This window comes from Bradyrhizobium sp. WSM1253, from assembly GCF_000244935.1.
GTDB lineage: Bacteria > Pseudomonadota > Alphaproteobacteria > Rhizobiales > Xanthobacteraceae > Bradyrhizobium > Bradyrhizobium canariense.
Genome location: NZ_JH600073.1, coordinates 780,782 through 834,491, shown reverse-complemented (window position 1 = coordinate 834,491; position 53,710 = coordinate 780,782). Strand labels below are relative to the sequence as shown.

At 64.0% G+C, this 53,710-nt stretch carries 60 protein-coding genes (2 of these 60 cut by a window edge); 38 read left to right on the top strand and 22 right to left on the bottom strand.

Translation table 11 applies throughout. From position 1 onward, the window contains the following. On the top strand, positions 1–23 hold the end of the coding sequence (locus BRA1253DRAFT_RS05935; RefSeq protein ID WP_007592144.1) for an SRPBCC family protein. The gene continues 640 nt to the left of window position 1, outside the view; the window shows 23 of its 663 coding nt (coding positions 641–663); the start codon falls outside the window, past its left edge; its stop codon occupies positions 21–23. Next, positions 23–385 carry a helix-turn-helix transcriptional regulator gene (locus tag BRA1253DRAFT_RS05930; RefSeq protein ID WP_007592142.1) on the top strand — a complete coding sequence of 121 codons (363 nt, stop codon included), beginning with the start codon at positions 23–25 and terminating at the stop codon, positions 383–385. Before BRA1253DRAFT_RS05935 ends, BRA1253DRAFT_RS05930 begins: the two co-directional genes overlap by 1 nt. A gap of 37 nt (positions 386–422) precedes the next feature. Here BRA1253DRAFT_RS05930 and BRA1253DRAFT_RS05925 read toward each other — a convergent pair whose 3' ends face one another. The 3 genes from BRA1253DRAFT_RS05925 to BRA1253DRAFT_RS05915 form a co-directional block, all read right to left on the bottom strand. Then, positions 423–827 (bottom strand): MAPEG family protein, encoded by a 405-nt coding sequence (locus BRA1253DRAFT_RS05925; RefSeq protein WP_007592139.1) that lies wholly within the window; start codon positions 825–827, stop codon positions 423–425. 24 nt (positions 828–851) lie between these two features. Next, complete coding sequence (locus tag BRA1253DRAFT_RS05920) at positions 852–1,265, bottom strand: GFA family protein (protein ID WP_007592137.1); 414 nt, start codon at positions 1,263–1,265, stop codon at positions 852–854. A gap of 110 nt (positions 1,266–1,375) precedes the next feature. Further along, positions 1,376–1,873 (bottom strand): peptide deformylase, encoded by a 498-nt coding sequence (locus tag BRA1253DRAFT_RS05915; RefSeq protein WP_007592136.1) that lies wholly within the window; start codon positions 1,871–1,873, stop codon positions 1,376–1,378. A 76-nt stretch (positions 1,874–1,949) separates the two neighbouring features. On the opposite strand from BRA1253DRAFT_RS05915, the gene BRA1253DRAFT_RS05910 reads away from it, so the two are divergent. The 3 genes from BRA1253DRAFT_RS05910 to BRA1253DRAFT_RS05900 all read left to right on the top strand — a co-directional run bounded on the left by BRA1253DRAFT_RS05910 (position 1,950) and on the right by BRA1253DRAFT_RS05900 (position 4,710). Then, positions 1,950–2,534, top strand: a complete 585-nt coding sequence (locus tag BRA1253DRAFT_RS05910) for a TetR/AcrR family transcriptional regulator (protein ID WP_007592134.1) — start codon at positions 1,950–1,952, stop codon at positions 2,532–2,534. Between the two features lie 105 nt (positions 2,535–2,639). Then, the gene (locus BRA1253DRAFT_RS05905; RefSeq protein ID WP_007592132.1) at positions 2,640–3,218 is read left to right on the top strand and encodes a DUF308 domain-containing protein; all 579 of its coding nucleotides are present in this window, start codon (positions 2,640–2,642) and stop codon (positions 3,216–3,218) included. A 271-nt stretch (positions 3,219–3,489) separates the two neighbouring features. Beyond that, positions 3,490–4,710, top strand: coding sequence for an MFS transporter (locus BRA1253DRAFT_RS05900; RefSeq protein WP_007592130.1), 1,221 nt, complete (start codon positions 3,490–3,492; stop codon positions 4,708–4,710). Positions 4,711–4,732: 22 nt separating this feature from the next. Here the strand turns inward: BRA1253DRAFT_RS05900 and BRA1253DRAFT_RS05895 are convergent, their stop codons facing one another. From BRA1253DRAFT_RS05895 to BRA1253DRAFT_RS05885, 3 genes are all read right to left on the bottom strand, one after another. Beyond that, the gene (locus BRA1253DRAFT_RS05895) at positions 4,733–5,119 is read right to left on the bottom strand and encodes an ester cyclase (RefSeq protein WP_007592129.1); all 387 of its coding nucleotides are present in this window, start codon (positions 5,117–5,119) and stop codon (positions 4,733–4,735) included. 57 nt (positions 5,120–5,176) lie between these two features. Next, complete coding sequence (locus tag BRA1253DRAFT_RS05890; protein WP_035992844.1) at positions 5,177–6,049, bottom strand: helix-turn-helix domain-containing GNAT family N-acetyltransferase; 873 nt, start codon at positions 6,047–6,049, stop codon at positions 5,177–5,179. A gap of 74 nt (positions 6,050–6,123) precedes the next feature. Beyond that, positions 6,124–6,477 (bottom strand): MmcQ/YjbR family DNA-binding protein, encoded by a 354-nt coding sequence (locus tag BRA1253DRAFT_RS05885; RefSeq protein WP_007592125.1) that lies wholly within the window; start codon positions 6,475–6,477, stop codon positions 6,124–6,126. Between the two features lie 171 nt (positions 6,478–6,648). Between BRA1253DRAFT_RS05885 and BRA1253DRAFT_RS05880 the strand changes: the two genes are divergently transcribed. From BRA1253DRAFT_RS05880 to BRA1253DRAFT_RS05835, 10 genes are all read left to right on the top strand, one after another. Beyond that, positions 6,649–8,310, top strand: coding sequence for an acetolactate synthase large subunit (locus tag BRA1253DRAFT_RS05880; protein ID WP_007592124.1), 1,662 nt, complete (start codon positions 6,649–6,651; stop codon positions 8,308–8,310). A gap of 182 nt (positions 8,311–8,492) precedes the next feature. Continuing rightward, a complete protein-coding gene (locus BRA1253DRAFT_RS05875) occupies positions 8,493–8,840 on the top strand; it encodes a Lin0512 family protein (RefSeq protein ID WP_007592122.1) in 348 nt (115 codons plus the stop codon). Positions 8,841–8,844: 4 nt separating this feature from the next. Beyond that, positions 8,845–9,537, top strand: a complete 693-nt coding sequence (locus BRA1253DRAFT_RS05870; RefSeq protein WP_007592119.1) for a GNAT family N-acetyltransferase — start codon at positions 8,845–8,847, stop codon at positions 9,535–9,537. A gap of 75 nt (positions 9,538–9,612) precedes the next feature. Beyond that, positions 9,613–10,797: a serine hydrolase gene (locus BRA1253DRAFT_RS05865; RefSeq protein ID WP_088940865.1), complete on the top strand. Its 1,185-nt coding sequence runs from the start codon at positions 9,613–9,615 to the stop codon at positions 10,795–10,797. A 99-nt stretch (positions 10,798–10,896) separates the two neighbouring features. Then, positions 10,897–11,106 carry a DUF2892 domain-containing protein gene (locus BRA1253DRAFT_RS05860; protein ID WP_007592115.1) on the top strand — a complete coding sequence of 70 codons (210 nt, stop codon included), beginning with the start codon at positions 10,897–10,899 and terminating at the stop codon, positions 11,104–11,106. Then, entirely contained in the window at positions 11,103–11,624 is a 522-nt protein-coding gene (locus BRA1253DRAFT_RS05855) for an RNA polymerase sigma factor (protein ID WP_007592113.1), read from the top strand. Before BRA1253DRAFT_RS05860 ends, BRA1253DRAFT_RS05855 begins: the two co-directional genes overlap by 4 nt. Positions 11,625–11,627: 3 nt before the next feature. Further along, a complete protein-coding gene (locus BRA1253DRAFT_RS05850) occupies positions 11,628–11,975 on the top strand; it encodes a carboxymuconolactone decarboxylase family protein (protein ID WP_007592111.1) in 348 nt (115 codons plus the stop codon). A gap of 34 nt (positions 11,976–12,009) precedes the next feature. Beyond that, complete coding sequence (locus tag BRA1253DRAFT_RS05845; RefSeq protein ID WP_007592108.1) at positions 12,010–12,675, top strand: DUF429 domain-containing protein; 666 nt, start codon at positions 12,010–12,012, stop codon at positions 12,673–12,675. 114 nt (positions 12,676–12,789) lie between these two features. Continuing rightward, the gene (locus BRA1253DRAFT_RS44330; RefSeq protein WP_007592105.1) at positions 12,790–12,933 is read left to right on the top strand and encodes a hypothetical protein; all 144 of its coding nucleotides are present in this window, start codon (positions 12,790–12,792) and stop codon (positions 12,931–12,933) included. A 93-nt stretch (positions 12,934–13,026) separates the two neighbouring features. Next, positions 13,027–13,731 carry a glutathione S-transferase family protein gene (locus BRA1253DRAFT_RS05835; RefSeq protein WP_035994942.1) on the top strand — a complete coding sequence of 235 codons (705 nt, stop codon included), beginning with the start codon at positions 13,027–13,029 and terminating at the stop codon, positions 13,729–13,731. A gap of 2 nt (positions 13,732–13,733) precedes the next feature. Here the strand turns inward: BRA1253DRAFT_RS05835 and BRA1253DRAFT_RS05830 are convergent, their stop codons facing one another. From BRA1253DRAFT_RS05830 to BRA1253DRAFT_RS05820, 3 genes are all read right to left on the bottom strand, one after another. Further along, on the bottom strand, positions 13,734–14,516 hold the full coding sequence (locus tag BRA1253DRAFT_RS05830) for a sulfite exporter TauE/SafE family protein (RefSeq protein WP_007592101.1): 783 nt from the start codon (positions 14,514–14,516) through the stop codon (positions 13,734–13,736). Between the two features lie 3 nt (positions 14,517–14,519). After that, positions 14,520–15,152 (bottom strand): TetR/AcrR family transcriptional regulator, encoded by a 633-nt coding sequence (locus BRA1253DRAFT_RS05825; protein WP_007592099.1) that lies wholly within the window; start codon positions 15,150–15,152, stop codon positions 14,520–14,522. Positions 15,153–15,370: 218 nt separating this feature from the next. Next, entirely contained in the window at positions 15,371–15,742 is a 372-nt protein-coding gene (locus BRA1253DRAFT_RS05820) for a tRNA-binding protein (RefSeq protein WP_007592097.1), read from the bottom strand. A gap of 105 nt (positions 15,743–15,847) precedes the next feature. Here BRA1253DRAFT_RS05820 and BRA1253DRAFT_RS05815 point away from each other — a divergent pair, with 105 nt between their 5' ends. Further along, positions 15,848–16,222: an ArsC family reductase gene (locus BRA1253DRAFT_RS05815; protein WP_007592095.1), complete on the top strand. Its 375-nt coding sequence runs from the start codon at positions 15,848–15,850 to the stop codon at positions 16,220–16,222. A 3-nt stretch (positions 16,223–16,225) separates the two neighbouring features. On the opposite strand, the gene BRA1253DRAFT_RS05810 is transcribed toward BRA1253DRAFT_RS05815, so the two are convergent. Then, positions 16,226–16,909: a hypothetical protein gene (locus tag BRA1253DRAFT_RS05810; RefSeq protein ID WP_007592094.1), complete on the bottom strand. Its 684-nt coding sequence runs from the start codon at positions 16,907–16,909 to the stop codon at positions 16,226–16,228. A gap of 335 nt (positions 16,910–17,244) precedes the next feature. On the opposite strand from BRA1253DRAFT_RS05810, the gene BRA1253DRAFT_RS05805 reads away from it, so the two are divergent. The 7 genes from BRA1253DRAFT_RS05805 (at position 17,245) to BRA1253DRAFT_RS05775 (ending at position 23,728) form a co-directional block, all read left to right on the top strand. Then, the gene (locus BRA1253DRAFT_RS05805) at positions 17,245–18,000 is read left to right on the top strand and encodes an ABC transporter ATP-binding protein (protein WP_018459153.1); all 756 of its coding nucleotides are present in this window, start codon (positions 17,245–17,247) and stop codon (positions 17,998–18,000) included. After that, a complete protein-coding gene (locus BRA1253DRAFT_RS05800; RefSeq protein ID WP_007592091.1) occupies positions 17,993–18,739 on the top strand; it encodes an ABC transporter ATP-binding protein in 747 nt (248 codons plus the stop codon). The genes BRA1253DRAFT_RS05805 and BRA1253DRAFT_RS05800 overlap by 8 nt, the downstream gene beginning before the upstream one ends. Positions 18,740–18,772: 33 nt before the next feature. Next, entirely contained in the window at positions 18,773–19,996 is a 1,224-nt protein-coding gene (locus BRA1253DRAFT_RS05795) for an ABC transporter substrate-binding protein (protein WP_007592089.1), read from the top strand. Between the two features lie 72 nt (positions 19,997–20,068). Then, positions 20,069–20,932, top strand: a complete 864-nt coding sequence (locus tag BRA1253DRAFT_RS05790) for a branched-chain amino acid ABC transporter permease (RefSeq protein WP_007592087.1) — start codon at positions 20,069–20,071, stop codon at positions 20,930–20,932. A 1-nt stretch (position 20,933) separates the two neighbouring features. Next, positions 20,934–21,902, top strand: a complete 969-nt coding sequence (locus tag BRA1253DRAFT_RS05785; RefSeq protein ID WP_007592084.1) for a branched-chain amino acid ABC transporter permease — start codon at positions 20,934–20,936, stop codon at positions 21,900–21,902. A gap of 158 nt (positions 21,903–22,060) precedes the next feature. After that, positions 22,061–22,705, top strand: a complete 645-nt coding sequence (locus BRA1253DRAFT_RS05780; protein WP_007592082.1) for a DUF47 domain-containing protein — start codon at positions 22,061–22,063, stop codon at positions 22,703–22,705. Between the two features lie 15 nt (positions 22,706–22,720). Further along, on the top strand, positions 22,721–23,728 hold the full coding sequence (locus tag BRA1253DRAFT_RS05775) for an inorganic phosphate transporter (protein WP_007592081.1): 1,008 nt from the start codon (positions 22,721–22,723) through the stop codon (positions 23,726–23,728). Here the strand turns inward: BRA1253DRAFT_RS05775 and sugE are convergent. Then, complete coding sequence (gene sugE, locus BRA1253DRAFT_RS05770) at positions 23,721–24,035, bottom strand: quaternary ammonium compound efflux SMR transporter SugE (RefSeq protein WP_007592079.1); 315 nt, start codon at positions 24,033–24,035, stop codon at positions 23,721–23,723. The genes BRA1253DRAFT_RS05775 and sugE overlap by 8 nt on opposite strands. Before the next feature lie 162 nt (positions 24,036–24,197). On the opposite strand from sugE, the gene BRA1253DRAFT_RS05765 reads away from it, so the two are divergent. From BRA1253DRAFT_RS05765 to BRA1253DRAFT_RS05730, 8 genes are all read left to right on the top strand, one after another. Beyond that, the gene (locus BRA1253DRAFT_RS05765) at positions 24,198–25,817 is read left to right on the top strand and encodes a peptide chain release factor 3 (RefSeq protein ID WP_007592078.1); all 1,620 of its coding nucleotides are present in this window, start codon (positions 24,198–24,200) and stop codon (positions 25,815–25,817) included. Between the two features lie 203 nt (positions 25,818–26,020). Beyond that, positions 26,021–26,599: a hypothetical protein gene (locus BRA1253DRAFT_RS05760; RefSeq protein ID WP_007592076.1), complete on the top strand. Its 579-nt coding sequence runs from the start codon at positions 26,021–26,023 to the stop codon at positions 26,597–26,599. Positions 26,600–26,670: 71 nt separating this feature from the next. Then, a complete protein-coding gene (locus BRA1253DRAFT_RS05755; RefSeq protein ID WP_007609254.1) occupies positions 26,671–27,255 on the top strand; it encodes an NnrU family protein in 585 nt (194 codons plus the stop codon). Positions 27,256–27,334: 79 nt separating this feature from the next. Then, the gene (locus BRA1253DRAFT_RS05750; protein ID WP_007592072.1) at positions 27,335–28,927 is read left to right on the top strand and encodes a class I adenylate-forming enzyme family protein; all 1,593 of its coding nucleotides are present in this window, start codon (positions 27,335–27,337) and stop codon (positions 28,925–28,927) included. A gap of 168 nt (positions 28,928–29,095) precedes the next feature. Further along, complete coding sequence (locus BRA1253DRAFT_RS05745; protein ID WP_007592071.1) at positions 29,096–29,749, top strand: tetratricopeptide repeat protein; 654 nt, start codon at positions 29,096–29,098, stop codon at positions 29,747–29,749. A gap of 26 nt (positions 29,750–29,775) precedes the next feature. Beyond that, a complete protein-coding gene (locus tag BRA1253DRAFT_RS05740) occupies positions 29,776–30,327 on the top strand; it encodes a hypothetical protein (RefSeq protein WP_007592069.1) in 552 nt (183 codons plus the stop codon). A gap of 104 nt (positions 30,328–30,431) precedes the next feature. Beyond that, entirely contained in the window at positions 30,432–31,814 is a 1,383-nt protein-coding gene (gene der, locus BRA1253DRAFT_RS05735) for a ribosome biogenesis GTPase Der (protein WP_007592067.1), read from the top strand. Then, on the top strand, positions 31,811–33,067 hold the full coding sequence (locus BRA1253DRAFT_RS05730) for a TCR/Tet family MFS transporter (protein ID WP_007592065.1): 1,257 nt from the start codon (positions 31,811–31,813) through the stop codon (positions 33,065–33,067). The genes der and BRA1253DRAFT_RS05730 overlap by 4 nt, the downstream gene beginning before the upstream one ends. 99 nt (positions 33,068–33,166) lie before the next feature. Here BRA1253DRAFT_RS05730 and BRA1253DRAFT_RS05725 read toward each other — a convergent pair whose 3' ends face one another. From BRA1253DRAFT_RS05725 to radA, 6 genes are all read right to left on the bottom strand, one after another. After that, the gene (locus BRA1253DRAFT_RS05725) at positions 33,167–34,393 is read right to left on the bottom strand and encodes an ABC transporter substrate-binding protein (protein WP_007592063.1); all 1,227 of its coding nucleotides are present in this window, start codon (positions 34,391–34,393) and stop codon (positions 33,167–33,169) included. A gap of 168 nt (positions 34,394–34,561) precedes the next feature. Then, positions 34,562–35,710, bottom strand: coding sequence for a hypothetical protein (locus BRA1253DRAFT_RS05720; protein WP_007592061.1), 1,149 nt, complete (start codon positions 35,708–35,710; stop codon positions 34,562–34,564). A 78-nt stretch (positions 35,711–35,788) separates the two neighbouring features. After that, positions 35,789–36,529 carry an SDR family NAD(P)-dependent oxidoreductase gene (locus BRA1253DRAFT_RS05715; protein WP_007592059.1) on the bottom strand — a complete coding sequence of 247 codons (741 nt, stop codon included), beginning with the start codon at positions 36,527–36,529 and terminating at the stop codon, positions 35,789–35,791. 162 nt (positions 36,530–36,691) lie between these two features. After that, positions 36,692–38,197: an amidophosphoribosyltransferase gene (gene purF, locus BRA1253DRAFT_RS05710; protein WP_007592056.1), complete on the bottom strand. Its 1,506-nt coding sequence runs from the start codon at positions 38,195–38,197 to the stop codon at positions 36,692–36,694. A gap of 27 nt (positions 38,198–38,224) precedes the next feature. Then, the gene (locus tag BRA1253DRAFT_RS05705) at positions 38,225–38,854 is read right to left on the bottom strand and encodes a CvpA family protein (protein ID WP_007592055.1); all 630 of its coding nucleotides are present in this window, start codon (positions 38,852–38,854) and stop codon (positions 38,225–38,227) included. A 166-nt stretch (positions 38,855–39,020) separates the two neighbouring features. Next, complete coding sequence (gene radA / locus BRA1253DRAFT_RS05700; RefSeq protein ID WP_007592053.1) at positions 39,021–40,466, bottom strand: DNA repair protein RadA; 1,446 nt, start codon at positions 40,464–40,466, stop codon at positions 39,021–39,023. A gap of 219 nt (positions 40,467–40,685) precedes the next feature. Between radA and BRA1253DRAFT_RS05695 the strand changes: the two genes are divergently transcribed. Continuing rightward, positions 40,686–41,843, top strand: coding sequence for an ABC transporter substrate-binding protein (locus tag BRA1253DRAFT_RS05695; RefSeq protein WP_035992832.1), 1,158 nt, complete (start codon positions 40,686–40,688; stop codon positions 41,841–41,843). Then, positions 41,843–43,912: a bifunctional diguanylate cyclase/phosphodiesterase gene (locus BRA1253DRAFT_RS05690; RefSeq protein ID WP_007592049.1), complete on the top strand. Its 2,070-nt coding sequence runs from the start codon at positions 41,843–41,845 to the stop codon at positions 43,910–43,912. The genes BRA1253DRAFT_RS05695 and BRA1253DRAFT_RS05690 overlap by 1 nt, the downstream gene beginning before the upstream one ends. Before the next feature lie 11 nt (positions 43,913–43,923). On the opposite strand, the gene BRA1253DRAFT_RS05685 is transcribed toward BRA1253DRAFT_RS05690, so the two are convergent. Continuing rightward, positions 43,924–44,649: a sulfite exporter TauE/SafE family protein gene (locus tag BRA1253DRAFT_RS05685; RefSeq protein WP_007592047.1), complete on the bottom strand. Its 726-nt coding sequence runs from the start codon at positions 44,647–44,649 to the stop codon at positions 43,924–43,926. A gap of 195 nt (positions 44,650–44,844) precedes the next feature. Between BRA1253DRAFT_RS05685 and BRA1253DRAFT_RS05680 the strand changes: the two genes are divergently transcribed. The 4 genes from BRA1253DRAFT_RS05680 (at position 44,845) to BRA1253DRAFT_RS05665 (ending at position 48,447) form a co-directional block, all read left to right on the top strand. After that, positions 44,845–45,717 carry a L,D-transpeptidase gene (locus tag BRA1253DRAFT_RS05680; RefSeq protein ID WP_007592045.1) on the top strand — a complete coding sequence of 291 codons (873 nt, stop codon included), beginning with the start codon at positions 44,845–44,847 and terminating at the stop codon, positions 45,715–45,717. Positions 45,718–46,168: 451 nt separating this feature from the next. Next, the gene (locus BRA1253DRAFT_RS05675) at positions 46,169–46,864 is read left to right on the top strand and encodes an alpha/beta fold hydrolase (protein ID WP_007592043.1); all 696 of its coding nucleotides are present in this window, start codon (positions 46,169–46,171) and stop codon (positions 46,862–46,864) included. A gap of 301 nt (positions 46,865–47,165) precedes the next feature. Then, a complete protein-coding gene (locus tag BRA1253DRAFT_RS05670) occupies positions 47,166–47,534 on the top strand; it encodes a GFA family protein (protein ID WP_007592041.1) in 369 nt (122 codons plus the stop codon). A gap of 97 nt (positions 47,535–47,631) precedes the next feature. Next, complete coding sequence (locus BRA1253DRAFT_RS05665; RefSeq protein WP_007592040.1) at positions 47,632–48,447, top strand: DUF4886 domain-containing protein; 816 nt, start codon at positions 47,632–47,634, stop codon at positions 48,445–48,447. Between the two features lies 1 nt (position 48,448). On the opposite strand, the gene BRA1253DRAFT_RS05660 is transcribed toward BRA1253DRAFT_RS05665, so the two are convergent. Then, the gene (locus tag BRA1253DRAFT_RS05660) at positions 48,449–49,219 is read right to left on the bottom strand and encodes an exodeoxyribonuclease III (RefSeq protein ID WP_007592038.1); all 771 of its coding nucleotides are present in this window, start codon (positions 49,217–49,219) and stop codon (positions 48,449–48,451) included. Positions 49,220–49,259: 40 nt separating this feature from the next. Between BRA1253DRAFT_RS05660 and BRA1253DRAFT_RS05655 the strand changes: the two genes are divergently transcribed. After that, on the top strand, positions 49,260–49,478 hold the full coding sequence (locus BRA1253DRAFT_RS05655) for a hypothetical protein (protein WP_007592035.1): 219 nt from the start codon (positions 49,260–49,262) through the stop codon (positions 49,476–49,478). A 12-nt stretch (positions 49,479–49,490) separates the two neighbouring features. Here the strand turns inward: BRA1253DRAFT_RS05655 and alr are convergent, their stop codons facing one another. From alr to BRA1253DRAFT_RS05635, 3 genes are all read right to left on the bottom strand, one after another. Further along, on the bottom strand, positions 49,491–50,771 hold the full coding sequence (gene alr / locus BRA1253DRAFT_RS05650; protein ID WP_035992828.1) for an alanine racemase: 1,281 nt from the start codon (positions 50,769–50,771) through the stop codon (positions 49,491–49,493). Between the two features lie 51 nt (positions 50,772–50,822). Continuing rightward, positions 50,823–52,331, bottom strand: coding sequence for a replicative DNA helicase (locus BRA1253DRAFT_RS05645; protein ID WP_007592031.1), 1,509 nt, complete (start codon positions 52,329–52,331; stop codon positions 50,823–50,825). Between the two features lie 739 nt (positions 52,332–53,070). Further along, a protein-coding gene (locus tag BRA1253DRAFT_RS05635; protein ID WP_007592027.1) for a cyclopropane-fatty-acyl-phospholipid synthase family protein crosses the window boundary here: on the bottom strand, positions 53,071–53,710 show its 3' portion. It continues 611 nt past the right edge of the window; only the last 640 of its 1,251 coding nucleotides appear in the window; its start codon lies off the right edge, out of view; it ends in the stop codon at positions 53,071–53,073.

The following is a 53,710-nucleotide window of genomic DNA, read 5'->3' as shown; positions in this document are numbered from 1 at the left end:
CGCATCCGGGCACAGGAAGCTGATGCAAATCTTCGAGGTCCTCGCCGACCCCGTCCGCCGTCGCATCCTCGAGCTGCTTGCGCCCGGCGAGATGGCCTCCGGCAAGGTCGTCGAAGTGATCGGGGCGGAGTTCGGGATCACGCAGGCCGCCGTGTCGCAGCACCTCAAGGTGCTGCGCGAGAGCGGCTTCGCCACGGTTCGCGCGGAGGCGCAACGACGGCTCTATTCGGTCGATGCTGCCGGGCTCCAAGCGGTGGATGCATGGGTCGGTCAGTTCCGCAATTTCTGGGAGCCGAAGCTGGATGCGCTGGCGACGGAAATCGCGCGCGGCAAACGCGAGCGTCGTAACGCGCCAATGACCAGGCGGGGCGGGAAGCGGGCGTGAAGGCATCGCGGCAAAGGCCACGTAGCATCTCGCCGCTTCAGTGAGGCACGAAAGGCGCTGCCAAGACAGCAAGCATGCCAAAGCTGGCGATATTCCAGAACAGCGAGCGGACGAGAGGTATGCCGGATAGGTAAAGCGCGGTGTAGGCGATGCGTCCGCCAAGATAGGCGATCGATCCCCAATAAGTCAGCTCATTGTGAACGCCTGCGGCGTGAGAGATGAGGATCGCTGCGGCAAAGAACGGAAACGTCTCCATGTAGTTGCGGAAATTTCGGTTGAGGCGGCCGGGGATGGGCTTGAGCGGCGGCATCTCGGTGTCGCGCGGGCTCGCAGCCCATCTGAGGCCGTACTGCAGGTTCGCGGCTTGCGCGGCGGCGACAAGCTGTACGAAGCCCCAGACGATTGCGGCGGCCAGCATCGATAGCTCGAAGCTCATCGCCATTGGCTGTCCCTCAATCTGCAAGAATCAGCGCGATCCCGGGTGCCATTCCGGGAGTTTGGGAATCTCGGGATCGAGGTGATCCCAGGCATATCCGCGCGAGCAGAACAGCACGACGGACGGTTTGAACGTGCTGGCATCGTCCAGCGTGCCGACATAGATGCCGATGAACTCCGGCTTCTCGTCCGGCTTGTTGTAGATCGGCGAGCCGCAGCTCGGACAGAACCCTTTGCGCTTGATTGCGCCGCTGTCGGCGGTGCGCTCGATTTCGCGCACCTCGCCTGTCACCGAGACTGCGCTGCGCGCGAACACGAAGATGGAGCTGTGGCCGCTGCCGGTGTCGCGCTGACAGTCGCTGCACTGGCATTGGAAGCCGCGGATCGGCGCGGACGCGATGGTGTAACAAACCGCGCCACAGGCGCAGCGACCTGAATATTTCATTCGTCTCCCTCCCGACGGGGCCGACCGTTCCAATCATATCAGGCTGGCTTGATTTCGCCACATCGAGCAGCCGGCGCGATTTCACACAAGCCTGATCTTCGCCGGCCCGCTCACCCGCGCGACATCTTCTCAAACCTCTTCACCAGCCGTTCGCGCTTCAGCCGCGACAGGCGCTGGATCCAGAACATGCCGTCGAGCTGGTCGATCTCGTGCTGGTGGCAGACGGCGCGCAAGGCTTCCGACTCCTCGCTGTGCACGTTGCCGTCGAGATCCTGATAGCTGATCCGCACGCGCGCGTGGCGCTGGATGTCGTCGTTGACGCCGGGCATCGAGACACTGCCCTCGCGATGCATGATCATCTCGGGCGAGGCCCATTCGATCTCCGGATTGACGTAGGTCCGCGGTCCGTCCTTCGGGTCGAGTTCGAGCACGACGACGCGCAAGGGCACGCCGACATGCGGCGCCGTGATGCCGATGCCGGGCGCGGCGCGCATGGTCTCGAGCAAATCCGTTGCGAGCTCACGCAAACCGGCGTCGAACGCGGTGACGGGGCGGGCCGGCAGCGCGAGGCGGCGGTCGGGATAGCGGACGATCGGGCGAATGGTCATGCAGGCTCCTAGCACTCACGGATGGTTGAAGCATCCCGTTCTTGACGCCCTACCAACTGGAAGGTAGTTAAGGCCCATGACCAACGTCTCCTCAACTGCCGACGACATCCTGGCCTGCGCGCGCAGCTTGATCATCGCGGGCGGCTATAACGGTTTCAGCTATGCCGACGTGGCCGATGTTGTCGGCATTCGCAAGCCGAGCATCCACCATCATTTCGCCAGCAAGGTCGATCTGGTTCGCACCCTCGTGTCGCGCTACCGTGCCGAAGCCGAGGCGGGACTGTCCGCGCTCGAGCGCAATGTCCCTGATACGCGCGAACAACTCGAAAACTATGTCGCGTACTGGGAGGCGTGCATCAATGATGCGACGGCGCCGTTCTGCGTCTGCGCGCTGCTGGCCAGCGAGCTTCCGATCCTGCCGGAGGAGGTTGCGCTCGAAGTCCGTGCGCACTTCCGCTCCCTGGCTTCCTGGCTGACGGACGTCCTGGAGCGCGGCAAGCGGAAGGGGCGACTCAAACTCTCCGGCACAGCCCGCGTCGAGGCCGAAGGATTCATGGCGACCATTCACGGCGCGATGCTGTCGGCGCGTGCCTATGGCGATCCAAAAATATTCGGTGTGATCACCACCCCGCTGCTGGACCGGCTGGCCAACAAGCATTGAGAGACATCGGCGAGACGATCGCGACAGCCCGCAAGCGGGCTGGAGCGAAGTCGGTTTCGCCGCGTGTAAGAAAACTACCAACTAGTAGGTATAGGAGGGACTGCAATGGCGCGATATCAATTGGATCCGGTTCATACCGACCGCGAGCGATGGCTGAAGCAATACTACTTCGTGCGAGCGGCGTTCTCCGTCGCCTGGGTCGCTGCTGCGTTTGCCGCCGGGGCTTCTTCTCCAGTGATCGCCGGCGCCTTGCTCGTCCTCTATCCCGCATGGGACGCTGCAGCCAACTGCGCGGACGCGCTTCGCAGCGGCGGCTTCAATCAGAATCGCACCCAGGTTTTCAACGCTCTGGCGAGCGTTGCGACAACCATCGCAGTCGTTGTCGCTCTGCAAACAAGCATGAACCGGGTTCTCGGAATCTTCGGGGCATGGGCGATTGTGTCCGGACTGCTGCAGCTGGAGACGGCCATCCGCCGCTGGCGGAGTTTTGGCGCGCAGTGGGCCATGGTGCTCAGCGGTGGCCAATCGGCGCTTGCAGGCGGCTTCCTCATCTTTCAGGCGACGACGCCTGCGGTTCCCTCGATCGCGAATGTCGCGGGCTATGCCGCCGTCGGTGCGCTCTACTTCCTGGTCTCTGCGGTCTGGCTCACGGTCGGCGAGTGGCGGCGCGGCGTGGCTGCTTGAAGCCTGTTCGCGAGGGGACGAGATCGATACCGGCGGGATGATGCCATGATGCAGGTGTTTTGCCCGACGAGTCAAACGGCGGTTCCTCGCACGGCAAAGGGCTGCGCTGTAAGTCCTTGATCCCAAAGCGCCCGGCTACTGTGCATGGGGTTGTTTTCGCCGTTTTCGTTTGGCAGGTCACAAAAGCCTGCCGCAAAAACTTGCGTCGGCCTGTCGGTCCACCATGTTCCCATTCGTCTTCCACCCAGACAGACCTGACGGGAGACCAAAAATGAACTCTTCCTCCTATCGCTGGGTGATCGTCGCCGCGGGCGGCTTGCTCGGCTGCGTCGCCATCGGCGGCATGTTTTCGCTGCCGGTGTTCCTGCAGCCGATCGCGAAGGACACCGGCTGGTCGGTGACCGGCATCTCCAGCGCGATGACGATCGGCTTTCTGGCGATGGCCTTCACCAGCATGGCCTGGGGCACGTTGACGGACCGGTTCGGGCCGCGGCCGGTGGTGCTGATGGGATCGACGGTGCTGACCGTGAGCCTGTTCGCGGCGAGCCACGCCACCTCGCTGCTGGCGTTTCAGTTCGTCTTCGGCCTTCTGGTCGGGGCGTCCTGTGCGGCGATCTTCGCGCCGATGATGGCGACCGTGACCGGCTGGTTCGACACCCATCGCAGCCTCGCGGTCTCGCTGGTGTCGGCCGGCATGGGCATGGCGCCGATGACGATGGCGCCGCTCGCGGCCTGGCTCGTCTCCAACCATGACTGGCGCACCGCGATGCAGATCGTAGCGCTGGTGGTTGGCGCCATCATGATCCCGGTCTCGTTCCTGGTGCGCCGCCCGCCGGCGCTCGCGCACGCCGTGGCCGCGCCTGCGGGCGAGGGCGCCGGGCAAGCCGAGATGTCGATGGGGGAGGCGCTGCGCTCGCCGCAATTCCTGATCCTGCTCGCCACTAACTTCTTCTGCTGCGCCACCCATTCCGGCCCGATCATTCACACCGTCTCCTATGCCGTGAGCTGCGGCATCCCGCTCGTTGCGGCGGTGACGATCTACAGTATCGAGGGTTTTGCTGGCCTCGGCGGGCGCATCGCCTTCGGCCTGATGGGAGACCGCTTCGGCGCCAAGCGCGTGCTCGTCTCGGGCCTGCTGTTGCAGGCGTTCGGTGCGCTGGGTTATGTCTTCGCGCACCAGCTCACGACATTCTACGCCGTCGGGGCCGTCTTCGGCTTCATCTATGCCGGCACCATGCCGCTCTACGCGGTGCTGATCCGCGAGAACTTCCCGCTCAAGATGATGGGCACGGTGATCGGCGGCACCGCGATGGCCGGCAGTCTCGGCATGGCCACGGGCCCGCTCGCCGGCGGCCTGATCTACGATGCGTTCTCGAGCTACGCCTGGCTCTATATCGCCTCCTGGGCGATGGGCCTCGGCGCCTTCCTGATGGCGATGAATTTCAAGCCGTTCCCGAAGCCGCGAGCGGAGTTGGCGCCGGCGGCTGCGTAAGCAGCTTCATCGAGGCGCAGCGCTAGAGCTGCGCCTCGATCGCGGGCTTGTCGACGATGGACCACACGTGCCGTATTTTTCCGTCGCGAAATTGATAGAACACGTTTTCGCAGAAGGACACGCGCCTGCCGTTCACATCCAGCCCCAGAAACGTTCCAGCCGGCGTGCAATCGAACGTCAGCCGGGAGGCGATTTGGGGCGGATCGCAGACCAGCAGCTCGATGTTGAAATGCAGATCGGGAATTGAGCGAAAATCCTGCTCCAGCATGGCACGATAGCCGGACAATCCGAACGGTCGCGCATTGTGGACGACGTCACCGTGAACGAACTGTTCGAGGGCGGGCCAATCCTGCCGGTTCAGGCAGGCGATGTAATTGCGGTAGATGTCGGCGAGGTCGGACCTGGTCATGGCGTTGCTCCTGCGGCTCCGGCCATAACGCGGCAACAGGGCGATCGGCGCCCGCGCTCACAGACGTTTTTCGAAGAACAGGTCCGGGTAGGGATCGTCATTGAAGCGGGGGATCTCGCTCCAGCCGCTTCTTCGGTAGAGCTGGCCGGCCTCCGCCAGCGCGCTGTTGGTGTCGAGCCGCAGCAGCTTGATGCCGAGCCCGCGCGCGACATCCTCGCTCGCGTCCATCAGGCGCCGGCCGAGCCGCAATCCGCGCGCCGCCGGTGCGACCCACAGACGCTTGATCTCGGCATAGCCGTGATCCGTGCCTTTCAGCCCGACGCAGCCGACCGGCAGCGTGTCCGACATCGCGACGATGAACGTGCCGCGCGGGCGGCGCATATCCTTGGCGTCAGGATCGCGCGACAGCGAGACGTCAAAGCCCTGCTTGAAGCGGCGGCCGAGCTCGCCATAATATTCGCCGAGGCAATAACGGGCCTGTTCGCTCCGCGGATCCATCTCGTCCAGCGTGACGCGCTCGCGCGTCAATGCGGAAGCAATCAAATCCATCGCCGCCAGCAGCGCCTCGCGTTGTGAATGCTGGGCAAGGAAGCCCTCGGCCTGCGTGTTCGACAGCGCTTCATAGGCCGCGAACTCGCGCCGGCCCGCACGAGTCAACGATACCACGCGGCGGCGCGCATCTTCCTCATGCGCAATGGTCTCGACCAGCCCCTCGTCCTCGAGGCTGCGGAGCAGGCGGCTCATCAGGCCGGAATCGAGGCCGAGATAGTCGCGGATCTCGGCCACGTCCGAACGTCCATGCCCGATCGCGTTGAGCACGCGCGCCGCCCCCAACGGCCGCCCGCGCCCCAGGAATGACGTGTCGAGCGCACCGACAGCGGACGTGACGGCACGGTTGAAGCGGCGGACGCGGGAAACAGGGTCGAGCATGATATATCTGACTTTAGTCAGGCATATCATCGATGTCAATCAGCGCAGGCTTTCGCTTCGGCACCGGCTGCACTTCACTCGAGGCCCAGCGCCTTGCGGGACTTCCGCGTGAGTTTCGCCGCGACCAGCGCGTGCGCCTGCGCCAGATAGCTCGTGAGCTCGGCGTCTGATAGCGCGTTGTTGCCGACGAGCTGCACCCACTTGGCGCGCGCCAGATAGGGCGCCGGCCGCGCAAGGCCGTGCTCGATCAGCATGGCATAGGCCATGTTCGAGACCTTGAACATGTAGCCGCCGGAGCGCGCGGCAAAGCCGCCGCCGAGTGCGAACATCTTGCCGCCGACCTTGAACACGGAGGTGCCCTCCCACTGCACCACCTTGGTGACGGCGGGCAGGCGCAGGCAGCGGGTTTCGAAGGTATTAGGAGTCATCGCCCGAGCGATAGCACAGCGCACGCGGCAAGGACACGAGAGGGACGAGCGTTGTCGCCACAGGGATGATGCAGTTGCGCGCCTCTTTGTGAGTTGTGCCCGCGCTGCGGACCGTTACCATGTGCCGGCGGCCGTGGAACACGGGAGCCGACATTGTGACCGGGAGGCGACATGAGTGGGCGGGAACGCAAAGCAAAAGGATCCGACCTGTTCGTCGCGGCGCTTGAGAACGAAGGTGTCGACCGCATCTTCGGCGTGCCCGGCGAGGAGAACCTCGATCTGGTGGAATCGCTCCGCACCTCCAAAATCGAACTGATCCTGACTCGCCACGAGCAGGCCGCCGCCTTCATGGCCGCGACGCACGGGCGGTTGACCGGCAGGCCCGGAGTTTGTCTTTCCACGCTCGGCCCGGGCGCGCTCAATCTGTCGACGGGCGCGGCATATGCGCATCTTGGCGCGATGCCGATGATCTTGATCACCGGCCAGAAGCCGATCATGAGCAGCCGGCAGGCGCGTTTCCAGATCGTCGATGTGGTCGCCACCATGAAGCCGTTGACGAAACTGTCGCGGCAGATCATCAGCGCCTCCAGCATCCCCACCGTGGTCCGCGACGCGTTTCGCGTGGCGATGGAGGAGCGGCCAGGGCCCGTGCATCTCGAACTGCCCGAAGATATCGCAGGCGATGTGCCTGAGGTCCCGGTGATCCCGGTTCATCCGATCGAGATCCCGGTCGCCCATCGCGCCGCGCTCGACCGCGCCGCCGAGATGATTTTGGCCGCGAAGCATCCGCTGGTGATGATGGGCGCTGCGACCAGCCGGCCGCGCGCGACACACGGCATCGCCAGTTTCGTGCGGCGGACCGGCATTCCCTTCTTCACCACGCAGATGGGCAAGGGCACGGTGCCCGGCGGCACCAATCTCTACATGGGCACCGCCGCGCTGTCCGAGCGCGACTACGTTCATGACGCGATCGACTCCGCCGATCTGATCGTCGCGATCGGTCACGACCCGATCGAGAAGCCGCCCTTTATCATGGGACCATCGGGCCCCAAGGTGATTCACGTCAGCTACACACCGGCCAGCGTCGAGCTGGTCTATTTTCCCGATGCGGAAGTCGTCGGCGACGTCGGCCCCAGCCTGGAGCTACTCGCCGACCGGCTCGAAGGTAAGCTGCCGCAAGCCGCCGCGCTGCTGCCACTGCGCGAAAAGATCCTTACGCAGATCGCCGACCGCGCCACAGAAGCGCGCTGGCCGCCGACGCCGCAACGCATCGTGCACGACATTCGGCAGGTCATTCCGGAGAACGGCATCGTCGCGCTCGACAACGGCATGTACAAGATCTGGTTCGCGCGCAACTACCGCACCCGCGTCGCCAACACGCTGCTGCTCGACAATGCGCTGGCGACGATGGGCGCCGGGCTGCCGTCGGCGATGATGGCCGCGATGCTCTATCCGGAGCGCCGCGTGCTCGCGGTCGCCGGCGACGGCGGCTTCATGATGAATAGCCAGGAGATGGAGACCGCCGTCCGCCTCAAGCTCAATCTCGTCGTGCTGGTGCTCGAGGACAACGCCTACGGCATGATCCGCTGGAAGCAGGCCGTCGATCACTTCGCCGATTTCGGCATGACTTTTGGCAATCCCGATTTCGTCCTGTACGCGAGGGCTTATGGAGCGAAAGGACATCGCATCGAGAGCATCGACAGCTTTGGCCCGACCTTGGATGCCGCCTTCAAGGAGGGCGGCGTGCATCTGGTCGTGATCCCGATCGATTATTCGGAGAATGTGCGGGTGCTCGTTGAGGAGCTGCGGGCGCGGGAGAAGTCGAAGGCGTGAGTTTGTGCGATGCTGCTGCCCCCGCGTCATTGCGAGCGAAGCGAAGCAATCCAGGTTGTCTCCGCGGGGGCGGCCTGGATTGCTCGGTCGCTTTGCTCCTCGCAATGACGGAGTATGCGGGCCGGCCTGAATACGATAACAAGTCGCGTCCATATCATCCAATCAACCACAGGAATAAGAACATGGCTCGCGTTCGCTGTATCACCGAGATGGGCATGGGCGTCGACGTCCACGGCAGGGACGCCACCAAGGCGGCGAAGCGTGCCGTGTCTGACGCCATCAGGCATTCGAGCCTCGGCTTCTTCCGGATGATCGACAAGACTGCGAACGACATGTTCGTGGACGTCACGATTGCAGTGCCGAATCCCGAAGCCGTCGACAAGGACGCGGTCGCGAAGGAGCTGCCTTACGGCACTGTCACCGTCAACGCGGTGAAGGGCGGGCTAGAGATTCCCTCGGCCCCGGAACAGGGCAACGACCCCATCCTCATCGCCAATGCCGCCGTCATCGTCAGCTTCGAGAAGGAGTGAGACGGTGTCCGACGGTGACGTGACGCTGCTGGATCGCCCGATCTGGAGCGCGCTGACGACCAGCCACAAACATCTGGCCGAGGGTGGCCCGCGAGCGTTGCGCTATCCGGTGGACATGACGCCCTTTGCCGACATGGTCGACATGTCCGAGGCGAGCTTTGCCGCGCTTCGTGATCTCCTGTCGGGCTCGCAGGTCGCCGCGCTGTTCACGCCGGAGGCCGTCGACGTTCCCGCCGGCTTCAAGGTCGTCCTTGCGGAGACCGGCGAGCAGATGATCGGCTCTCCGGCAGACAGTCCGCTTCGCGATGCCGAGATCGTCCGGCTGGGTGCGGCCGATGTTCCCGCCATGTTGGCGCTGACGGAGTTGACGAAGCCCGGTCCATTCGCCCGGCGCACGCACGAGCTCGGGACGTTTCTCGGCATCCACGCCGGCGGCGAATTGGTCGCGATGGCCGGCGAGCGCATGAAGCCGGGCAATTTCGTCGAGATGACGGCCGTCTGCGTCCACCCCGACCATCGAGGCCGGGGCTACGCGCAGGCGCTGCTGGCGGCGGTCGCGCGCCAGATCGAGGCGCGCGGCGAAATTCCGTTCCTGCACGTGTTCTCGAGCAACTCATCGGCCATCGCGCTGTACCAGCGCCAGGGGATGCGGATTCGGCGCCGCCTGCACGTCACTGCGTTCATGAAGCAGGAATGAGCCGCGCCGTCCGGTCAGGCTTCATATCCGGCGAATTCACGCTATATCGATCCCAACCATCATTGGGGGAAGCACATGGACGCCAGAACACCTGATTTTTCCGCCACGTGGACGGCAATGCAGCGTTACGTCGATCAGGAGATCATTCCGGGTGCATCCTGGGCGGTGCTGCGGGGCCGCGAGGTCGTCGATCAGCAATGCGTCGGTTTCGCCGATCGCGAGGCGAGCACCGCGCTGCGGCCCGATCACATTTTTCGTGCGTTCTCCAATACCAAGATCTTCGTCACCTGCGCGATCATGCTGCTGGTCGAGGAAGGCCGCATCGGGTTCGATGACGTTGTCGAGAAATTCCTGCCGCAACTCGGCAATCGCAAGGTTCTGAAGCCGGGCGCTTTGAGCCTTGCCGACGTCGAACCGGCGAAGAGCCCGATCACGATCCGGCAGCTTCTGACTCACACCTCCGGCCTCAGCTACGGCGTCTTCGATCCCGGTACGGTGCTGTTCAAAGCTTATAACGAGGCGCGCGTTCTCAATCCGTTGACGCCGCTGACCGGCATGATCGACCAGCTCGCCGATCTGCCGCTGTCCTTTCATCCCGGCACGTCCTGGGAATATTCGGTTGCGACCGACGTGCTTGGGCGTGTCGTGGAGGTGGTCTCCGGCAAGCCGCTCGACGCCGTCCTCAAGGCGCGCATCTTCGAGCCGCTCAGCATGACCGACACCGGCTTCCACGTGCCGGACGCGCAGCAGGGCAGGCTGGTGGCCCTCTACAACGGCGCGGATGTCCTCGATCCCATGAAGCCCGGCCTCACCCGGGCCGATGACCTGCCTTATCCGCAGGCCTATCGGCGGCAATTCCCGCGGCTGTCAGGTGGCGGCGGACTGGTCTCGACCTTGCCCGACATGCTTGCTTTGATACGGGCGCTGCTCCCCGGCTCGGATGCTCTGCTGAAGCCGGAGACGCTGCGGTTGATGATGACGAACCAGTTGCCCGCCGGCGAGAACATCCGCTTCGCCAATCTCGGCCCGATCCCCGGCAAGGGCTTTGGCCTCGGCGGCGCCGTCACCTTCGCGCCGACGCCGTTCGATCCCCCGAATTCGACCGGCGAATTCCAGTGGGGCGGCCTTGCCGGCACCCATTGGTGGATCTGCCCGCAGGCCAATACCGCCGGCGTGCTGATGGCGCAGCGCTACATGGGCTTCTGGAATCCGTTTTTCTTCGAATTCAAGCGTCTGGCCTATCAGGCCGTCGGAGGCTGATCGCGAAAAAAATCTGCACGTTGCCGCGAATCCTTTCTGGTCGTCGCGCCCTCTCTTGACGGTCGAGGCATTTTGCCTCGGCTCATCTCGGAGGATGTGATGGGTTTTTACAGGAAGAATATCGGCGGCCTGCATCAGGCCGTGCGGATCGCCTTGGGCGTCGCGGTGGCCGTCGCGGCATTCGTGTATCTCACCGGCGCCGCGCTGTGGCTGGTTGCGCTCGGCGGCGCCGGTTTCGCGCTGACCGGCCTCGTCGGTTATTGTCCGATGTGCGCGATGGCCGGTATCGGCAGGGGAGGCGTGTCATGAGCGCCACTGTGATCTCGCCGGACCTGTTCGAGGCCGCGCGCCTCGGCGATCCCCAGGCGATCGCGTCGCTGCTCGAGACGGCGCAACCGAACATCCGCCGCTACGCCCGCGCCACCTGTCGCAGCTCGGCGGATGCCGAGGATGCGACGCAGGAGGCGCTGTGGATCCTGTTTCGCCATGTCGGCACGATCCGCTCCTGGCTGGCGTTTTCGGCCTGGCTGTTCAGTGTGGTCCGCCGCGAATGCCTGCGGCTCGCCCGCAAGGCGGGCCTTGCGCCGGCGATCGACGACGCGGAGGCGGAGGCGCTGCTGCTGTCGCGTCCTGAGGCCGATTTGCGGCTCGACGTCGCGGCGGCCTTCGAGGCGCTGCCGCCGCACTACCGCGACGTCGCGCTGATGCGCGACGTCAAGGAAATGACCATCGACGAAATCGCCGTCGCACTCGGTGCGACCCGGCAGACCGTGAAGGCACGCCTGCATCGCGCCCGCGCTCTGATGCGCGAATATCTGACGAGATGAGCCATGAGCGATTATCAAAGCCCTGACGATCTGAAATCCATCGCGGCCTTCGTGGCGCTCGCGCCGGTCGAGGCCAGCGCGTTCCTTGCGTTCAACCACGCGGTCGAGCGCGAGGATGGATTGATTCCGCCAAAATATCGGGAGCTGATCTCGCTCGCGGTCGCGCTCACCACGCAATGCGCCTATTGCCTCGATGTGCACACGGCGCAAGCGGTGAAGGCCGGTGTAACGCGCGAAGAAATCGCGGAAGCCGCGCTGATTGCGGCGGCGGTTCGCGCCGGCAGCACGCTCGGCCATGCGTTGTTGGCTCAGCGCCTGTTCGAGCGACATCGGGGCGAGGAACCCGGATAAAGGAGCGGGCGGACGCCCGTCAGGGATCAGGAAGTTGCCAAACTATCTCGGCCTTGACGGATTTCGCTTCGGCTGGGTTGCCGCCTGGATCGACCAGCGCGGCGATCACGGTTTCGAGTATTCGCCGGGTCTCGCGCGGCTGCTCGCGCTGCCGCATGCACGCGCGATGATCGACATGCCGATCGGATTGAAATGGAGCGGATACCGCATCTGCGATTTGCGCGCACGCGAGCGGGTCGGTCCCGCCGTGTTTCTCGGCGCGCGCCGTGACCTCTGGCGATTTGCCGATATGGCTGCAGCTAACCGGCACTACTGGGAGCGCGAGGGCAAGGGCAGGGGCGTGTCGGCGCAGCTCTGGAACATCAGGGACAAGATCAGGGACGTCGACGAGATCATGACGCCGGAGCGGCAGGCGACCATCGGCGAAGCGCATCCGGAATTGATTTTTTGGAATCTGGCTGGGCGGGCCCGGCTCGCAAAGAAGGCCTCGGCAGAGGGCCGCGAGCAGCGCATCGCACTCCTGGAGCAGCGCGGCTTCGCGCGTTTGCCGAAATGGCTGACTCAACGACACGGCACCGGCATCGGCCGTAACGATCTCATCGACGCCTGTGCCTGCGCCATCGCGGCACGCGACAGCACGCAGAGGTTCGGCGGAGAGGAGACCGACCCGAGGGGCTTGCGGATGGAGATCAATTATTGAGCCTGTCGGCGTGCGAGGGGCCGGGAAAAAGCTGCAATTTATTTGAAGCTTGCAGGAACAGACGACGGCTGGCCTGCGTTCCTCGTGCGAACCGAACACGGAGAAGCTCGTCCGATGAGGGATGGCAGTCAATTCGCGACCGCGATGCTTGCGCTCGTCTTCACCGGAGCACTGCTGGTCACCGGCCAACTTTTCATCGAGCAACGCGCGCAGCGCGATGTGATGCACGCCACCAACCATTTGCTGCGGCCGCTGTGACCTGTGCGGGAAAATGATCTGACCACTCGACCTTGCGTCGTTCGTCCGCTTGCCTAGACTAGGCGGCATCTCATGAACGAAGCCGGGGTCCTGATGTCCGATCTATCCGCCTTTCCCATCACCAAGCGCTGGCCGGCCAAGCACCCGGAGCTGCTCCAGCTCTATTCGCTGCCGACGCCGAACGGCGTCAAGGTCTCGATCATGCTGGAAGAGATCGGGCTTCCCTACGAAGTCCATCTCGTCGATTTCGGCAAGGACGACCAGAAGACGCCGGAATTCCTCTCGCTCAATCCGAATGGCAAGATCCCGGCGATCCTCGATCCCGACGGTCCCGGCGGGAGGCCGCTGCCGCTGTTCGAATCCGGGGCGATCCTGCAATACCTCGCGGAGAAGACCGGCAAGCTGCTGCCGCAGGATCCCGCGCGCCGCTACCAGACCCTCCAGTGGTTGCATTTCCAGATGGGTGGTATCGGGCCGATGTTCGGCCAGGTCGGCTTTTTCAACAAATTCGCCGGCAAGGACTTTGAGGACAAGCGGCCGCTCGAGCGCTACGTGGGCGAGGCCAAGCGGCTGCTCGGGGTGATGGAGATGCATCTTGCCGGCCGGCAATGGTTCATGGACGACGACTACACCATCGCCGACATCTCCATGCTCGGCTGGGTGCGCAACCTCATCGGCTTCTACGGCGCCGGCGATCTCGTCGAGTTCAGCCAGTTCAAATCCGTCGCCGCCTGGCTCGAACGCGGGCTGGCGCGTCCGGCGGTCGAGCGCGGGCTGAACATTCCGAAGCGGCCGTAAGATCAGGTTAGCGCCTTGTGGGTCATGTAGAGCGCCATCAGCAGGATGAGGGCGATCATGACCCGGCGCAGTACCGATTTGCTGACGCCATTGGCAGCGCGTGCACCGAGATCGGTGCCGACCCAGAGGCCGGCCAGGATGCCGATGATGGCCGGCCAGCCGACCATGAGCCCCTTGCTCCAATAGATCCACGCGGCCGGAATATTGGTCGGGATGACCGAGAAGACGAGGCTGACGATCTGCGCCTGATGCTGCGGCACCCGCAGGCCTGCCGCCAGCCCGACGGTAATCGCCAGCCCGCCGCCGATGCCCATGAAGCCGGAGGAAAATCCGGCAAGCATGCCGATGAGGAGCAGCGGCAGCCACGGCAGCTCGTCTCGGTCGCCGGTCTCATTGCTTTTGTCCTCGCGGTCGCGGCGCAGGATCAGGAGAGCGATCAGTGCGACGAGATAGACGACGTAGGTCCATTGCAACACCGCGTCGGAGACTGCGGCCGCAGCGTAGCCGCCGCCGGCGCCGCCGAACAGAAAGCCGATGCCGATCCAGACGATCCACAGCAACGGGCTGCGATTGCCGTTCTGCCAATAGCGGCGAACACCCGCGAGTCCTGTCGGTGGAACCTGCGTGATCAGCGATGTGCCCTGGGCGACGTGTTGCTCGGCGCCGAGCAGCAGCACGCTGAAAATCACGAGACCGCCTCCTGGGCTCGTGCCCATGAAGCCCGATGTCAGCCCGCCGATGAGACCGACCCCAATGCCTGCGAGCAGGTCGTGGACCCACGACATCGCTCAGTTCCTGGTCCGTCGCTTGACGTCGGCCTTCGTGGTGCGAAAACCATCGATCACGCCGGTCACGGCCGCCATGCAGGCCTCGATGTCAAAATCCTGGCCCCAGCATTTTTGCAGCAGAAATCCCTGGAAGATCGCGATCAGCACGCGCGCGATCGCTTCAGGACCGAGATCGCGCTTGATGAGGCCGTCATGCTGGCCGCGCTCGACCAGTGCGACGATCAGGGCGCGCGGCATGTCGATGCCTTGCACGACGCTGGTGCGGACGCGTCGGTTGCGCAGGGCCTCGGCCCAGCCATGGATACCGACACGGCGGCGCGCTTCGCCGGCGGGGTCGGTGAGCCATTGCGCGTAGACGCCGACCAGTGCGTGAAGTCCTTCGATCGGATCGCCCGATCCTTGCGCGACCGAGTTGAGCACGGCCTCGCGCCGGTGCCGGTCGTCGGCGAGTGCCTCGATCAGATCGTCCTTGCTCTGGAAGTAGAGATAGACCGCACCGTGGCTCAGCCCCGACCGTTTGACGATGTCGGCCATCCCGGTCTGGTGAAAACCGTCCTCGGCGAAGCAGGCAAGAGCGGCTTCGAGGATCTGCTGCCGCCGGCTTTCGCGTTGCTTGTCGCTGATCTTGGGCATCCGGCTATCCATAAATAACTGACAGGTCGATCGTTTTATTCGTTCCTCGGAGGAGGTAGTAGATAAGGGCGGCTGAGATAAAAAACGATCAGTCAGTCATTTATATTATCAAAAAAGGATCCCGGTCAATCCCGACGCCCCGGGTCGGGAAACAGGAGGGCTGAACCGTTAAATGGGACGCCGCCGGCGGCCTGGAACCGTCCCTTGATCGCGCGGTGCTAGAACAGCCGTCCGCCGTTCGGCACGGGCTTGCTCGGCTGCACCAGCACGACCTTGCCGTCGGTATCGGGGAAACCGAGGGTGAGCACCTCCGAGACAACCGGGCCGATCTGGCGCGGCGGGAAATTCACGACCGCGGCCACCTGTTGGCCCACCAGCGTTTCAAGCGGATGGTTTTCGGTGATCTGTGCCGAGCTCTTGCGCACACCGATCGCGGGACCGAAGTCGATCCACAGCCGCCAGGCCGGCTTGCGCGCCTCCGGGAAGGGCTTCGCATCGACGATGGTGCCGACGCGGATATCGACCGCGAGGAAGGTGTCGAAGTCGATGGTTGGCGACGCAGTCGCGGCTGGATCGTGAGTGACGTGCATGGAGTGTCCGTTCGAAGAGATGGCATCATTCGCAATATTGTCGCGCGAACCGGAGTTGCGTACAACGCCTTGGGATCACGATACGACGGATGCGCGAGGAACGTTTTGCCCAACATCATCTACGGCATCAAGAACTGCGACACCATGAAGAAGGCGCGCGCCTGGCTCGACACCCATGGCGTCGCCTACGCGTTTCACGACTACAAGACGGCGGGCGTGGAGAAGGACAAGCTCAAGCAGTGGAGCGACAAGGTCGGTTGGGAGACGCTGCTCAATCGCGCCGGGACGACCTTCAAGAAGCTGCCCGATGCCGACAAGGAAGGCCTCTCCGAGAAAAAGGCGCTGGCGTTGATGCTAGCGCAACCATCGATGATCAAGCGGCCGGTGCTTGAATTTGGTGGCAAGCTGCTGGTCGGCTTCAAGCCGGACGTCTATGCCAAGGAAGTCAAGACCAAGGAAGCGGCCGCCAAATCGCGCTGAGCGCTAGTTCAGCTCGATGATCTCGCTGGGAAGGCCGGAGCCCTGCTGGTCCGCGAACTCGACCAGTTCGGCCGGCGCGATGCGGCCTGGGGTGCGGTGGAACAGGTCGCGGTCGATCACCGCGCGCAATCTCGGGCGCGGCAGCGCGTCATTTCCGCGCATCAGATTCTTGATCTCGAAGCCGCCGTCCTCGCAGAAGGTCTTGAGCGATGCGATGATGTGACAGACCTTGCCGTCGGTCTGGAACGGCAGCAGCAGGCGCTCATAGGCGACGATACGGCCGTAGATGTCATCGACGTCGGCAACGCTGTAGACTGGCACCCCGCGCGCCACGCATTCATGATAGACCGGCATTACCAGGGGCACGAGACGCGGCCCGATATAGTCGTCGAGCAGAACGCCCTTGCCGGTGTGTCCATAGGCGCGCGAGATGCGCGTACCTTCGCTCTGGATGGTCAGACGCGGTGTCGGCGTCGACATGTCCACCGTATAATAGATCAGATCGGAGAGCTCTTCCTCGAGCCGCGCAGGCTGGTACTCCCAAATCGCCGGGGCCGTCTGCTCGCGCGCATAGAGCCGCAGCCACGTGTTCAGGAGATCACGCTGCCTGATCGACTTGACCACGGAAGGAGCGGCGCTTGCAAAATCCAAGACAATATTCCCGGCGAATAGAAATTCCGGACGCATGAAACCCGCGCATGATCCTCGCTGCGGGAAAATTTTCTATGAAGGCTGGCGCATGGAACGAAAGACCGTTAACGACGGCTTGATGATCGGCGCTTTGCGAACCGGGAAGCCGGGCAGGCGCGACATCAAAACACGTCCGACTAAGGGAGCATAAGTCTCCCGGCCGGAGGCCTGACCTGCTCAGCTTTCCGCCTTGCCTAACCCCCGTCACCTCCGGCATATTCCGCGCCCGGAGGCGGCGTTCCGGATGGGCTCCAGGGAGTGGCTCCAAGGCCTCCGGAAAGCCGAAGCAACAAGGATAGCCACGCGCGTTGTGCGGGCAGGGGGAAAACTGTTTGGCCGATGAGTTCATTCTCGAAACGGAAGGCTTGACCAAGGAGTTCGCGGGCTTCTTCGCCGTCCGCGACGTTGCGCTCAAGGTTCGCCGTGGGAGCATTCACGCGTTGATCGGCCCGAACGGTGCCGGCAAGACGACGTGTTTCAATCTTTTGACCAAGTTCCTCAAACCGTCTGCCGGAAAAATCCTGTACAAGGGGCAGGACATCACCGCGATGGCGCCCGCCGACGTGGCCCGCCTGGGGCTGGTTCGCTCGTTCCAGATCTCGGCCGTATTTCCCCATCTCACCGCGCTGGAAAACGTCCGCGTCGCGCTTCAGCGCCAGCACGGCAGCTCCTTCGATTTCTGGCGCTCAAAGTCCGTGCTCAACCAATTCAACGATCGCGCGCGCGAGCTGTTGAACGATGTCGGCCTCAGCGAGTTTTCCAATACGCCCGCGGTCGAGATGCCCTACGGGCGCAAGCGCGCACTGGAGATCGCAACCACGCTCGCGCTCGACCCGGAGATGATGCTGCTGGACGAGCCGATGGCCGGCATGGGCCACGAGGACATCGACAAGATCGCGGCGCTGATCAAGCGCATCTCCGCGAAATACACCATCCTGATGGTCGAGCATAATCTGAGCGTCGTGGCCAATCTCTCCGACATCATCACCGTGTTGACGCGCGGGCAGGTGCTCGCGCAAGGCCATTACAGCGAGCTGACCAAGGACGAACGCGTCAAGGAAGCCTATCTGGGAGCCGGTCATGGCTGAGACGGCAACGGCGGACGCTCCCGCAAAGACTGCGAGCGGCGGCAACCTCCTCCAGGTCCGCAACCTGGAAGCCTGGTACGGCGAGTCCCACATCCTGCACGGGATCAACTTCGACGTGAACGCGGGCGAGGTCGTCACCCTGCTCGGGCGTAACGGCGCCGGCAAGACCACCACGCTGAAGTCGATCATGGGCATCATCGGCAAGCGCACCGGCTCGGTGAAGTTCAACAACCAGGACATCATCCGCACGACCTCGGACAAGATCGCGCGGATGGGAATCGCGTTCTGCCCGGAAGAGCGCGGAATTTTCTCCAGCCTCGATGTCCGGGAGAACCTGCTGTTGCCACCGGTGGTGCGTCCCGGCGGATTGCCGCTCGAGCAGATCTTCGATCTGTTTCCGAACCTGAAGGAACGGCTCAACAGCCAGGGAACCAAACTTTCCGGCGGCGAGCAGCAGATGCTCGCGATCGCGCGCATCCTGCGCACCGGTGCGAACTTCCTGATGCTGGACGAGCCGACCGAGGGTCTCGCGCCCGTCATCATCCAGCAGATCGGCCACACCATTGCGCGGCTCAAGAAAGAGGGTTTTACGATCCTCCTGGTCGAGCAGAACTTCCGGTTCGCATCCACCGTCGCCGACCGCTATTACGTGGTCGAGCACGGCAAGATCATTGACGGATTTTCCAATGCGGAGCTTGCCGCCAACATGGACAAGCTCCACACCTATCTCGGCGTCTAGAACTGCCAACAAGAAGATTCATAGGGAAGTAGCATGATGACAAAGTCGATTGCGTCGTTTCTGCTCGGCACGGCGCTGGCCGTGACCGCCACCGGTGCAGCCTTCGCGCAGGACAAGACCGTCAAGATCGGCGCGCTGTCCGATCAGTCCGGGCTCTATGCCGACCTCGGCGGACCGGGCTCGACGCTCGCCGCGCAGATGGCCATTGAAGATTCCGGCCTGGCTGCGAAGGGCTGGAAGATCGACATCATCTCGGGTGATCACCAGAACAAGCCCGACATCGGCACCGCGATCGCGCGGCAATGGTTTGACGTCGACAAGGTCGACGTCATCGTCGACGTGCCGAATTCCGGCGTGGCGCTTGCGGTCAACAACGTCGTCAAGGAAAAGAACGGCGTCTACATCAACTCGGGCGCGGCGACCTCGGATTTGACCAACGCGCAGTGCTCGCCCAACACGGTGCACTGGACCTACGACACCTACATGCTGGCCCACACCACCGGCCAGGCGCTGGTGAAGGCTGGCGGCGACACCTGGTTCTTTCTGACCGCGGACTACGCCTTTGGCGCGGCGCTGGAGCGCGACACCACCGCTGTCGTTACGGCCAATGGCGGCAAGGTGGTCGGCGGCGTCAAGCACCCGCTGAACACGCCGGACTTCTCGTCCTTCCTGCTCCAGGCGCAGGCCTCCAAGGCCAAGATCATCGGCCTTGCCAATGCGGGCGGCGACACCACCAACACGATCAAGCAGGCGGCCGAGTTCGGCATCGTCAAGGGCGGCCAGAAGCTCGCGGCGCTGCTGCTGTTCCTGACTGACGTCAAGGCGATCGGGCTCGAGACCGCTCAAGGCCTCAACTTCACCGAGACCTTCTACTGGGACATGAACGACCAGACCCGGGCGTTCTCCAAGCGCTTCGCCGAGAAGATGAAGAACAACGCACCGCCGACCATGGTGCAGGCCGGCGTCTATGCGGGCGTGCGTCACTATTTCAAGGCACTGGAAGCGCTCGGCGGCAACCCGCACGACGGCGCCAAGGTCGTCGAGAAGATGAAGTCGATGCCGACGGAAGACGATCTGTTCGGCAAGGGCGAGATCCAGCCCAACGGTCGCACCATCCACAATGCCTATCTGTTCGAGGTGAAGAAGCCCTCCGAGTCCAAGGGACCGTGGGACTTCTACAAGCTGGTCGGCACGGTGCCGGGCGACCAGGCCTTCACGCCGCTGTCCGAGAGCAAGTGCGCGCTCTTGAAGAAGTAAGATAACCGCCCGCAGGCCATCAGGCCTGCGGGCGACTTTCAGGGAACGCCGAAGGGACCGGGTGCGGGATCGATGCAGGCTCTTTACGCTCAGCTACTGGTGGGACTGATCAACGGCTCGTTCTACGCGCTGCTCAGTCTCGGGCTTGCCGTGATCTTCGGCATGCTCAACATCATCAATTTCGCCCATGGCGCGCTCTACATGATGGGCGCGTTCGTCGCCTACTTCCTGCTGAACATCGGCGGCATCAACTACTGGTGGGCGTTACTGCTTGCCCCGATCATCGTCGGCATCTTCGGCATGATCCTGGAACGGACCATGCTGCAATGGCTGACGGGGCTCGATCATCTCTACGGCCTGCTCCTGACCTTCGGCATTGCGCTGATCGTGCAGGGCGTGTTCCAGAACTATTTCGGCTCCTCCGGCATGCCTTACGCCATTCCGGACCAGCTCAAGGGCGGCATGAATCTCGGCTTCATGTTCCTGCCCATCTATCGCGGCTGGGTCGTCATCTTCTCGCTGATCGTGTGTGTTGCGACCTGGTTCCTGATCGAGAAGACGCGGCTCGGCGCCTATTTGCGTGCCGCGACTGAAAACCCGACGCTGGTGCGCGCTTTCGGCGTCAACGTGCCGCGCATGATCACGCTGACCTATGGTTTGGGTGTCGGCCTGGCCGCGCTTGCTGGCGTGCTCTCGGCGCCGATCAACCAGGTGCGGCCGCTGATGGGCGCCGACCTGATCATCGTGGTGTTCGCGGTGGTCGTGATCGGCGGCATGGGATCGATCATGGGCTCCATCATCACCGGCTTTGCGCTCGGTGTGATCGAGGGCATGACCAAATATTTCTACCCCGAGGCCTCCAACACCGTCGTGTTCGTGCTGATGGTGCTGGTGCTCTTGGTGAAGCCAACGGGATTGACGGGAAGGGCGGCCTGATATGACAGCCTTGACGGACGACACGCTGCCGGTAACCCCGCGCGCGATCCGCGACGAGATGATCGTGTTCGTGGTGATGGCGCTGCTGCTGGCTTCGGTGCCATTCACGGGAGTCTACCCGTTCTTCGTGATGCAGGCACTGTGCTTCGCGCTGCTCGCCTGCGCCTTCAACCTGCTGATCGGCTATGGCGGTTTGCTGTCCTTCGGTCATGCGATGTTCTTAGGCACGGCCGGCTATTGCAGCGCGCATGCTCTGAAGGTCTGGGCGCTGCCGCCGGAGCTCGGCATCCTCGTCGGCGTCGCCGGTGCCTTCGTGCTCTCGCTCATCACGGGCTATATCTCGATCCGGCGCCAGGGCATCTATTTCTCGATGATCACGCTGGCGCTGTCGCAGCTTCTGTACTTCATCTACCTCCAGGCGCCGTTCACCCATGGCGAAGACGGCATCCAGGGCATCCCGCAAGGACGCATGTTCGGCGTGTTCGATCTGACCAAGCCGACCGTGCTCTATTACGTGGTTCTGGTCGGCTTCCTCGCCGGCTTCCTGCTGATCTTCCGCATCATCAACTCGCCCTTCGGCGAAGTCCTCAAGGCGATCCGCGAGAACGAGCCGCGCGCGATCTCGCTGGGTTACCGCACCGATCAGTACAAGTTCCTGGCTTTCGTCCTGTCGGGCACGCTGGCCGGCTTTGCCGGTGCGCTGAAAGTCTTCGTGGCGCAGAACGCCTCGCTCACCGACGTGCACTGGTCAATGTCGGGCGAAGTCGTGCTGATGACGCTGGTCGGTGGTCTAGGAACCGTGTTCGGTCCCGTGGTCGGTGCCTTCGTGATCATCGCCATGCAGCAATATCTGGCGGGGTTCGGGCAGTGGGTGACCGTGATCCAGGGCTCGATCTTCGTGATCTGCGTGCTCACCTTCCGCCGTGGTGTCATCGGCGAAATCGCGCATTACTTCCGCCGGTCGCTGTAAGTCATTGATCTAATGGAAGATGTGTTGACTCGCGAAAGCGGTGGATGATCCGGCTCCACGGGCGTGAGGTGGCACGCGCGTGGATCGAAAATGGTCTATGACAGTTTCATGACGGCCCCCTTTGGCCAGGCCATTATCCAACCGGTAGTTTCTCTCCCATGATGCGATTGTTTCGCTCTTTCCTGCCCAAGGAAGAACGGTTCTTCGACCTGTTCGACCGCCACGCCCAGACCGTGATCCAGGGTTCGATCGCGCTCCAGAGCATGCTCAACGGGGGCGAGGAGACGCCGGTCTATTGCCAGCGCGTCAACCAGTTCGAGAACGATGCGGACAATATCACCCGTGAGGTGCTGACGGCGGTGCGTCGCACCTTCATCACCCCGTTCGACCGCGGCGACATCAAGAACCTGATCACCTCGATGGACGACGCCATCGACCAGATGCAGCAGACCGCCAAGGCCGTGATGCTGTTCGAGGTCCGCAGCTTCGAGCCGCCGATGCGGGAGATCGGCGGGCTACTGATCGAATGCGCCAATCTGGTCGGCCGTGCGCTGCCGTTGATGCAGAAGATCGGTCAGAACGTGGCCATGCTGACTGCGATCACCGAAGAGCTGGGCAAGCTGGAAGGCCGCGTCGACGATCTCCATGATATCGGGCTGAAGGAACTTTTCCTCAAGCATCGCGACGGCAACGCGATGGATTTCATCGTCGGCGCGGAAATCTACGACCATCTCGAGAAAGTCGCCGATCGCTTCGACGACGTCGCGAACGAGATCAACAGCATCGTCATCGAGCAAGTTTAGGGCAGGGGCCACGCCGTGGATGTTGCGTTGGGTCTTCCCGTCCTGGTCGGATTGATCGCCGTCGCGCTGCTGTTCGACTTCCTGAACGGCCTGCACGACGCCGCCAATTCGATTGCGACCATCGTCTCGACCCGCGTGCTGCGGCCGCAATACGCGGTGTTCTGGGCCGCGTTCTTCAATTTCGTTGCCTTCATGGTGTTCGGGCTCCACGTCGCCCAGACCATCGGCACCGGCATCATCGATCCCGCGATCGTGGATGCTCAGGTGATCTTCGCCGCGCTCGTCGGCGCCATCGTCTGGAACCTGGTGACATGGGCGCTCGGCATCCCGTCGTCCTCGTCTCATGCATTGATCGGCGGCTTGTTTGGTGCCGGTGTGGCCAAAGCCGGCCTTTCGGCGGCGGTCTGGAGCGGATTGTCCAAGACGGTGATCGCCATCGTGCTGTCTCCGCTGGTCGGCTTCCTGCTCGCGATGGTGCTGGTCGCGATCGTCTCCTGGGCCTCGGTACGCTCCACGCCCTTTGCCGTCGATCGCGCCTTCCGCATCCTGCAATTCGCCTCCGCCTCGCTCTATTCGCTCGGCCATGGGGGCAACGACGCGCAGAAGACCATGGGCATCATCGCCGTGCTGCTCTATTCGCAGGGCCAGCTCGGCGGCGAATTCTTCGTCCCCTTCTGGGTGGTGCTCTCGTGCCAGGCCGCGATGGCGATGGGGACGCTGATGGGCGGCTGGCGCATCGTTCGCACTATGGGCCTGCGCATCACCAAGTTGACCCCGATGCAGGGCTTTTGCGCCGAGACCGGCGGTGCCGCGACCCTGTTCATGGCGACCTTCCTCGGCGTTCCCGTCTCGACCACCCACACCATCACCGGGGCCATTGTCGGCGTCGGCGCCGCCCGCCGCCTCTCGGCGGTGCGCTGGAACGTCGCCAGCTCGATCGTCTATGCCTGGGTGATCACCATGCCGGCCTCGGCCATCGTAGCCGCGCTCTCCTGGTGGGCGGTCAAGCTCTTCGTCAAGTAACCAGCTTCAGCCCGACGATCCCGGCGACGATCAGCCCGATGCTGGCGAGGCGGAACGCGGTGGCCGGCTCGCCGAACAGGATGATGCCGAGCGTCGCGGTACCGACCGCGCCGATGCCGGTCCAGACTGCATAAGCGGTTCCAATCGGCAGCGATTTGAGGGCGAGCCCGAGCAGGAGGATGCTGCCGGCCATGGCGCCGAGCGTGAGGACCGACGGAACGAGCTTGCTGAACCCCTCGGTGTATTTGAGGCCGATCGCCCAGGAGACCTCCAGCAGACCGGCGACGAACAGGATGCTCCAGGCCATGACGACCCTCCATTCAAGGCAGGGTCGTCCCCGCGACTGGCGTGCCGATAGGAAGGGAAGGCCGTCCCTCCCAAACAAGCCCGATATGGGGCTGGCCGGAAGGCTCCGCAATCACCAGATGAGGCTTGATCAGGCTCATTTTCCCTGCCAAACGCTGCCGCAATGTCCGACATCGCCACCACAGCCGAATCGACGGCCCGTTCCTCGCTTGCCGCTGAAGTGTCGCGGCGGCGTACCTTTGCGATCATCTCGCATCCGGACGCCGGCAAGACCACGCTGACCGAAAAGCTGCTGCTGTTCGGTGGCGCCATCAATCTGGCCGGCCAGGTCAAGGCCAAGGGCGAGCGCCGCAACACGCGTTCGGACTGGATGAAGATCGAGCGCGAGCGCGGCATCTCGGTCGTGACCTCGGTCATGACCTTCGAGTTCGAGGGCCTCGTTTTCAATCTGCTGGACACGCCGGGCCACGAGGACTTTTCGGAAGACACCTATCGCACGCTCACGGCGGTCGATTCCGCCGTCATGGTGATCGACGCCGCCAAGGGCATCGAGGCGCGCACCCGAAAGCTGTTCGAGGTGTGTCGTCTCCGGGACATCCCGATCATCACCTTCATCAACAAGATGGACCGCGAGAGCCGCGACGTCTTCGAGCTCCTGGACGAGATCGAGAAGACGCTGGCGCTCGATACCACGCCAATGACCTGGCCTGTCGGCCGCGGCCGCGAGTTCCTCGGCACCTATGACGTCGTCAATGGCGGCGTGCGCCTGCTCGAAGGCGGCGGTGCCAAGACCGGCGCGGCGCAGCAGATCGAGATCGCCGAGCTCGCCAAGCTCAACGCCAATCTCGACGTGTCAGCGGTCAAGGACGAACTCGAGCTCGTCACCGCGGCTTCAAAGCCGTTCGAGCTCGAAGCGTTTCGCGAGGGCCATCTGACGCCGGTCTATTTCGGCAGCGCGCTACGCAATTTCGGCGTCGGCGACCTGCTGCAAGGCCTCGGCAAGTTCGCGCCCGAGCCGCGCGCGCAGGAGAGCGACCAGCGCAAGGTCGAAGCCACCGACCCGCGCATGAGCGCCTTCGTGTTCAAGATCCAGGCCAACATGGATCCCAACCATCGCGACCGTATCGCCTTCGCCCGCCTCTGCTCCGGCAAGCTCAGCCGCGGCATGAAGGCGAAGCTCGTGCGCACCGGCAAGAGCATGCCGCTGTCGAGCCCGCAATTCTTCTTCGCGCAGGACCGTTCGGTTGCGGACGAGGCTTATGCCGGCGATGTCGTCGGCATTCCCAATCACGGCACGCTGCGCATCGGCGATACGCTGACCGACGGTGAGGATTTCAACTTCGTCGGCGTGCCGAGCTTTGCGCCGGAAATCGTCCGCCGCGTACGTCTCACCGATGCGATGAAAGCGAAGAAGCTGAAGGAAGCGCTTCAGCAGATGTCGGAAGAGGGCGTGGTGCAGGTGTTCCGTCCCCGCGACGGTGCGCCCGCGTTGGTCGGCGTCGTCGGCGCGCTCCAGCTCGACGTGCTCAAGGCGCGGCTGGATGCGGAATATTCCCTGCCGGTCGAGTTCGAGGTCAGCGAGTTCCAGCTCGCGCGCTGGGTCTCTTCGGACGACCGCAAGAAGCTCGACACCTTCATCGCCGCCAACACCTCCAGCATCGCCGACGATGTCGACGGCGATCCCGTCTATCTGGCGCGGAACGAGTTCTATCTCGGCTACACCAGGGAACGGGCCGAAGGCATCGCGTTCACCAACGTCAAGGACGTCAAGAAGAAGGGGTAGGGGCGTTCCGTCCGCTCCTCACCCTCCGCTGCCATGCCCCGCGAAAGCGGGGCATCCAGTACGCCGCAGCCTCTCGGCTCAATCACAATCGCCTCTGGGATACTGGGTCGTCCGGTCAAGCCGGACGACGACACCGCGTGTACGCGCGAGCATGTGAACGCTTGCAGGCTTGACGGCTTCTCCGGCGATGCCACGTTCTGGTCATGTGGCGCGGCATCCTTGTTTTCTTCCTGCTGGCGATCTCGACGATCGCCGCGGACGCGCGGCCCAGGCAAATCAACCCAATTCCGTTTTCGCACGAGCCGTGCAGCGTCCTCGACGGCAGGCCCTGCACGCCGTCCTACTGCAGCCCGCTCGAGCCTGGTCCCTGCATTCCCGAGATCGACTATCCCTACGGCCAGAACCTCCAGCTCACGATCCAAAGCGTACCGTCGGAGGCGGATCGCGGCAAATATCAAAAGCCTGATCACGATCTCGATACGATCGGCGATCTCTTCGCCGAGCTGCGCACTTGCTGGTCGCCGCCAACGGACAATGCCCGAGCAGGCATGCAAATCGCCGTGCGTTTCAGCTTCAACAAATCGGGCGGCCTGATCGGCCCGCCGCGCCTGACCTTTGCGACCGCAGGCGTCCCCGCCGAGACGAGAACCTCCTACCTCAATGCGATCAATTCATCGTTGAACGCCTGCCTGCCGCTGAAATTCACCGGCGGTCTTGGCGGTGCCCTCGCCGGGCGGCCAATCGCGATCCGATATGTCGACAATCGCGAGATCGGCAAGTAGCGCATCAGTTGCGACCCGCGGCCAATCGATGATACGCCATGGGCTGGGGCGCTGGTTGGGGGGAGAATCTCGTGGGTCTGCTGGTTATGATCCTGGGGCTTGCGCTGTTTTTTGCAGCGCATGTGTTCACGACGAAACGCGAGGCGCGCGCGCAGGCCATCGCGAGACTGGGCGAGGGGACCTACAAAATCCTCTATTCGCTTGCCTCGCTCGCGGGGCTCGCGCTGATCATCTGGGGCTTCGCGCATTACCGTGCGACGGGCTGGATCGACGTCTGGTATCCGCCGAAGGCGCTGAAGCACATCACGCTCGCGCTGATGTTGCCCGCGGTCATCCTGGTGGTTGCGTCCTATCTGCGCGGCCGCATCTATGCGACGCTGAAGCATCCGATGCTGGCCGGCATCAAGCTGTGGGCGGCGGCGCATCTTCTGGCCAATGGCGATCTCGGCTCCATCATCCTGTTCGGCTCCTTTCTCGGCTGGGCGGTGTATGATCGCATCACGCTGAAGCGTCGCACCGATGGCGGCGGTCCGCCGATTCCGGTGGGCGGCGTCACCAACGATCTGATCGCTGTGGTGGTCGGAATCGTCGCTTATCTGGCGCTGGCGTTTGCGTTCCATCCGGTCGTGATCGGTGTTCCCGTGATGGGCGGCTAGCCGATCAGCACAAGACAGGACCGCATGCCCTGCGCGGAAAGTGACAAGGTAACAAGAGCAACAAGCCAAGGTCATTCCGATGGACTGGTCGCATTCTCAGATCCCGCCAATGCGGTTCGAGGCGCGCTTCGGCGATCGAGTCGTACCGGCATTTTGCGATCGGCCTTCGAGCCTGTGGGCGATGATTGCGGACGCGTGCGCCCGCAATCCCGACGGCGAAGCGCTGATCTCAGGCCATGTCCGGCTGAGCTGGCGGCAGGCCGCGGAGCAGGCTGCGCGGATCGCAGCGGGATTTCGCAAGCTCGGATTGCAGCGCGGCGATCGTGTCGCGATCCTGCTCGGCAACCGGGTCGAATTCCCGCTGCTGCTGTTTGCTGCCGCGCATGAGGGGCTCGTCACGGTGCTGCTCAGCACACGGCAGCAGAAGCCGGAAATCGCCTATGTGCTCGCCGACTGCGGCGCAAAGATATTGATCCACGAGGCGGCCCTCGCGGAGCGGCTGCCGGACGTGCGGGATGTGCCCGAAATAAGCCACCGCATCGCCGTCGACGACGATCCGGCTTTGTCGCGTTTCGCTGTGCTGGCAGACAACGCGCCGGCCTCGGCGCCGATCGAGACGAGCGAGGAGGACACTGCGATGATCCTCTACACCTCGGGCACGACAGGCAAGCCGAAGGGCGCGATGCTGGCCCATTGCAACATCGTCCATTCCTCGATGATCTTCGTGTCCTGCCTGCAATTGACGGCGGCCGACCGTTCGATCGCGGCAGTGCCGCTCGGTCACGTCACCGGCGTCGTCGCCAACATCACGACGATGATCTGCTGCGGTGGCGCGCTGATCATCATGCCGGAGTTCAAAGCCGGCGAATATCTCAAGCTCGCCGCGCGCGAGCGCGTCACCTACACGGTGATGGTGCCAGCGATGTACAATCTCTGCCTGCTCCAGCCCGATTTCGAGAGCTACGATCTGTCGAGCTGGCGCATCGGCGGCTTTGGCGGCGCACCGATGCCGGTTGCTACCATCGAGAAGCTCAAGGCGATCATTCCCGGCCTCGAGCTGGCGAATTGCTACGGCGCGACCGAGACGACATCGCCGTCCACGATCATGCCGGGCGAGTTGACGGCAACCCACATCGACAGCGTTGGCCTGCCGTGTCCCGGTGCGCGCATTCTGGCAATGCGCGCGGACGGGCGTGAGCTGCCGCCTGGGGAAATCGGCGAGCTCTGGATCCAGAGTGCCTCCGTCATCAAGGGCTATTGGAACAACCCAAAGGCCACGACCGAAAGCTTCACCAGCGGGTTCTGGCATTCCGGCGATCTCGGCTCGATCGATGTGGAGGGATTTGTCCGGGTGTTCGACCGGCAGAAGGACATGATCAACCGCGGCGGCCTCAAGATCTATTCGGCCGAGGTCGAATCCGTGCTGGCCGGCCACCCGGCCGTGGTCGAGAGCGCGATCGTCGCCAAGGCGTGCCCGGTGTTGGGCGAACGCGTTCACGCGGTGGTGGTGGCGCGTGCGCCGGTGGACAGCGAGGCCTTGCGCGCCTGGTGCGCGGAGCGGCTGTCCGACTACAAGGTCCCGGAGAGCATGATGATCACAGCGGAGCCGCTGCCGCGCAATGCCAATGGCAAGGTACTGAAGCGGCAGCTGCGGGAGCTGTTGGGATCCTGACCCGGGGAGGCGGTCTCTCCGGGCTGTCCCGGGTGGTTAACGCCTTGATCGGGCTCGCTTTGCCTTGCCACCGCCATATCGTTAGGGTACCTCGCCGCCACGTGGGGACGGGATTCCTGACGCGAACGCCTTGGCGCGCGCACCCGGACGGGCATGGGATTAGCATAAGTGTCTGAATTATTTGACGAAGTCGACGAGGAAGTACGTCGCGAACAGCTCAAGAAGCTGTGGGACAAGTATTCGATCGTCTTCATCGCCCTGATGGTGCTGATCGTCGCCGCCGTGGGTGGCTGGCGCGCTTACCAGTATGTGGAGGCCAAGAAGGCCGCCGAGGCCGGCGCCGCCTTCGAGAAGGCCGCCGAGCTGTCCGAGCAGGACAAGCATGCGGAGGCCGAGGCGGCCTTCACCGAGCTCGCGGCCAAGGCTCCATCCGGCTATCGCACCCTGGCGCGGCTGCGTGCTGCGGCCGAGGCGGCAGCCCGCGATCCCAAGGCAGGTGCCAAGCTCTATGACGACATCGCCGCCGATCGCAGCGTAGGCGGCGAGTGGCAGGATCTGGCAAAGATCCGCGCCGCCGGTTTCCTGCTCGACAGCGCCGGCTATGCCGACATGCAGCAGCGGCTGGAAGCCTCCACCGCGCCCAAATCGACCTTCCGTCATACTGCCCGCGAGATGCTGGCGCTGTCGGCCTGGCGCAACAACGATATGACTGCCGCCCGCAAATGGCTCGACGCGATTGCCGAGGATGGCGAAACGCCGCCCGGCTTGCGCTCACGCGCCGAGGCGCTACAGGCCTTGCTGCCGCCCGTAGCGAAGAGCTGAGCCGAGAGCTGAGACGAGATACCGATATGCGCCGTACGTCACGCTTGATCGCAGCCTTCGTCCTGATCGCCTTCACGGGCGTGCTGGGCGGTTGCTCCAGCTTCGATCCGAGCGACATGCTCGACTTCCTCGATACCAAGAAGAAGCTGCCGGGCGACCGCAAGCCGGTGTTCCCGGAAGGCGTGCCGGGCCTCGAGCAGGGCGTTCCGAAGGAAATGTACAAGGGCGCGCAGCAACAGCCCGATCCGAACGGCCCCGCCGTCGCGGCTCTGCCCACCGAGCCTCCGCCCGAGCCGGCCAAGCCGGCGAAGGGTGCCAAGGCGAAAAAGACCAGGCAGCCCCCCAGCGCTGCCGTTGCGCCGGCTGAGGCGCCCGCCGGCGAAGTCGATGGCGAGGCCCAGCCCGAGGCCGCGCCGCCCGCGGCCACTCCGGCGCCCAGGCAGAAGATCGTGCGCAAGCGCACCACCGCGCCGCCGCCCGATCAGCCCGTCCAGCAGGCGCAACCGACCCAGACCACCCAGCAGCAAACGCAGGGCGCCTTCCCGGCGCCGATGCCCAGCGGCAGCTTCTCGCGCTAGAGCATGATCCGGAAAAGTGTGAAGCGGTTTTCCGAAAAGATCATGCTCAAACAATTGTCTTCATTTCATTGACAGGCGCGGCTCCGGCAGCGCACGAATGACCCATGTCCTTTAAAATTGCCATTATCGGCCGACCCAATGTCGGCAAGTCGACGCTGTTCAACCGCCTGGTCGGGCAGAAGCTCGCGCTTGTCGATGACCTGCCCGGCGTCACCCGCGACCGCCGCGAGGGCGAGGCCAGGCTCGGCGATCTCGACTTCACGATCATCGACACCGCCGGCCTCGATGAGGGCGCCAAGGGCTCGCTGACCGCCCGCATGCAGGAGCAGACGGAGGCCGCGATCGCACAGGCCGACGCGCTGTTCTTCGTGATCGATGCCCGCATGGGCCTCACGCCCAACGATCGCGCCTTCGCCGATTTCGCCCGCAAGGCCAACAAGCCGGTGATGCTTGTCGCCAACAAGAGCGAAGGCAAGCATGGCGATGCCGGCGCGATGGAGGCCTTCGCGCTCGGCCTCGGCGATCCCATCCAGATCTCGGCCGAGCACGGCGAGGGCCTCGGTGAGCTCTATGATGCCCTTCGAGAGCTGATGCCGGAGCCCGTCGAGGAGGATGACGTCGAGGACGACGAGCCGCTGACGGAGGAAGAGGCGGCCACGCGTCCGATCCGGGTCGCGATCGTCGGCCGGCCCAACGCCGGCAAGTCGACGATGATCAATCATCTGCTCGGCGAGGAGCGTCTGCTGACGAGCCCGGAAGCCGGCACCACGCGCGATTCCATCGCGGTCGAAATCAACTGGAAAGGCCGCGAGTTTCGCGTGTTCGACACCGCGGGTCTGCGCCGGCGCTCGCGGATCGAGGAGAAGCTCGAGAAGCTCTCGGTCGCCGACGCACTGCGCGCGGTGCGCTTTGCCGAAGTCGTCGTGATGATGATGGATGCGCAGAACCGCTTCGAGGAGCAGGATCTTCGCATCGCCGACCTGATCGAGCGCGAGGGTCGCGCCGTCGTGCTCGCCGTCAACAAATGGGACCTGATGGAGAGCAAGGGTGGCGGCGCGATCTCGAACCTGCGCCGCGATGCCGATCATTTGCTGCCGCAGATCAAGGGCGTGCCGATCGTCGCCGTCTCCGGCTTGATGGGCGAGGGCATCGATCGATTGATGCAGGCGATCCAGGATGCCTATGCGCTTTGGAACAGGCGTGTGTCGACCGCGGCACTGAACCGCTGGTTCGAGGAGGCGGTGCAGGCCAATCCGCCGCCGGCGGTGTCCGGCCGACGCCTCAAGCTGAATTACATCACGCAGACCAAGGCCCGTCCGCCGAGCTTCGTGCTGTTCTGCTCGCGTGCGGACGCGGTGCCGCAATCCTATCTGCGCTACCTCACCAATTCGCTGCGTGAGGCCTTCGAGCTGCCGGGCACGCCGGTGCGCATCACCTTGCGCGAGAAGGCCAATCCGTTCGCCCACAAGCGCAAGCGGCCATCGTGAGCAACGAGGCCGGCGAGGCGATGGCGCAGGGCGCTGCGCCAGTCCGGCGCGGTGCGGTCGCCTTCATCTTCGTCACCATCCTGCTCGACATGCTCGCGCTCGGCGTGATCATGCCGATCCTGCCAAAACTGATCGAGAGCTTCGTCGACAACGACACGGCGCACGCGGCCCGCATCTTCGGCCTGTTCGGCACCGCCTGGGCGCTGATGCAATTCGTGTTCTCGCCGGTGCTCGGCGCGCTGTCGGATCGCTTCGGGCGGCGGTCGGTGGTGCTGCTGTCGAATTTCGGGCTCGCGGCCGACTATGTGCTGATGGCGCTGGCGCCGTCGCTGGTCTGGCTGTTCGTCGGCCGGGTGATCTCAGGCATCACCTCGGCGAGCATCTCGACCGCCTTTGCCTATATCGCCGACATTACGCCGCCGGAGCGGCGCGCAGCGGTGTTCGGCAGGATTGGAGCTGCGTTCGGCGCCGGCTTCGTGCTGGGCCCGGCGCTGGGTGGTCTGCTCGGCGATATCGATCCGCGCCTGCCGTTCTGGGCCTCGGCGGCCCTGAGCTTGGCCAATGCGCTCTATGGGCTCTTCGTCCTGCCGGAATCGCTGGCGCCGGACAAGCGCGCGCCGTTCCGCTGGAGGAGCGCCAATCCGCTCGGAGCGCTCCGCCTGCTGCGTTCGAACGTGGTGCTCGCTGCGTTGTCCGTCGTCAACTTCATCGCGCAGGTCGCGCATGTCGTGCTGCCCTCGACCTTCGTGCTCTACGCCACCTATCGCTACGGCTGGGATTCGAAGACCGTGGGATTGACGCTGGCGATGGTCGGCGTCTGCGCCATGGTGGTGCAGGGGCTCGCGATCGGTCCGATCGTGCGCGTGCTGGGCGAGCGCAACGCCTTGTTGCTCGGCCTGTGCTGTGGCGCGGTCGGCTTCGTGATCTTCGGCGCGGCGCCGACCGGGCCGCTGTTCTGGATCGGCATTCCCGTGATGTCGCTGTGGGGCATTTCGGGTGCCGCCATGCAATCGCTGATGACGCGGCTGGTCGCGCCCGATCAGCAGGGCCAGTTGCAGGGTGCGACCGCGAGCGTGCAGAGCGTGTCGCAACTCGTCGGCCCGTTCCTGTTCACGCTGACGTTCTCATACTTCATCGGCGCCAGCGCGCCGTGGCAGCTGCCCGGCGCGCCGTTCCTGCTCGCGGCGGTGCTGATGGTTGCGTGCGTGGCGATCGCGGTGCGGGCGCTGGGAGCGGCCAAAACGGTTGCGTAGGGTGGGCAAAGCGAAGCGTGCCCACCGCCTTGTTCGGTTGTCGAGAGATGGTGGGCACGGCGCTTTCGCGCCTTTGCCCACCCTACGGCACCTATGCTCTTACTTCTTCACCAGCGGGCACTCGCTGTCCTTGAGCGGCTTGGCCGCATCTTCCGCCGGGATGGTCGCGATCAGTTTGTAGTAATCCCACGGTCCCTTGGATTCTTCCGGCTTCTTCACCTCGAACAGGAAGGCGGGAATGATCCGGCGTCCGTCCTCGCGCAGCGGGCCCTTGCCGAACAGCGGATCGTCGGTCGGGATCTCCTTCATCTTGGCGACAACTTTGGCGCCGTCGTGCGGATTGCCGCCGAGGGCGTCCATCGCCTTCAGAAGATGCAGCACGGCCGCGTAATTGCCGGCCTGCGTCATCGAGGGCATCGCCTTGTTGGCGACCTTGTCCTGGAAGCGCTTCGAGAAGGCGCGCGTGCCTTCGTTGAGGTCCCAGTAGAAGGATTCGGTGAAGGTCAGGCCGTGCGCGGTCTTCAGGCCGAGCGAGTGGACGTCGTTGATGAACAGCAACAGCGCCGCGAGCTTCTGGCCGCCTTCGACGATGCCGAACTCGGCCGCCTGCTTGATCGAGTTGGTGGTGTCGCCGCCGGCATTGGCGAGACCGACGATCTTCGCCTTCGAATTCTGCGCCTGCAGCAGGAAGGAGGAGAAATCCGACGTGTTGAGCGGATGCTTGACGCCGCCGAGCACCTTGCCGCCGTTCGCGGTGACGACCGCGCTGGTGTCACGCTCGAGCGCAGCACCGAAGGCGTAGTCGGCGGTCAGGAAGAACCAGCTGTCGCCGCCGGCCTTTGTCAGCGCCTTGCCGGTACCGTTGGCGAGCATGTAGGTGTCGTAAGTATAGGAAATGGTGTTGGCGTTGCAGGCCTTGCCGGTGAGGTCGGCACTGGCGCCGCCATTGTTGAGCAGGACCGCGTTCTTTTCCTTGACGACGTTGCTGACGGCCAGCGCCACGCCGGAGTTCGGGGTGTCGGCGATCACATCGACCTTCTGGGTGTCGATCCACTGCCGCGCGATGTTGACGCCGACGTCCGGCTTGTTCTGGTGGTCGCCGCTGATCACATCGATCTTCCAGCCCTTGGCGCGAAGGCCGGAATCTTCCACCGCCATGTTGACCGCCGCCACGGCGCCGGGGCCGCCGATGTCGGCATAGAGGCTGGACATGTCGTTGAGCACGCCGATCGTGACGGATTTTTCCTGGGCGAAGGCGGATGTGGCAAAACCGAAGGCGGCACAGGCCAGAAGAGCCGCGGAGCGGCGCGCGAACGTCGTCGTCATAAAAGCTTTCCTCCATTGTCAAACATGCGGACGGCTCTCTTGGGGAGCCTTGTTCCGGCTGATGGCTCTACCGTGTCCCAAGGGCGTCGGCAATGCGCCTAAAGCCGGATGACGCCGCGTCCCCAGCGTCATCCGTCCGTTAATTTTTGGGCAAAATGCGTTGAGGCGCTATTTGAGCGCGTCCGATGTCAGCCTGAATTTCTGGATCCGTTTTCCGGTGTCGACCTCGGCGGTATAGACGTTACCCTTGGGGTCGATCGCCATGGCATGCACCCAGTGGAATTGTCCGGCATTGCGGCCGTTGTGCCCGAAGCTGCCGACCACGCTGCCGTCCTCGCGCCTGATCACCCTGATCTCGTTGTTCTCGCCGTCCGCGCTGAGCAGCCAGGTCTGCTTCGGATCGGGCCAGATCGCGATGTCCCACACCGCGCCGTTGCCGAGCGTGTTCTTCTCGAAGAAGAACTCCTTTACGAAGGTGCCGTCCGTCTTGAAGACCTGGATGCGGTTGTTGATGCGGTCGCAGACGTAGACGAGCCCGTCATTGGCGAGCTTCACGCAGTGGACGGGATTGCCGAACTGCTGGGACACCGGCGCCTTGGGATCGTACGCCGCCTGCTTGGTGTCATCAGGCTTGTTGCCGTAGGCGCCCCAGTGCCGCTTGTAGGCGAGGGTCGTTGCGTCGAACACGATGACGCGGCGGTTGCCGTAGCCGTCGGCGACGTAGATTTCGTTGGCGGCCTTGTCGATCGCGGTCTCGGCGGGTTTGCCGAGCTGTGTCGTGTCGTTGCTGCCGAGGCTCGGCGCGATCTTGCCGATCTGGGCGACGAACTTGCCGTCGAGCGTGAATTTCAGGATCGCGTTGTCGTTGTCGGCATTGCCGCCGACCCAGACGAAGCCGCGCTCGTCGACCTCGATGCCGTGCTCGCGGCCGACCCATTCATAGCCTTCGCCCGCGCCGCCCCACGATCGCAGCAGATTGCCGTCGCTGTCGAATTCGAGCACCGGCGGCGCCGACACGCAGCATTTCGAACGCGGCGGAGTGAGGCTCGCGCCTTTCTCGTCGTCGGTGAGGGAGCGGGGGCGATGGATCACCCAGATGTGGCCTTGCCAGTCGACGGTGATGCCGCCGACCTGACCGAGGATCCAGTTGTTCGGCAACGGCTTTGGCCAGGAAGCATCGACCGCGAAGGTCGGGACGTCGCCGGCGGTTGCCGCGCCCGGAAGCGCAAACGCGACGGCCGCGATCAGGACAGAGAGGACGCGAGAGACATTTGCGAGCGCACGCTTAAAGCTTGCGCGATTCCGCCATGGCGTCATGGCAACCTCCCTTTATTGGCCTGCAGCTTGCTGCCGCTTGAGCGCGGGCAGTCAATCGCGGGGAGGCCGTCAAGTCAATCAGGCCGGCGAGCGGAAGCTCATCAGGCTGCGGGTCTTGTAGTCGTAGAACTTGCCGGTTTCGGTCCAGTCCGGCGCGCACATCGGCACGATGAATTCGGCGACCTGCTCGGCTGTATCGAGCGTCGCCGGATCTTCGCCCGGCATCAGCGTCGCGCGCATGCGGGTGCGGACGGGGCCCGGATTGAACAAATTGACGCGCAGTTTCGTATTCGCGGTCTCCTGTGCCCAGGCGCGCGCCAGCGTTTCCAGCGCCGCCTTGGACGCCGCGTAGGGACTGACATAGGCGGTGGCCTTGTTGGCCGCGCCCGAGGTGATGAACACCGCGCGGCCGGCGTCGGACTGCTTGAGCAGCGGCTCCATGCAGCGGATCAGCTGGAAGTTCGCGGAGACGTTGACCGCCATCACGTCGGTGAAGGCCTTCAGCTCGATATGGCCGATCGGCGAGGAGGGGCCGAGCACGCCGGCATTGCCGACGAGGATGTCGAGCTTGCCGTAGCGTTCGTGCAGGCCGGCGCCGAGCCGCGCGATGCCGTCGGAATCGGTGAGGTTGAGCGGCACCAGCGTTGCGCTGCCGCCGTCCTTGCGGATCTCGTCGTCGAGCTCTTCCAGCCCGCCCTGCGTGCGCGCGACCGCAACGATATGCGCGCCGGCCCTGGCCAGCGCTTTTGCCGTGGCGAAGCCGATGCCGCGCGAGGCGCCGGTGACGAGAGCGATGCGGTTGGCGAGGGGATTTGTCATCGAACAGCTTGATCCAACGTCGTCCCGGCGCAGGCCGGGACCCGTACGCCGTGACGTTTATGGCTAGGGAAGATGATTGTCACACCTTCTTCGAACCAGAGAGGCTTGTGGTAATGGGTCCTGGCTCCCGTGCGCAATTGCGCACTAGGCCAGGACGACGGCCTAGCTCGCCTCCGCCAGCAGCGACAATTGCCGCGGCTGCTGCTCGGTCTGGGTCTGGTCGGTGAGGTGGGTCGGATAGGCCCCGGTGAAGCAATGATCCGAGAATTTCGGATTGGCGGGGTCGCGGCCGGGCTCGCCCATCGCGCGGTACATGCCGTCGATCGACAGGAAGGCGAGCGAATCGGCGCCGATGATCTCGCGCATCTCTTCCAGCGAATGTGTCGCCGCAAGAAGACCACCACGGTCCGGCAGGTCGATTCCGTAATAGTCGGGATAGAGGATCGGCGGCGAGGCGAGGCGGAAATGCACTTCCTTGGCGCCGGCATCGCGCATCATGCGCACGATCTTCTTCGAGGTGGTACCGCGCACCAGTGAATCGTCGATCAGGATGATGCGCTTGCCTTCGATCGCGGCGCGGTTGGCCGAATGCTTCATGCGCACGCCGGATTCGCGGATCGCCTGCGTCGGCTGAATGAAGGTGCGGCCGACATAATGGTTGCGGATGATGCCGAGTTCGAACGGCACGCCCGAAAGCTGGCTGTAGCCGACTGCCGCGGGGACGCCGGAATCTGGCACCGGCACCACCACGTCGACCGGCACGTGGCTCTCGCGCGCAAGCTGCGCACCGAAGGCCTTGCGCACCTCGTAGACCGAGCGGCCGTGGACGATGGAATCCGGACGGGAGAAGTAAATGTACTCGAAGATGCAGGGACGCGGCGCGATCGGCGGGAACGGCTTGTGAATGTCCTGCCCGTTCTCGTCGAACACGATCACCTCGCCGGGCTCGATGTCGCGGACGAAGCGCGCGCCGATGATGTCGAGGGCGCAGGTCTCGGAGGTCAGGATCGGGCAACCATCGAGCTCGCCGAGCACCAGCGGACGGATGCCGCGCGGATCGCGTGCGCCGACCAGCTTCTTGTTGGTCAGCGACACCAGCGCATAGGCGCCCTCGATCTCGCGCAGGGCGTCGATATAGCGCTCGATGAAGCGGCTGCGCCTGGAGCGCGCGACCAAATGCAGGATCACCTCGGTGTCGGTGGTCGACTGCATCATCGCGCCGTTCTTCACGAGCTCGCGGCGCAGCGTCAGGCCGTTGGTGAGGTTGCCGTTGTGAGCGACCGCAAGGCCGCCGGCATTCAATTCGGCGAACAGCGGCTGCACGTTGCGCAGGATGGTCGCGCCGGTGGTGGAATAGCGGACATGGCCGACGGCCATTGTGCCGGGCAGGCGGTCGATCACCTCGCGGCGGGAGAAGGTGTCGCCGACGAGGCCGAGGCGGCGTTCGGAATGAAAGCGGCCGCCGTCATAGGAGACGATGCCAGCGGCTTCCTGACCGCGGTGCTGAAGGGCGTGGAGGCCGAGCGCCGTGATGGCCGCGGCATCGGGATGGCCGTAGATGCCGAAGACGCCGCATTCCTCGCGCAGCGTATCCCCCTCCAGATCGTCTTGAAGTTCCAGCGCGGCCGGGCCGAGATCAAGTAGGGCGTCCTGGTCAGGATTTCGCATCTCGTCCGAGCCTCTCGTTAGGGCTTATCAACGCGCCGCGGGTTTCTCGATCAGCTTTTTAAGGCTGTCACGAGCCGGTTTGCTGTATCCGTCGCCACTGCCCGAAGGCTGCTGCTCGGAATCAGTTTGCTCTTCATCTGGTTTGTTTTTCTTGAATCTCTTCAAGATGGTGTTCTCGGGGTCGTCAGGCAAGAGGGCCATCAGCCAATCGCCGGTTCCCTGCAGCACCACGCGGGATTTGGCCCCCGTGACCCAATCCGGGCGCTGCTTGTCCGGCACCAGCCAAGTGAAGAACAGGAAGGCGACCACGACGATCAAAAGCCCGCGCGCCAGCCCGAACAGAAAGCCGAGGGTGCGGTCCAGCGCGCCGATGCGCGAATCCAGGATCATGTCGGAGATCCGGACCGTGATCACGGAGACCACGACCAGGGTGCCCACGAACACGCCGGCGACCACGACCACGCTCGCGACGGTATCGTTGTTGAAATAGGTCTTTGCGGTCGGCAGTAGTTTCGAGAATGAATAAAGCGTGACAATCGCCGCCGTGCCCCAGGCCGCGATCGACAGGATTTCGCGCATGAAGCCGCGAACCATGGCGAGCAGGCCCGAAATCAGCATCACACCGAGCAGGATCAGGTCGAGGATGGTTACTGGCATCGGCTGGTCTGGTCCGCTCGTACTTCAAGGTGCTCAGCGAATCGGTGTTTGGCCGCCCGCCCTACGTGAGGGCCAGACGACGTTCCCGGCAAGGCCGCAACCACGCAATCCCATGCTGCTTTTGTGACGGCTGTATAGCGGCGAGGGCGGGGCACGTCACCACCGGCTAACCCTCTCCGCGGCGGAATCTTGCCGGTGTGGCATTTTTCTCTGCCGGAGCGCTCGAGTCGCCCCGCCGGGAGCCGCGTGCGGCGATCTCGGCGACCAATGTCGTCAGGCTGTTGATCGCGTTCAGCGACAGGCCGGCATCGCCGGCGGCTTCGCCCCGGGCCGATTCGGGCAGCACGGCACGCTGGAAGCCGAGTTTTGCCGCTTCTTTCAGCCGGGCCGGGGTCTGCGCCACCGGGCGCACCACGCCTGAGAGCGAGATCTCGCCGAAATAGACCGCATCGGTGGGTAACTGCGCATTAACCAGGGAGGACACCAGCGCCGCCGCGGCGGCCAGATCAGCCGCGGGCTCGTGGATGCGCAGGCCGCCCGCGACGTTCAGATAGACGTCGTGGCCGGACAGCTTGACCCCGCAATGGGCCTCCAGCACCGCCAGCACCATCGACAGCCGGCTCGGATCCCAGCCGACCACGGCCCGGCGCGGGGTGCCGAGCGAGGTCGGCGCCACCAGCGCCTGCAATTCGACCAGAACGGGCCTTGTGCCCTCGATGCCCGCGAAGACTGCGGTGCCGGGCGTGCCGAGATCGCGCTCCGACAGAAACAGCTCGGAGGGATTGGTGACTTCGCGCAGGCCAAGCCCGGTCATCTCGAACACGCCGATCTCGTCGGTCGGTCCGAAACGGTTCTTCACGGCACGCAGGATGCGGAATTGCTGCGAGCCTTCGCCCTCGAACGACAGCACCGCATCGACCATGTGCTCGACCACACGGGGGCCGGCGATCTGGCCGTCCTTGGTGACATGACCGACCAGGATGATGGCCGCGCCCGTCCTTTTGGCAAATCGAATCAGCGCCTGTGCCGAGGCGCGCACCTGCGTCACCGTGCCGGGCGCCGATTCCACCGTGTCTGTCCACATGGTCTGGATCGAATCGATCACGATCAGCCGGGGCACCGCGCCCTCGGACAGCGTCGAGACGATGTCCTCGACAGACGTCTCGGCGGCGAGCTGCACCGGCGCATCCGACAGTCCGAGCCGTTCGGCGCGCAGCCTAACCTGCGCGACCGCCTCTTCGCCGGAGATGTAGACGACGCGGTGTCCGGCGCGCGCCAGCAGGCTTGTGGCCTGCGTCAGCAGCGTCGACTTGCCGATGCCGGGATCGCCGCCGACCAGAAGCACCGAGCCGCGGACGAAGCCGCCCCCGGTCACGCGATCGAGCTCCGTCATGCCTGAGGACAGACGCGGGGCGTCCTGGGTTTTTCCGGACAGGCTCTCCAGCGCGAACGTCCGCCCCTTGCGCTTGGAGCGGATCGACACCGGCACGCTGCCGGTCGTGTCCTCCTCCGCGAGCGTATTCCACTCGCCGCAGGACTCGCACTTGCCCTGCCAGCGGTTATAGGCCGCGCCGCAGTTCTGGCAGACGAAGGAAAGCGTATTCTTGGCCATGAGGACAGCGAGCCCGGGGACAGCGAGTCGAGGGTTTCAGGTTTGCTGATTAGCACGGAATGACGGGTCAAGAGAGTGAGTCCGGGCGCACCCCGAATATCGCAATTCGGTACGCCGGATACACTCCTTGTTAGCTCTATGCCGTCGCCCCAGGCCGGACTTTGCCAAATGTTAGCGACCCGGGTCCAGTTTCGGAACCGATACGGGATGGCGAAACGAATGACGGGATTTTTGCGGATATTGCTCGCTTTGGGCATGGCCTGCGGCATTGTTATGCCGCCTGACGGCGTTGTTGCGGCCGATGCGAGGCGTCTCAACGTCGTCTTCGTCAACCCGGGCAAGACCGGCGAGGTCTATTGGGACATGGTTTCGCAGACCATGCAGGCCGCCGGCCGCAAGCTCGGCGCGCATGTCGAGGTGCTGACCAGCGAGCGCAATTACCGCACCATGCAGGAGCTCGGGTTCGGCGTGGTGGCACGCAGCGACAAGCCCGACTTTCTCATTCTCTCGAACGAGGAATCCGCCGCTGTCCCGATCATGGAGGCGGCCGAGGCCGCTGGGATCAGGACGCTGCTGCTCTCGAACACGCTGATCGGTGACGATGCGGCGCGTCTTGGACCGCCGCGTCAAAAGCTCAAGACCTGGCTCGGCGACATCACGACGGATCTTCAGACTGCGGGCGCGCGGATGGCCAATGCCCTGATCGACGCGGCGCGTGCCGAGAAATGGCAGAGCCCGGACGGCAAGATCCACATTCTCGGCGTCGGTGGCGACGAGATCACGCCGGCCTCGATCGCCCGCAACGCGGGTCTCAAGCTCGCGGTGGACGCCGCGCCCGACGTCGTGGTCGATCGGATGCTGTTCGCCAACTGGACGCAGTCGGAGGCCGAGCATGTCACCACGAATTATCTGAGCTGGGCCGCGCGCAAGGAGATCCGGCCTGCGGGCATATGGGCCGGAAACGATCCGATGGCGCTCGGAGCGCTTCGCGCGGTGGTCGCTGCCGGCTTCACGCCCGGGCGGAACATCCAATTGGTCGGCCTCAACTGGTCGGAGGATGCGCTGCGCGAGATCAAAGCGGGCCGCTTGCTTCTGACCGACGGCGGGCATTTCCTGCTCGGCGGCTGGTCGGTCGTTCTGTTGCGCGATTACGCCGACGGCTGCGATTTCGCGGCCGTATCACCCCGCGTCGAGGTCAAGACGTCCGCGATCACGCGCGACAACCTCGCTGCGGTCGGCGACCTCATCACCACGCGCGCCTTCGACCGGATCGATTTCGCGCGTTTCAGGGCCAAAGCAGGGCACTGCGGCCAATACGACTTCTCCGTCGATGCGCTCATCTCGTCGCTGACGCCTCTGGAAGGCGCTGCCGACTGATGCGAAACGGTGACGACATGACCGATCCGGATCGCAAGCAGCAGGCGGCGCCGCCGCGCTTGCGGTCGGTCGTCCGCGCGATGATCTGGGCCACCGTCCCTGTTCTGCTGCTGGTGCAATTGCTCGCCTCCGCTGGCGTCGAGGCCTCGAGCTTCTGGTCGCAGATCAGGCAGCTCGACGCCCGCATTGCCCGCGTCGCCGAGAGTCGCGCCGAGCTGATCGCCGAACCGCTCTGGAAGATGCGTTACGACCAGGTCACGAGCGTGCTCAACGAGATCATGCACGACGAGAGCATCGCCGCGGCGGCCGTTTACGATGATACCGGTATCGCGATCGCCCGCGTGATGGCGCGTCCGGCGGGGCAGGCGGCCGCGGAGGTCTCGCGTCCGATCAACTACAGCAACGGCAACATGGCGGTGCAGGCCGGCCGCATCGCGATCGTATATTCGCATGCGGCGCTCTACGCGGACGCGGGCAGCCGGCTGGTGCTGCTGCTGGTCGTCGGCCTGTTGGCAACGTTTGCGACCCTGATCGCCATGCGGATCTCCGCCAACCTCTTCATTGGCAGGCCGCTGGCGGCAATGATGTCCGCGATCCAGCGCAGCAAGCAGGACGGCCGCGCCTATCCGGCGGAAGTCAAATCCTCGAACGAATTCGGTCAGCTGGCGCATGCCTTCAATGCCATGCAGCACACGACGTCGGGTGCGCTCGACCGGCTTGGGCACATGGCCGCGCACGATCCGCTCACGGGGCTGCCCAATCGCCGCTCGCTCTCCGAGCACCTCGTGACCCTGAGCCACGATGCCGGCTCGCCGGACGCGCTGATCGCGCTCTGCTTCATCGATCTCGACGACTTCAAGGGCATCAACGACACCTTTGGCCATGACTCCGGCGACAAGTTCCTGGTGCACATTTCCGAGCGCCTTCGTGGTGCGGTCGAACCGCAAGATTGGGTGGCGCGGCTCGGCGGCGATGAATTCGTCGTCATTCGACCCGAGGTCAGCAACGAGGAGAGCGCGCAGCGGTTTGCACGCCAATTGTTGGATGCGATTTCCGAGCCGATCCGGCTTCATGACAAGCGAGTGGTGCCGCGTGCCAGCATCGGTCTTGCCGTGCGTCGCGCCGGAGATCCCGAGCTTTCGCACCTGCCGGCGCTCGCCGACATCGCGCTCTACCATGCCAAGAGCAGGGCGCCCGGCACGGTTGCCGTGCTCGACGAAGCGCTTCAGCGCGACTATCGCCGCCGGCGGGACCTCGAACTTGCCATTCCCACAGGCTTCGACGAGGGGCAGTTCGAGGTCTGGTATCAAAGCCAGGTCGATCTCGAAAGCCACGACATCGTCGGCCTGGAAGCGCTGATCCGCTGGCGCCATCCGGAACATGGCGTGATCGGTCCGGGCGAATTCCTGCCGCTGATCGAGCGCAGCGGCAACAATGCGCGGCTGACGCGCTACGTGCTCACCGACGCCTGCCGCGCCCTGCAAGCTCTGGCTGCGGCCGGCAGGTCGCGTATCCGGATCGCAATCAATCTGCCGCCGTCCGAGCTCGCCGACCATTCGTTCGCCGCCGAGCTGCGCGCGACCTGTGCGCGCTTCGACGTGCCGGCCTCGTTGCTGGAGCTCGAGATCACCGAGGGATCGCTGATCAACAACATGGCCAGCGCATCCGAGACGCTGCACCGGCTGCGGCGCCTCGGCGCCACCATCGCGCTCGACGATTTCGGCACCGGCTACAGCTCACTCGCCCATCTCAGGCGGTTTCCGCTGGACAAGGTCAAGATCGACAAAGCCTTCATCAACGAGATCCCTGACAGCGCGGAAGACAAGGCGATTGTTGGCGTGATCGCATCGCTCGCCGGTACGCTGGGCCTCACTTTGGTGGCCGAAGGCATCGAGCGCGCCGAGCAGGCCCAGGCGATGCGCGAGATGGGCGTGAGGTTCGGGCAGGGCTTTCTCTATCATCGGCCACAGCCACTCGAGGCCGTGTTGCTATGGCTCGAAGGACGGCCGGTCCACCACAGCCGCGTCATCGAGGACAGTCCGTCGATCGCACCCGAATTTGCCGTCTGAGCACAGCGCGGTTACGGCTGCGCTGCATTCCACAGCATGGAGAGGCCCGCCGCGATCATGATCGCGTCCATCACGACGCGGAACATCTCCGGCTTCAGGCGCAGCACGAAGCGTTTGGCGATGAAGGCGCCCGCCATCAACGAAGATCCAGCGACCAGGCCTTTGACGAACACCTCGCCGGTCAGCGCGCCGAACCGTTCGAAGGTCACGGATTTCGCGACATAGAGCCCGAGCGAAGAAGCCGCTTCGGTGGCGAGGAAAGCGCCCCGGGACAAGCCGTAGAACAGGAATAGCGGGACGCTGAGCGGGCCGGTGGAGACGACGATGCCGGTGAGATAGCCGATGACGGCTCCGCCGATCGCCAGATGCCAGAGATTGGCCTTGAGATCGTGCCGTGCCAGCCAGTGCCGGACCGGCACCATCGCGATCAGGAAGACGCCGATGGCGAGATCGACGGCGTGCGAGGGCAGGGCCAGCAATGTCCGCGCGCCGAGCACGGCGGCCGGAATGCCTGTCACCGAATAAGCCGCGCAGGCCCGCCAGTCGACCTCGCGCCACCAGGCCAGGATTCGAGAGAGATTGGCCATGACGGCGGCCACCGCCATGATCGGCACCGCCTCCTTTGGCCCGTAGGCATATACCAGCACCGGCATCAGCATGATCGACGAGCCCGTGCCGACGATGCCGGAGATGGTGCCTGCGAAGAGGCCGACGACGAGGACGAAGAGAAAAGCCAAAACGGTCTCCACGAATCGGGAGAGTTTAGCCGCGGCCAGCGGCGCGGGCGATCCGCGAGGCGAGGGAACCCTATCTGCCGAGCGAAAGCCCGGCGTTAACCATCGCCGACGGTTCCAGTCTGAGCAAAATCGCTTCGAAGTTTCTTAAATCTTACTGGGTACCTCTCGTGAGCATAGTGACCTTGGGGGACGAGTATGGGTAAGCGGGCCAAGCGCGGAAAGGCGGAGACGTTCGCAATCCCGATGGCCGCGAGAGTTGCAATTGGCGCCGTGGCCGTTGGTGCGTTGGGGTACGGTTTGCTGTCTCGACCGACGAACGTGCAACCGACACGAAAGCCGTCCGCGCACGAGGCCCAAGCGTCGTCGACTCCGGTTTACGTCGCAACGCCCGTTCATGCATCATCGTCACCTCCCGCTCCGGCTTCGGCTCCACCTCCGGCCCCGGCGCCTCTGGTCGAACCGCCCAAAGCTGCCGACGTTCCTGGAGCATTTGTTCGGCAGGTGGTTGACTACGCCAGCCGCCAGAGCCCGGGCACCGTGATCATCGATACCAAGAACACATTCCTCTATTTCGTTCTGAACGACGCGCAGGCACTGCGCTACGGCATCGGTGTTGGCCGCGAAGGTTTCACATGGTCCGGTGAGCAGATTGTGGCTCGTAAGGCAGAATGGCCGGATTGGCATCCGCCTGTTGAGATGGTCTCGCGTCAGCCTTATCTGCCGCGGTTCATGGCAGGCGGTCCCGGCAACCCGCTTGGCGCTCGGGCGATGTATCTGGGCGACACGGAATATCGAATTCACGGCACCAACAAGCCCGATACGATCGGGAAGCGGGTCTCGTCCGGCTGTATCCGGCTGACCAATGAGGACGTCGTTGACCTCTATGATCGCGTGAAAGTCGGCGCGAAAGTGATCGTGCTTCCGACAACCGTTGCCCGCCGACCACCCCAGGGAGCGCCGGGCGACGCCGCTTTCCGATTACCGGACCCGGCATCGCCGTCGAACCGGCCCTCAGCAACTCACGCGCAGATGCCGTCATCTGGACCGAGGATCGCCGAGGCCCAGTAACTCCTCCTCCGTCCTCATCCTGCAGCGGAGGACTAGGAGGCAACTCAAGTCGCCTACGAGGTCATCCGATCCGAAGCTTGTGCTAGGCACAAACAATTTACGGCTTGTAGGGCGGAGGACAGACCACCACCTCGCCAGGAGAACCTCTCCGGCACGGCTCAGTCACCCTGATTGCGGTATGAGTATAAGCGTAGCTCAATGCTGCGCCGGTTAGAGCCGCACCAAGGATTGCAATTTGCCATCGCAATTTCATGGCTTCGACTTCCCAAAAGGCGCATCGACGGGCTGCCCTTTCATATCAAACGAAGCCCTGTTGACGCGAAGGAGACGTTTCGGACATCAATCCATAGCTATTTTGGAAGGACCAAACCTTCCGTGCCATTTCGGAAGACGCACCTTGCCTCCTTACTATCCTGCCGCTCTTCAATTGTGATCAGGAAGGCAAGTTCCCATGAACGCCAAACCAACAATCGTTTTCTGCCACGGCATTTGGGCCGACGGCTCGTGCTTCAGTAAGGTCATCCCTGCATTGCAGGCCGATGGGCATGAGGTGATTGCCGTTCAATATGGTTTGGACTCTTACGAGGAGGATCTGGCGACGGTTAAGCGCACACTCAATCGTGTCGGTAGTCCTGTCCTCCTGGTCGGTCATTCTTACGGCGGGGCGACCATTACAGGCGCAGGCACGGATGAGCGCGTGGTCGGGCTGGTGTACATTGCAGCGGTCGCTCCGGATGCCGGCGAAACCGTACAGGATCAGCTCGACAAATATCCCTCGGACATTTTCTCTCGCGTCGAGGTGGCGGATGGGCGTGCCTGGATGCTTCCGAGTGGCACCGAGTTCTTCGCAGGCGATCTCTCCGACGCAGACCAGAAGCTGGTTTGGGCGACCCATTATGCGCCCGTCTATGATCTGTTCCAGCAGCAAAAGCTCAGCGCGGACAAGGTCGCGTGGAGATCGAAGCCAAGCTGGTACGTCCTGGCCACGAAAGACCACACGGTGCATCCCGATCTGCAACGTTGGGTCTCAAAGCGAATGGGAGCGACTGTTACCGAGGTCGCGAGCAGCCATGTGCCAATGCTGTCCCAGCCTGATGTGGTGATCGACGTCATACGCAAGGCGGCGGCCGCCGTTCAAAAGGGCTGATCGCAGTCACTGCGCTGAATGCGAAGGAGAGGTCGTTTGCGGGCGACCTCTCCTGTCCGGTGGGCGACGACTGCCTCCGGAGACATCCCGCCGGTGTTTTGCCCGGTTTCGGACTATGCGTAACCCTTTGATTTGCCAGCGGTCGGCTACTGTGCATGGGGTTGTTTTTCATGTTTTTGTTGAGTTGGCGCGGCAAGTCGGTGCTCGCAGCACGTGGAGCAAGGCCGGCTGCGCGCTGCTGACAGCATGTTGGCAGCAGGGTCCGGCTACGACCATCTCCTGACAAAACGGAGAGCGGGTCATGCGGGTCGAGGGAAGCTGTCATTGCGGTGAGACGGTGTTCGAGGTGACGGAGGCGCCCGCGAGCGTGACCCGTTGCACCTGCTCGCTCTGCGCCAAGCGCGGCGCGTTGTGGGCCTATTACACGCCGGCGCAGTTTCGGCTGCTGTCGCCCGCGGAGAACGTCGCGACCTATCTCTGGGGCAGCCGCACGGTCAAACACCATTTCTGCGCAAGCTGCGGCTGCGGTACCTATTCGGAGTCGCCGGACTGGTCGACCGGCAAGCCCGATTTCGACAATCCGAGGGTCGCCGTCAACGCGCGCCTGTTCGACGAATTCGATCTGGAGGCCGTGCCGGTGACCATGATTGACGGCAAGAATTTATGGTGAGCATGCGCTCTCGCGCATGTCTGCTGCTCGTCAGTGCTCTTGAGGCACTCTTGAAAAGCTGATCTGTTTCCGCCCGACAGAAAAGGGGAGGAAGCCGATGATGCGTCTTTTCGCGCGAGTGATGCTCGCGATGTGTCTGGCCGTTGTAGTCGGCTTCCATGCCCAGGCGCAGACCAGGCCCAAGGTCACGACATCAGGACCGGATTTCCCCAAGACCGCGCTGTTCGTCGGCAACAGCTTCTTTTACTACAACAACGGCATGCCCGGGCATCTCTCCTTCATGGAGCGGGCTGCGTATCCTGAAAACAAGGCGGCCTACCGCAACACCATGGCAACGATCGGCGGCTCCGGCCTCGATTGGCACGACATGGACAATCTGCTGCGGCCGGGCGGCCTCGGCGCCTATTCGTTCGACGAGCAGAACAACGTCGTCTTCAACAAGCCGGGCAGGCAGTACGACGCCGTCGTGATGATGGATTGCAGCCAGTGCCCGATCCATCCGCAGTTGAAGGACGCGTTCGCGACCTTCGTGAAGAAGGACGGCGAGATCGTCCGCACGCATGGCATGCGGCCGGTCCTGTTCATGTCCTGGGCTTACGCCGACAAGCCTGAGATGACGGAAGCGTTGGCCGAAGCCTACACGATCGCAGGCAATGCCAATGATGCGCTGGTGATCCCCGCAGGTCTTGCCTTCGCGCGCGTGCGCAAGCTGCAGCCCGAGCTCAATCTGTATGCGCCGGACAAGCGGCACCCGAGCCCCGTAGGCACGTATCTGGCGACCTGCGTGACGTTCGCCGCGCTGACGGGCCGCTCGCCGGTTGGCAATTCCTACACGATGGGACTGGACGCACCGACGGTGGAGCTGCTGCAGAAAGCAGCGTGGGACACGGTGCAGGAATATTACGGGCGTTGACCTAGCGCAGCACCACCCAGGCCGGTGCGTGATCGCTCGCGCCTTCCTCGCCGCGAACCTTCTTGTCCACGCCGGCTTTTGCCAGGCGTGAGACGAGGGCAGGGCTGAGCAGGAGATGATCGAGCCGCAGGCCCGCATCGCGCGGCCAGCGGTTTCGCTTGTAATCCCAGAAGGTGTAGATGCGCTTCTCCGGGTGCAGTTCGCGGATCGCATCACACCAGCCTTGTGCCACCAGCGAGGCAAAAGCCGCACGGCTCTTCGGCTGGATCAAGGCATCCTTGTCCCACGAGCGCGTCGGATAGATGTCGATCTCATCAGGCGCAACGTTGTAGTCGCCGGCGAGCACCACGGGCAGGTCCTGCTTGATCAACGTTCTGGCGTGGCGCTTGAGCCGCGCGAACCAGTCGAGCTTGTAGTCGAATTTCGGTCCCGGCTGCGGATTGCCGTTCGGCAGGTAGATGCTGGTGACGATGACACCGCGTACCGCGGCCTCGATGTATCGCGCTTCGTGATCGGCAGGCTTTCCCGGCAAGCGATCGCGGGTGAGAACGGGCTCGGCATTGCGGGCCAGAATGGCGACGCCGTTCCAGGTCTTCTGTCCACACCACACAGCGCCGTAACCTGACTTTTCGATCGCGGCCGCCGGAAATTCGCCATCACTTGCCTTCAACTCCTGAAGTGCGACGACATCGGGCTTCGCCGTTCGCATCCATGCCAACAGATTGGGCAGGCGGCGATTGATGTTGTTGATGTTGAACGTCGCGATCTTCATGTAGAGCTACCGGCTCCTGCCTTCCGCTTCCGGAGAAACAATGTCCAAGTTGAGCTTTGCCGTTATCGCCGTCGCCGTTGCGTTCTCCGGGGTCGCCTCGGCACAATCATCCGATCCGCGCGGCGCGTGCAAGGCGGACTATGACAAGTTCTGCGCCGGCCTTGCGCCGGGCGGTGGCATCGTCGCCTGCCTCAACGGCAAGCGCGATCAGCTCAGCGCAACTTGCAAGACGGCGCTGGACAGCAGGAAGAAGAAGTAAGCGGCGCGCCGCTCAGCCCGGCAGCGGCGGCGGGCTTGCGGGCTGCTCGATCGGCGGCGGAGCGGGCGTCTGCTGCTCGACCCCCTGCGCGGGAGCCGGCTTGGCCAGCGGCTCCACCACATTCCCGCCTTTGTAGATGCGGGCGTAGCGGCGACCGAGGCTGGTCAGCACCTCGTAGCCGATCGTTCCGAAATGATGCGCGAGCTCGTCGACGGTGATGCCCTCGCCGAGCAGCGTCACCATGTGGCCGCGCCGCGCCGCATTCGGCGGCAGATCGGTGATGTCGATCGCGATCAGGTCCATCGAGACGCGGCCGGCGACCGGACAGCGCTTGCCGGCGACGATGACCTCGGCGCCGCGGGTGCCGTCATTGGAGCTTGCGGCGCGGAAATAGCCGTCGGCATAACCGACCGCGATGATCGCGAGTTTCGTCGGCCGCCGTGCGGTCCAGGTGCCGCCATAGCCGACGCTCTCGCCACGCTCGACATTGCGGATCTGCACGATGCGGGCCTTGAGATCGACCACCGGCTGCATCGGATTGTCGGCTTCCGGCGTCGGGTTGACGCCGTAGAGCGCGGCGCCCGGCCGCACCATGTCGAACTGGAAGGGCGCGCCGAGGAAGACGCCGGACGAATTGGCGAGCGCCGCCGGCACGCCGGAGAATTCGCTGGCGATGCCGCGGAAGGCCGCGAGTTGCTTGGCATTCACCGGGCTGTTGAGTTGCTCGGCCGCAACCAGATGGCTCATTACCAGCGTGATGCCGTGATCGCCGGCGTTGATGCGGGGGATGATGGCCTGCGCTTCCGCAAGCGTCAGGCCGAGCCGGTTCATGCCGGTGTCGATGTGGATGGCGGCGCCACCGGTCCAGCCGGTGCGGCGGCAGAACACGTCCCATTCGGCGAGCTCGTTGAGATCGCCGATCACGGGGCGGCAGTTGATCTGGGCGTAGTGCTCGCCGGTGTTCTGGAAATAGCCGCCGAGCACGTAGATCGCAGGCTCCGGCACCGCCGCGCGCACCTTGCGCGCTTCCTCGATAGTGGCGACGAAGAAGGTCTTGCAGCCGGCCTTGTTCAGGGCCCGCGCGACCTGCTCGGCACCGCAGCCATAGGCATCGGCCTTGATCACCGCCGAGCATTCGGCCGGCACCGCCGTCTTCTCGAGCTTGCGCCAATTGGCGATGATGGCGTCGAGATCGACCGTGAGCACGCCGCCGAAGGCAGCGAGCGCGGCAGCCTGATTGGCCTCCGCGGAGAGAAGGCCGGATTGCGGGATGATTTTCGGGTCGGACGCCATTGTCATGGCGCCGTTTTACGCAAGAGGCCGGTCGGGTTCAACCCAGGGAACTCAGTAGTCGTTGCCGCTGCGGTCCGGCACCTGGCTGTCCGGCGCAAGATCGCCGAACCGTGTGATCGACGCTTCGAAGGCCACATCGACGGTGCCGGTCGGGCCGTGGCGCTGCTTGCCGATGATGACTTCGGCCTTCCCGTGCGCAAGATCCATGTCCAGGCGCCATTTTTCGTGCTCGGGCGTGCCCGGGCGCGGCTCTTTGTTTCCGAGGTAATATTCCTCGCGGTAGACGAACAGCACGACGTCGGCGTCCTGCTCGATCGACCCCGATTCGCGCAAGTCCGAGAGCTGCGGCCGCTTGTCGTCGCGCGACTCGACCTGGCGCGAGAGCTGCGAGAGCGCAATCACGGGCACGCTCAGTTCCTTGGCGAGCGCTTTCAGGCTGGTCGTGATCTCGGTGATTTCCTGCACGCGGTTTTCGCTGCGCTTGCCCGAACCCGACAACAGCTGAATGTAGTCGATGACGATGAGGTCGAGGCCCTTCTGCCGCTTCAGCCGGCGGGCGCGCGCCATCAGCTGGGCAATAGAGAGACCGCCGGTCTCGTCGACATAGAAGGGCAGTGACTGCAGCTCGATCGAGACCTCGCGGATCTTCTCGAAATCGGCCTCCGAGATGCCGCCGCGGCGGATCGAGGAGGAAGGGATGCCGGTGCGCTCGGCCACGATACGCGTGGCGAGCTGGTCGGCCGACATTTCGCAGGAGAAGAAGCCGATGACGCCGCCATGGGCGGCCTTCATGGTGCCGTCGGCCTGGAGTTCACCGACATAGGCCCGGGCGACGTTGTAGGCGATATTGGTTGCAAGCGACGTCTTGCCCATGCCGGGACGGCCGGCGACGATGATGAGGTCGGAGTGCTGCAATCCGCCCATCTTGGTGTCGAGGTCGCGCAGGCCGGTCGAGATGCCCGACAGCTTTCCGTCGCGCTGGAACGCTTTTGCGGCCAGATCGACCGCAAGCGTCAGCGCCTGCGAAAATTTCTGGAAGCCTCCGTCATAGCGGCCGGATTCGGCGAGTTCGTAGAGGCGGCGCTCGGCGTCCTCGATCTGCGCCCGCGGCGCGAAGTCGACCGGGGCGTCATAGGCGACATTGACCATGTCCTCGCCGATGCCGATCAGGTCGCGCCGCAATGCCAGATCGTAGATGGTGCGCCCATAATCCTGCGCATTGATGATGGTGGTCGCTTCGGCGGCGAGACGCGCCAGATATTGCCCGATGGTCATGCCGCCGATATCGGTGTCGGCGGGCAGGAAGGTCTTCAGTGTGACGGGCGTCGCGATCTTGCCCATCCGGATCAGGCTCGAGGCAGTCTCGAAGATGGTCTGGTGCAGCGGCTCGAAATAATGCTTCGGCTCCAGGAAATCGGAGACGCGGTAAAACGCGTCGTTGTTGACCAGGATCGCGCCCAGAAGGCTCTGTTCCGCTTCAATATTATGCGGCGCGCTTCGATAGGCGGGGGTTCCGGCTTCGGGCGCGAGTTTGAGAACGTTCGAATCAGTCAGGGCCATGGTCGAGCGATAGCAATTTTCTGGGGCGGATGCGGGGCCGGGATAAAGCGCCGCCTCAGACCAAAGCGGAAGCGAAAGCTGGCCGCTATCAACCGATCATTAAAATGGTGGATGATTGCCCGCCGCACCACGCGCCGCGCTTGACGGATTTTCGTGGAACCAGGTCGCCGCCTAAAGCGGCCGCTACCGTGCCGCGGAAAACGCCGGATGAAGTGAACCTGATGGGTGGGCGGGCCGACATATCGAGACGCGCGCGGATGACGCACGCTGGGCGCTTTCGGCTCGGTTCAGACCAGCAGGAGGTAGACCAGCGCAACCAGAGCCGCCCCGACGCCGGTAGCAATCAGGGCGTAATCGGTGCGGAGGTCGTCCTGCACGTCGAATGAGGTTTTGGTCTCGTCGCTCATGGCGTCGGTCTAAGCCAGGGCCGACGAGACTTATGTGAAGCAGATCACATCTCCCCGGATTCTTTCGGGGGTACAGCCGGAACAGGTTAGCGGGCGGGGGGTTGTCTCCCGATCTGCCACCAGGGAACGAGGCAAGCGATGCGGCCAGAAGGCGAAGCGAAGCAGGCAGCCGACTTTGGCTGTCGGGGCTGATCGCGGCCATGGAGCACGCTGAGCGGCCGGAAGTCCGTCGGGAACCGGTCGCCCCCGAAATCCTGAAGGCACTGCGGATGCAATTGGCCTTAACGGCCTCTTACCGGTCCGCTCCGATTTCGACCCTGCGCCACTAGGACTTATTCACCAGCCAGCTTCAGCCTCGGCGTGGCACCGGCTTCGACGGCCCGCAGCCGGGCTTCTTCACGCGCGATGTAGTTGCGTGTCGTCGGCACGACGCCTTGACGCCGTGTGAGTTGGATCTGGAAGTTCATCATATCCTGCTTGCGGAAGGTCATCTCGCTGGCTGCCAGATAAAATTCCCACATCAGCGCGAAGCGCTCGTCATACAGCTGCACGGCTTCTTCGCGCCGCGCCATGAAGCGCTCGCGCCATGCCTTCAGCGTTTCGGCGTAATGCAGACGCAGAATCTCGATGTCGCAGACCAGCAGGCCTGCCCGCTCGATCGCCGGCAGCACCTCCGAGAGGGCGGGGATGTAGCCGCCGGGAAAGATGTATTTGGCGATCCAGGGATTGGTGGAATCCGGGCCCTGCGAACGGCCGATCGAGTGCAGCAGCATGACGCCGTCCTTGTCCAACAGCTCCGCGCAGCGCCGGAAGTAGGTGTCGTAGAAGCGGGCGCCGACATGCTCCAACATGCCGACCGAGACGATGCGGTCGAACGGGCCGGCGATGTCGCGATAGTCCTGAAGCAGGAATTTGGCCGATCTGGTCAGGCCCTTTTCGGCTGCGCGCGCATTGGCGATCTGCAACTGCTCG

Bases quoted from the DNA above. Each gene is read 5' to 3' on its own strand.
- BRA1253DRAFT_RS05930 (WP_007592142.1), top strand. From the start codon at position 23: ATGCAAATCTTCGAGGTCCTCGCCGACCCCGTCCGCCGTCGCATCCTC.
- BRA1253DRAFT_RS05925 (WP_007592139.1), bottom strand. From the start codon at position 827: ATGGCGATGAGCTTCGAGCTATCGATGCTGGCCGCCGCAATCGTCTGG.
- BRA1253DRAFT_RS05920 (WP_007592137.1), bottom strand. From the start codon at position 1,265: ATGAAATATTCAGGTCGCTGCGCCTGTGGCGCGGTTTGTTACACCATC.
- BRA1253DRAFT_RS05915 (WP_007592136.1), bottom strand. From the start codon at position 1,873: ATGACCATTCGCCCGATCGTCCGCTATCCCGACCGCCGCCTCGCGCTG.
- BRA1253DRAFT_RS05910 (WP_007592134.1), top strand. From the start codon at position 1,950: ATGACCAACGTCTCCTCAACTGCCGACGACATCCTGGCCTGCGCGCGC.
- BRA1253DRAFT_RS05905 (WP_007592132.1), top strand. From the start codon at position 2,640: ATGGCGCGATATCAATTGGATCCGGTTCATACCGACCGCGAGCGATGG.
- BRA1253DRAFT_RS05900 (WP_007592130.1), top strand. From the start codon at position 3,490: ATGAACTCTTCCTCCTATCGCTGGGTGATCGTCGCCGCGGGCGGCTTG.
- BRA1253DRAFT_RS05895 (WP_007592129.1), bottom strand. From the start codon at position 5,119: ATGACCAGGTCCGACCTCGCCGACATCTACCGCAATTACATCGCCTGC.
- BRA1253DRAFT_RS05890 (WP_035992844.1), bottom strand. From the start codon at position 6,049: ATGCTCGACCCTGTTTCCCGCGTCCGCCGCTTCAACCGTGCCGTCACG.
- BRA1253DRAFT_RS05885 (WP_007592125.1), bottom strand. From the start codon at position 6,477: ATGACTCCTAATACCTTCGAAACCCGCTGCCTGCGCCTGCCCGCCGTC.
- BRA1253DRAFT_RS05880 (WP_007592124.1), top strand. From the start codon at position 6,649: ATGAGTGGGCGGGAACGCAAAGCAAAAGGATCCGACCTGTTCGTCGCG.
- BRA1253DRAFT_RS05875 (WP_007592122.1), top strand. From the start codon at position 8,493: ATGGCTCGCGTTCGCTGTATCACCGAGATGGGCATGGGCGTCGACGTC.
- BRA1253DRAFT_RS05865 (WP_088940865.1), top strand. From the start codon at position 9,613: ATGGACGCCAGAACACCTGATTTTTCCGCCACGTGGACGGCAATGCAG.
- BRA1253DRAFT_RS05860 (WP_007592115.1), top strand. From the start codon at position 10,897: ATGGGTTTTTACAGGAAGAATATCGGCGGCCTGCATCAGGCCGTGCGG.
- BRA1253DRAFT_RS05855 (WP_007592113.1), top strand. From the start codon at position 11,103: ATGAGCGCCACTGTGATCTCGCCGGACCTGTTCGAGGCCGCGCGCCTC.
- BRA1253DRAFT_RS05850 (WP_007592111.1), top strand. From the start codon at position 11,628: ATGAGCGATTATCAAAGCCCTGACGATCTGAAATCCATCGCGGCCTTC.
- BRA1253DRAFT_RS44330 (WP_007592105.1), top strand. From the start codon at position 12,790: ATGAGGGATGGCAGTCAATTCGCGACCGCGATGCTTGCGCTCGTCTTC.
- BRA1253DRAFT_RS05835 (WP_035994942.1), top strand. From the start codon at position 13,027: ATGTCCGATCTATCCGCCTTTCCCATCACCAAGCGCTGGCCGGCCAAG.
- BRA1253DRAFT_RS05830 (WP_007592101.1), bottom strand. From the start codon at position 14,516: ATGTCGTGGGTCCACGACCTGCTCGCAGGCATTGGGGTCGGTCTCATC.
- BRA1253DRAFT_RS05825 (WP_007592099.1), bottom strand. From the start codon at position 15,152: ATGCCCAAGATCAGCGACAAGCAACGCGAAAGCCGGCGGCAGCAGATC.
- BRA1253DRAFT_RS05820 (WP_007592097.1), bottom strand. From the start codon at position 15,742: ATGCACGTCACTCACGATCCAGCCGCGACTGCGTCGCCAACCATCGAC.
- BRA1253DRAFT_RS05810 (WP_007592094.1), bottom strand. From the start codon at position 16,909: ATGCGTCCGGAATTTCTATTCGCCGGGAATATTGTCTTGGATTTTGCA.
- BRA1253DRAFT_RS05800 (WP_007592091.1), top strand. From the start codon at position 17,993: ATGGCTGAGACGGCAACGGCGGACGCTCCCGCAAAGACTGCGAGCGGC.
- BRA1253DRAFT_RS05795 (WP_007592089.1), top strand. From the start codon at position 18,773: ATGATGACAAAGTCGATTGCGTCGTTTCTGCTCGGCACGGCGCTGGCC.
- BRA1253DRAFT_RS05790 (WP_007592087.1), top strand. From the start codon at position 20,069: ATGCAGGCTCTTTACGCTCAGCTACTGGTGGGACTGATCAACGGCTCG.
- BRA1253DRAFT_RS05785 (WP_007592084.1), top strand. From the start codon at position 20,934: ATGACAGCCTTGACGGACGACACGCTGCCGGTAACCCCGCGCGCGATC.
- BRA1253DRAFT_RS05780 (WP_007592082.1), top strand. From the start codon at position 22,061: ATGATGCGATTGTTTCGCTCTTTCCTGCCCAAGGAAGAACGGTTCTTC.
- sugE (WP_007592079.1), bottom strand. From the start codon at position 24,035: ATGGCCTGGAGCATCCTGTTCGTCGCCGGTCTGCTGGAGGTCTCCTGG.
- BRA1253DRAFT_RS05765 (WP_007592078.1), top strand. From the start codon at position 24,198: ATGTCCGACATCGCCACCACAGCCGAATCGACGGCCCGTTCCTCGCTT.
- BRA1253DRAFT_RS05760 (WP_007592076.1), top strand. From the start codon at position 26,021: ATGTGGCGCGGCATCCTTGTTTTCTTCCTGCTGGCGATCTCGACGATC.
- BRA1253DRAFT_RS05750 (WP_007592072.1), top strand. From the start codon at position 27,335: ATGGACTGGTCGCATTCTCAGATCCCGCCAATGCGGTTCGAGGCGCGC.
- BRA1253DRAFT_RS05740 (WP_007592069.1), top strand. From the start codon at position 29,776: ATGCGCCGTACGTCACGCTTGATCGCAGCCTTCGTCCTGATCGCCTTC.
- der (WP_007592067.1), top strand. From the start codon at position 30,432: ATGTCCTTTAAAATTGCCATTATCGGCCGACCCAATGTCGGCAAGTCG.
- BRA1253DRAFT_RS05725 (WP_007592063.1), bottom strand. From the start codon at position 34,393: ATGACGACGACGTTCGCGCGCCGCTCCGCGGCTCTTCTGGCCTGTGCC.
- BRA1253DRAFT_RS05720 (WP_007592061.1), bottom strand. From the start codon at position 35,710: ATGACGCCATGGCGGAATCGCGCAAGCTTTAAGCGTGCGCTCGCAAAT.
- BRA1253DRAFT_RS05715 (WP_007592059.1), bottom strand. From the start codon at position 36,529: ATGACAAATCCCCTCGCCAACCGCATCGCTCTCGTCACCGGCGCCTCG.
- purF (WP_007592056.1), bottom strand. From the start codon at position 38,197: ATGCGAAATCCTGACCAGGACGCCCTACTTGATCTCGGCCCGGCCGCG.
- BRA1253DRAFT_RS05705 (WP_007592055.1), bottom strand. From the start codon at position 38,854: ATGCCAGTAACCATCCTCGACCTGATCCTGCTCGGTGTGATGCTGATT.
- radA (WP_007592053.1), bottom strand. From the start codon at position 40,466: ATGGCCAAGAATACGCTTTCCTTCGTCTGCCAGAACTGCGGCGCGGCC.
- BRA1253DRAFT_RS05695 (WP_035992832.1), top strand. From the start codon at position 40,686: ATGACGGGATTTTTGCGGATATTGCTCGCTTTGGGCATGGCCTGCGGC.
- BRA1253DRAFT_RS05690 (WP_007592049.1), top strand. From the start codon at position 41,843: ATGCGAAACGGTGACGACATGACCGATCCGGATCGCAAGCAGCAGGCG.
- BRA1253DRAFT_RS05680 (WP_007592045.1), top strand. From the start codon at position 44,845: ATGGGTAAGCGGGCCAAGCGCGGAAAGGCGGAGACGTTCGCAATCCCG.
- BRA1253DRAFT_RS05675 (WP_007592043.1), top strand. From the start codon at position 46,169: ATGAACGCCAAACCAACAATCGTTTTCTGCCACGGCATTTGGGCCGAC.
- BRA1253DRAFT_RS05670 (WP_007592041.1), top strand. From the start codon at position 47,166: ATGCGGGTCGAGGGAAGCTGTCATTGCGGTGAGACGGTGTTCGAGGTG.
- BRA1253DRAFT_RS05665 (WP_007592040.1), top strand. From the start codon at position 47,632: ATGATGCGTCTTTTCGCGCGAGTGATGCTCGCGATGTGTCTGGCCGTT.
- BRA1253DRAFT_RS05660 (WP_007592038.1), bottom strand. From the start codon at position 49,219: ATGAAGATCGCGACGTTCAACATCAACAACATCAATCGCCGCCTGCCC.
- BRA1253DRAFT_RS05655 (WP_007592035.1), top strand. From the start codon at position 49,260: ATGTCCAAGTTGAGCTTTGCCGTTATCGCCGTCGCCGTTGCGTTCTCC.
- alr (WP_035992828.1), bottom strand. From the start codon at position 50,771: ATGGCGTCCGACCCGAAAATCATCCCGCAATCCGGCCTTCTCTCCGCG.
- BRA1253DRAFT_RS05645 (WP_007592031.1), bottom strand. From the start codon at position 52,331: ATGGCCCTGACTGATTCGAACGTTCTCAAACTCGCGCCCGAAGCCGGA.